The organism is Citrobacter amalonaticus, from assembly GCF_037053465.1.
Classification (GTDB): Bacteria; Pseudomonadota; Gammaproteobacteria; order Enterobacterales; family Enterobacteriaceae; genus Citrobacter_A; species Citrobacter_A amalonaticus_H.
The window spans coordinates 1-57,671 of sequence record NZ_JBALIF010000019.1 but is presented as its reverse complement, the minus strand read 5'-3'; the positions used below and the strand labels follow the sequence as shown (position 1 = coordinate 57,671).

The following is a 57,671-nucleotide window of genomic DNA, read 5'->3' as shown; positions in this document are numbered from 1 at the left end:
GTCACCGACATGACCGACCCGGACTGGGAACCGATCATGAAAAAAGCCGCCGCGATTGTCACCAACCGTGGCGGGCGTACCTGTCATGCCGCCATTATCGCGCGTGAGCTGGGGATCCCTGCGGTTGTGGGCTGTGGCGACGCCACTGAGCGCATGAAAGATGACGAAAAAGTCACGGTCTCCTGTGCGGAAGGCGATACCGGCTATGTGTATGCCGATCTGCTCGACTTCAGCGTGAAAAGTTCCAGCGTCGATACCATGCCGGATCTGCCGCTGAAGGTGATGATGAACGTCGGTAACCCGGACCGCGCGTTTGACTTCGCCTGTCTGCCAAATGAAGGCGTAGGCCTGGCGCGTCTGGAATTTATCATCAACCGTATGATTGGCGTTCACCCGCGCGCTCTGCTGGAGTTTGACGCCCAGGACGCCAAACTGCAGAACGAAATTCGCGAGATGATGAAGGGTTTTGATTCTCCACGCGAATTCTACGTCGGTCGCCTGACCGAAGGCATTGCGACCCTCGGTGCGGCGTTCTGGCCGAAGCGTGTCATCGTTCGTCTGTCAGACTTTAAGTCTAACGAGTACGCGAATCTGGTCGGTGGTGAACGCTACGAGCCGGAAGAAGAGAACCCGATGCTGGGCTTCCGTGGCGCAGGTCGCTATGTGTCAGACAGCTTCCGCGATTGCTTTGCCCTGGAGTGCGACGCCGTTAAACGCGTGCGCAACGACATGGGACTGACGAACGTCGAAATCATGATCCCGTTTGTGCGTACCGTTGAGCAGGCTAAAGCCGTGGTTGATGAGCTGGCGCGCCAGGGGCTTAAGCGCGGCGAAAATGGACTGAAGATCATCATGATGTGTGAGATCCCGTCCAACGCCCTGCTGGCGGAACAGTTCCTCGAATACTTTGACGGTTTCTCCATTGGCTCCAACGACATGACGCAACTGGCGCTGGGGCTGGACCGGGATTCCGGCGTGGTTTCTGAACTGTTCGATGAGCGCAATGATGCGGTAAAAGCCCTGCTGTCGATGGCCATTCGCGCCGCGAAGAAGCAGGGGAAATATGTCGGGATCTGTGGTCAGGGGCCGTCTGACCATGAAGACTTTGCCGCCTGGCTGATGGAAGAGGGGATCGACAGCCTGTCGCTGAACCCGGACACCGTTGTCCAGACCTGGCTGAGCCTCGCTGAACTGAAAAAATAATGGGATGCCGGATGGCGCTCCGCTTATCCGGCGAATATCACTGTCCCTGTAGGCCGGATTAGGCGGTACGCCGCCATCCGGCAATTTATCCCGCAGCCTGCGCCGCGTCTAATCGCCGAATAATATCCTGACGCAGCAGGAACTTCTGAATTTTACCGGATGCGGTTCTCGGCAGTTTCTCGACCACCACAAGATGCTCCGGATATTTGTACTTTGCCACCCGTTTGCGGCTAAAGAAGGTGATAAGCTCCTCCAGCGACAAAGAAGAGTGCGGGGCTTTCAGTACGACATAAGCGCACGATCGCTCGCCTAAGCGCTCATCCGGCATGGCAACAACACATGCATCGTGGATGCGGGGATGTTGCAACAGAATATCTTCCACCTCCCGACTGCTGATGTTCTCGCCGCCGCGCACAATAATATCTTTTTTGCGCCCGGTTACCTGAATGTAACCCTGTTCATCCATGCGACAGAGATCGCCACTGTAGTACCAGCCCTCGCTGTCCAGCGCCCGGGCGGTCAGCTCCGGTTCATCGAGATAGCCCATAAACACGTTAGGACCGCGCGATGCTTCTTCACCTTCAACGCCAGGCGGGACAGGTTGCCGTGCTTCATCAACAATCTTTATCTCGACGCCAGCCGCCGCATAGCCGTCAGTATTCATCATCCGCGACAGCGGGTCGTCAAGATTGACCATGGCATGCGGTGAGCTTTCCGTCGAACCATAGATACTCAGCAGTTTAATACCTCGCCGCTGGCAATCGCGGGCAATTCGCTGCGGAATGGTCGTGCCGCCGCACAAAAAAAAGCGCAACGAAGAGAGATCGGCAGGGCGTTGCTCCATGGCACACAGCAGATCGTAGACAAACGGCGTGGCGCCAGACACACAGGTACAGCGCTGTTGTTCCAGCAGTTCAAGACAGGCCTCAGGAGTAAAAATGTCCAGCAGTACGCTACGCGCACCGATCAGAAACGGCGCTGTCACGCCGTGTAAAAAACCGGTCGCGTGCCCCAGCGGGGCAGGCATCAGAAACACGTCCAGCCAGGTCAGATTGAGACGTGCGCAGTAGGCCCGTTCGCTGGCGAGAATGTTGTTATGACTGAGCATCACCCCTTTGGGCAGACCTTCGGTGCCCGAGGTAAACAACACGGCGGCCAGTTCATCACCGTGAACCGGGATGGAGTCGGCAAGCGGAGCGCTTTCGGCAATGATTTGACTCAACGCAAGCGACGAGGTGGCCGGTGCCAGTTTGTCGACACCGATAATGTGTCGCAGATGGGGAAGCTGGTTTTGCAGAGGCAGGATGACATCCACCGGACGGGTCTGCTTAAAGACGGTGGGCGCGAAAAACAGTTTCGCCTGGCACTTATTCAATACCCACACCAGTTCGGCCTCACGCCAGGCGGGTAACAGAGGTACAGATACCGCGCCGGTTTTCAGGCAGGCAACGTAGATCACGGTAAATTCGTACCAGCCAGGCAACTGAAAGGCAATGCGATCGCCTGCCTGAATCCCGTTTTCAACCATCCAGCCTGCCAGACAGCTTGCCGAATGGTCGAGCTGCGCATAGGTTAATGATGCCCCGTGACTGTCGGCAACGGCGATTTTCTCCGGCACGCTCCGGACGGTCTGGCGCCAGTAGTCACCGAGCGAGGCATCGCCCCAAAAGCCAAGCCTGCGGTATGCGTCCCGCCGCCCGGCGTCAAATGTGAATGTGACACTCATTAGCGGTTCTCGATCATTCATGAAAAACGGTCGGGCCGGAGGGCGTGACGATGCCTGCACCGGCCTGGTGGTTATCCGGTACGGCGCTTATCAGCCGTAGCGGAAATCGACGCCAAACGTGCCTGTCGGCCAGGACCATTTTTCGAGGATCGTCTCACCGCACAGTACGCGGCAGGTACCACACTCCAGACACCCCGCAGAATCGAAGTGAACGTTGCCTGCTTCATCCTGCTTATAAAGTCCGGCGGGGCAGGCATTCATCAGTTTGCGAAATTCGTTGATATCCGGGTTTGCCGCCAGAATGATGTGCGGGTGGCCTTCATCAACATGGAATTTATTAACGCCGAGTTTGACGTCGACGTTCACGCGGTTTACCTCGCTCATAGTGCGGTCACTCCCTTAATGCCATCTTTCAGCAGATTCAGCAGGCCAATCGGTTTTGCATGGGACAGGATCATTTTGCGAACCGGCATGTTTGGGCGGCCGTCAATGGTGAACAGGTCGTTCATGATGTCGGCCACCATGCGCGGGTACTGTGTAAACAGACGTGGATTCTCCATCAGCGCCGGGATCTTGCGAAAATGCTGCATATCGCGCATCACGCAACTTTGCTCCAGCGCGCGTTTGTACTCTGACAGCGTTTGGGCAGAGAAGTCCTGGCGCGCTTTGGCTGTAATAGCGGCGTGGGCCGCAGCCTCGGCAGAGGCGATGGCTAAATCCATTCCGCGCACCGTGTAACCGAGATTCAGGCAGAAACCGGCGGCATCGCCAACAATCATAACCCCGTCATCGACCAGTTGCGGCACCATGTCCAGTCCACCTTCTGGCACCATGTGCGCAGAGTATTCCAGCAGTTTGCCACCCTGAATCAGCGGACGAATGGTGGGATGTTGTTTAAAATCTTCCAGCATCTGCGGTACGCTTTTTTGCGCATGGGCCATGTCACCCAGACCGCATACCAGCCCGAGGGAGACAGAGTCGCGATTGGTATAGAGGAAACCGCCGCCCATCAGACCGTTTGACGGTGAACCTGCGAACAACCATGCGGCTCCCTCATCTTCTGACAGGTTAAACCGATCCTGAATTTGCGCCGGGGAGAGGCTAATCAGCTCTTTGACCCCAACCGCATAATGATGGGCAGACGATGCAGGGACCATACCCAGCGATCGGCCCAGCATGGAATTCACGCCATCGGCGAGGATCACCACGTTAGCGTCAAGAATATCGTCCCCCGCCTGAACACCAGTAACCTGATTGCCTTCGCGGATGAGCGCGTCCACGCGCACACCCGGAATGAACTGTGTGCCAGCCTGTTCCGCTTGTTCCATCAGCCAGGGATCAAGCCGGTTGCGCAACACGGTGTAGGACGCCTGCGCGGGAACATCCGGTTGCTCGCGATGGTAATCCAGGGTGACCGCGCTTTCTTCGGTCATAAACGAGATTTTCTCGCGAGTCACTTTGCGCTCAATGGGTGCCTGCCGGGCGAACCCCGGCATAATGCGTTCAATCGTGTGGGCGTAGAGGCGACCGCCGGTCATGTTTTTACTGCCTGCGCTGTTGCCGCGTTCAATGACCAGCACATCCAGCCCGGCTTTCGCCATAACGTACGCCGCCACTGTTCCCGCCACGCCAGCACCCACTACGATGGCATCAAATTTATCATCCGACATGCTGTAAGCTCCTTCCCGCCGTTTTGCACAGCGGGAGATAGGGATAAACGTGAGAATTAGCGCAGTTGCGCAATCAGGGCAGGGACCACTTTGTAGATATCGCCTACCAGCCCATAGTCGGCATAGTTGAAAATGGGCGCATTTTTATCTTTGTTAACGGCAACAATCACTTTGGCGCCATTGCCGCCAACCATGTGCTGGATTTGGCCTGAGATACCCAGCGTCAGGTACAGATCAGACTTCAGCAGAACGCCGGAAACGCCGATATAACGTTCGCGCTCCATCCAGTTTTCACCTTCAGCAATCGGGCGCGAGCAGCCCACTTCGGCGCCGAGCACGTTGGCGAGTTCATATACCATGGCGAGATCGTCCTGTGCTACCAGGCCACGACCAATACCGACAACGCGTTTAGCTTTGCTGAGATCGACGCTGCTGAGTGTTCTGGCGCGGCGTTCCTGACACACAATGTCATGCTGCGGCGCAACCCAGACGGCACTCTGGACCGGGCAGTCATGGGCCGGATTTACAGGTGCGCCTTCCAGAATGCCGGGCGCAAGGGTGATAATCGCCAGCGGGCTGTTGAGTTTCTCTTTGCCAGATGCCAGCCCGCCATACATACGGTGTTCGGCAAACAGAGTGTTATCCTCGACACTCACCGCCGTGGCATCGTTCACCATTGCGGCATCCAGTTGAATGCTGAGACGCGCGCCCAGCGCTTTGCAGCGTTTGGTCGCCGCCATCAGGAGCAGTCCGCTAGCTGTTGGCTGGATCAGTGCGGCAAGCGTTTCGGCATAGTTTTCGATGCGCTGGAGAGAAGAATGCTCATCCAGCACAACGATGCTGTCGGGACCATACGGCTTAACACGTGCCGCCTGTTCGTTTCCCTGGACAATGGCACAGACCTGCTGGCCCCACTGACGCGCGCCAGCCATCAGCTCCGCATAGCGTTCGACGTTATCGCTAAATACCCAGACGTGGGTTAATTGACTCATGATGATGTTCTCCGTTGGGCTCAGTTCAGGACTTTTTTCAGGTGTTCAGCCAGTTCGGCGATCGCTTCCGGCGAATCGTTATCCAGAATGATGTGCTTACGTTCTGTTTGCGGCGGCACGGTAATGGCGACCAGTTCGGCCTGTGGCAAGCCCTGGCTCCACGCAATGTCGCTGGCCTGCCAGCAATGAACCGGTTTTTTACCTGCGCCAAGAATGGCCTTCATGGAAGGGATGCGCGGGAGGTTAATATCCGAAGTGACGCAGACAACGGCAGGTAATGACAGTTCGATCACTTCGATCTCATCTTCCAGTGTGCGCTCAACCAGCAGTTTTTCCCCGTGACGCTGAATGCTGCTGACGGCACTGACGGTGGGCAGTTGCAGGATTTCGCCAACCAACAGGCCAACCTGTTGCGCATACAGGTCGCCGGAGCCTTCTCCAAAGAGGATCAGATCAAAGCCCATTTTCTTCGTGGCGGCGGCGATCGCCCGGGCGGTATCTTTTGGCAGCGCGTGTTCCAGTTGCGCATCCTGCATCAGGTATAAGGCGTGCGGGCCACGGGAAAGCACATCTTTACGCACTTTCGAGCTCTGTAGTAACGATCCGCCGACCGTTAGCGCGGCGATCTCATCGTCAGCTTCGCTGGCTATCTGTACTGCCGCTTCGATAGCATTAAGATCGAACTGGCTGATTTTCGCGTCTGCGTTGTCAAAATTGAGAGTATGTTCGGGGGTAACAACAATGTCCTGTTCTTCAGGCACCAGCTTAAAGCAGGTTATTATTTTCATGGTATCTCCTGTGAGTCGCATACCGTTCGTGACGTTCCGGCCACCCCGGCGGAAAGATAAAACAGACTGGAAATAGTGTGCGACAGCAGGAGGCGTTTTTTCGACGGCGCAATCTGTTTTCATTACAAAGAATCTTGCAAAAAAAATGAGATCGACAATACAAAAGAAATGCACAGAAAATCATTTTATAAAAACAAACATATTATCTTGCAGCCGAAGAAAATAATCTTGTTTTGCCGTGGTTGAATAGTGTTGTATAACCGCCACAGCCGCTTTATTTTATCCTTATTATATTGTTCAGGATGATTAACCGCTTGTGGAGGGCATCATGTATCAACGCTGTTTTGATAATGCCATAGAAAGCCTTTTTGACCAGGGAAAGACGCCGCGATTTTCCCGCTTTGTCATTAGTGATGACCCACGCTGGGAGTCGGGTCATCATGTGCATGATAATGAGACGGAGCTGATTTACGTTAAAAAGGGGATTGTCAGATTAATAATCGATTCTTCACTGTATGTCGCGCACGAGGATGATATTGTCGTCGTGGAACGGGGGCGGTTACATGCGGTGACGTCAGATGTGAACGCGCCGGCAACGACCTACACCTGCGCGCTGTATGGCTTTCGCTTTCAGGGGTGGGAGGAGAATCAATTGCTGCAACTGCACTCCTGCCCGGTGGTTTCCGTCGGTCAGGGTAAAGAGGTGATTAAAAGTATTTTCAATGAACTCAGCGTGATGCTGCCGCAAAGTAAAAACGGATTAACGTCGTCGGTCTGCGACGCGTTTGCTTATGCCTTAACGGTATTGTTCTACGAAAACTTTAAAAATGCTTATCGATCTGAACAAGGCTATATCAAAAAAGATGTTCTGATTAAAGATATTCTGGTGTACCTGAATAATAACTATCGGGAGAAAATCACGCTCGAACAATTATCCAAAAAATTTCGCGCCAGTGTGAGCTATATTTGCCACGAATTTACCCGCGAATATCATATTTCTCCCATTAACTATGTTATTCAACGACGAATGACCGAAGCGAAATTTGCGCTTACTAATACCGACGCGTCGCTGGCGGAAATATCCTGGCGGGTAGGGTACGAGAATGTTGACCACTTTGCGAAGTTGTTTCTGCGGCATGTGGGATGTTCTCCAGGCGATTACCGCAAACAGTTCAAAAACAGCCTGGCTGAACAGACTTGTTTATTGTCTGATGCCTGATGGATTTTGTCGGCCGGTGCGTTCAACCCACCGGCCTGCAACTTACTTGTCCTGATAATCTTTGAGGATCTGACGACCCGCGACATAAATCATGATCTCATCCGTTCCGCCGCCGATACGCTCACAGCGAACGTCGCGCCAGAATCGTGAGACGCGCGCTTCGTCGGTATAACCCAGCCCGCCCATAATCTGAATCGCATCGTCAATCACTTCCATCGCCGTGCGGGCGCAGTACAGTTTCGCCAGTGCGGCGCTGGTGCGCAGCGACTGCTTCTGATCCGCCTGCCAGGCAACCTTCAACACCATATTGCGCATATTCTCGATTTTAATGGCCATCAGCGCCAGCTTTTCCTGGATCATCTGGTTATGGCCAATCGGCTTGCCAAAGGCGATGCGCTGGTTGGCGTAACGTGCGGCATCTTCAAACGCACACTCGGCAAAACCGGTACTGCGCGCGGCATTGATCAGACGTTCCATCTCAAAGTTGTACATCACGTTGAGAAAGCCCATGCCTTCTTCGCCAACCATGTCGCTCTCTTCAACCTCAACGTTATCGAGATACACTTCACAGGTGCTCAGCATGTGCCAGCCGATTTTGTGCAGCGGGTTGATTTTGATCCCCGGTTTGTTCGATTCCACCCACCAGAGGGTAAAGGCTTTTTTCGGATCTTTCGGCTCCGGGTCGCGCGCCAGCACCAGCATATACGGATACTCTTTGGCGCCGGTAATAAAGGTCTTCTGACCATTCAGGTAAACCTTGCCGTTTTTGCGCGTATAGCTGGTGGTGGCACTGTTATTATCTGAACCCGCGCCTGGCTCCGTTAAGGCCAGCGCATAGGCGGGATCGCCGGTTTCCAGGGTGCTCTGCGCCGTTTTGCGCAACTGCTCAGGGGAACCGAAACGGAGCATGCTGTGAATGCACTGACCGTTGGTGATCAAAAAGGCGGGAGCTCCGCATTTTGACACTTCCATCAGCGCCAGCATTTGGGTGACATAGTCTGCCGGAATGCCGCCGAACTCTTCCGGCACGCCTAACATCGAGATGCCGTTATCCGCCAGCGCGCGCATAAACTCTCTCGGATAGGTGGCGGTCTGATCGCAGGTACGGAAATACTCCTCCGGAAACTGGGTGGTGATCAGTTCGCGAATACTGGCAAGCAGCAGCTCTTGCTCTTCGGTTAAAGAAAAGTCCATCGTCGTACTCCTTTTAATTGGCCGCTTCAGGCAGTTCAAAGCCCATGGTGGCGTCGATAAATAATCTTTCGTCCATCAGTTTCAGCGTCGGCGAAATCACCGGGGTAAAGTCCATTTTGGCGAGAATGTCGCGTTCGAGATCCACACCTGGCGCAATCTCAATGAGATGCAGACCATCCTCCTTCAGCGTGAATACCGCGCGTTCGGTGATATAACGCACGTCCAGTCCCCGTTCGAGGGCGATTTTTCCGCTGAAAGTAATTTCCGGCAGCTCGCGGATGAATTTATTGACCCGGCCTTCCTGGACGATAGTTAACTTTCCGTCGGCAACTTCTGTTTTCAGGCTGCCGGCAGTCAATGTGCCGCAGAAAACAATTTTCTTTGAGGTGGCGCTGATATCGATAAAGCCGCCGGTTCCCATGATTTTGCCGTTGAACTTATGCACTCCAACGTTGCCGTGACGGTCGACTTCCGCGAAGCTCAGATAACAGACGTCCAGACCTCCACCGTGGTAGAAGTCAAACTGAGAAGTCATATCGAGAATGGCGCGAGTATTCACGTTTGCGCCGAACGCGACGCCCTGGGAGGTGATACCGCCCACCGGACCGGTTTCGACGGTCAGGACAAAATCATCGGCGCAGCCTTCTTCGCGCGCCACCAGGCCAATGCCATCGGCGATACCGACCCCCACGTTACCAACCGCGCCTTTTCGCATCTCATACAATGCGCGTCGGGCGACCAGCTTGCGCTGATTGAGGGGCTGGGTGAGCTGGGTGCTGTCGTCGAGGGTAAAATCACCTGAGATAAAGCGGTTTACCGGTGCGCCGCCATAGAGTTGCGTCTGTTCCGGATCGACCACTACGATATCCACCAGATAGCCGGGAATACGCACCGATTTGGGATGCAGTGTGGCCTTTTTAACCATTTTCTGCACCTGCATCATCACAATACCGCCGTTGTTGTGTACCGCCTGAGCCAGTACCAGCGCGTCGAGATACATCACTTCGTCTTCAAATGAGGCGTAGCCTTCACTGTCGCAGGTGGTGGCGCGAATAAATGCCACGGTGGGGGCAATGGCTTTGTAGTAGAGGTACTCTTTGTTATCAATTTCAACCAGCTTGATGAGATCTTCCTGCGTCACCTCGTTCAGTTTGCCGCCCTGTTGGCGCGGGTCGACAAAGGTGCCAATGCCGATATCACTCAATATTCCGGGCTGATGCGCAGCTGCAGCCCGCAGTGTCTGAGTGAGCACGCCTTGCGGGTAGTTATAAGCGACAATTTTATTTTGCTCGGCTAATTCGGAAATACGTGGCGACTGGCCCCAGTGTCCACATAATGCCCATTTCACCAGACCTTCCTGGGCCAGCGGGCTGATTCCCCGGTCGGCACGATCGCCCAGACCTGTCGGGCTAATAATCGATAAATTACGCGGTGTTTGCGTTTGTTTATATTTTTCGGCAAGGGCGGTAATTAATGTGGTGGCTTCCAGAATGCCGCCACCGGCACCCAATATACAGAGTACATCTTCATCTTTAATATAATTGACTGCGTCCTGGGCCGGAAGCACAGGCACGCGCCCCTTCACGCGAGGTGGTCTTGAAGATTTCATATTAACTCCTCGAATATTCAGCGCAATTAGCCGGGTAATGCGCAGGCGCAGGGCGCCACAGACTATTCGCGATGAATATTCCATTAGAAATAGGTTTAATATTGCTGGCGGGAATCTGTTATTCCCGCCTTAATTAATGCGTCAGGCCTGATGTAAAATCGTTAATACCGTACGCAGTTCGGTTACCGATATTTGTCCAGGCGCGGAGGCTTTTTTCACTGCGCCAAACGTGGCTGCCGAACCAAAGACTTCGCCTGCCAGACGAGAAATTACGCCTGTCTTCGACATCGACATGGTGATCACCGGACGGTCGGCATACTGCTCCTGCATTTTCAGCGTGGCAGAAAGCAGCGTCAGGACATCAACGCGGCTTTGCGGCATCAGGGCGATTTTCGGGATATCCGCGCCCAGTTCCTGCATTTTACGCAGACGTTGAACGATCTCATCTTCCGCTGGCGTCTTATGGAAATCATGGTTGGACATGATGACCTTAACGTTTTTGCTGTGCGCGTAGTCAACCGTTGTCTTAACGATCTCATCGCCGGTGAACAGTTCGAGATCAATCATATCGACCTGTCCGCTGTCGACCGCGACCCGATTCAGCGCAATGTAAGCGTCGGTGGAAATGGCTTGTTCACCGCCTTCATTAGCGCTACGAAAGGTAAACAGCAGCGGTGTGGTCGGCATCGCGGCGCGAATAGCGCCAATGGCCTCCAGCACGGCCTCTGCTGACGCAACATTGGCGAAATGGTCAACGCGCCACTCCAGAATATCGAAATCCGCGTCACGATAGGCTTGCGCTTCTGCCCTGACGCTGGCGATATCTTTACCCATCAGCGAGACGATTATTTTTGGAGCCCCTTCGCCAATCACGAGGTTTTTTACGGTTACGGTTTTCATTTAATACCTTTTTAAGTCTCAGTTTCCTGGCCGTCAGGCCGCAAACCCCATCACCTGTTTTACATATTCCAGCGGAAAATCTTTGCCGGTCCACAGTTTGAACTGTTCAGCGCCTTGCCACAACAACATGCCGTAACCATCTATCGTTTTGCAACCGGCTTGTTGCGCCTGCTGCAGCAGTTTCGTCATATGTGGGTTATAGACGCACTCGGTCACCAGCAGATCCGGGCGCAACAGACTCACGTCGCTCACAACGGATTCATTATCCAGCGGTTTCATGCCCACTTTAGTGCCGTTGGTCAGGATATCTGCCGTGGCGAGGGCGTCCGCAAAGGCCTTCTGATCGGCAAGGTCTGTTACCGTCACTACGCAGTCGGTGTTTTCATTCACCCGTTTTGCGAAATCCAGCGCTTTCTGGAAGAACTCATCATTGCGGTTAAAGAGCTTAATCGCTTTGATTCCCTCGATCGCTGCCTGTGCGCCAATGGCGGTGGACGCGCCACCTGCGCCTACTAACACCATGGTTTTGCCCTTGATATCGAAGCCGCTCTCTTTAATAGCCCGAATATGGCCCGTCCCGTCGGTGTTGTAACCGCGTAAATAACCGTCATCATTAACAATCGTATTAATCGCGCCGACCAGTTTGGCCGCCGGGGTTAACTCATCAACGAACTCACAGGCCAGTTGTTTATTTGGCATGGAGACGCCGGTGCCGCGCATTTTGAGCGCCTTAAGCCCTTCAATAGCCCCCGCGAAGGTGCTGTTATCAACTTCAAACGCCATATAGGTAAACGGCAATCCGGCTTTTTCCAGCGCCTTATTTTGCATTTCCGGTGACAGGCTGTGTCTGATGGGGTAAGCCATCAGGCCGATCAGTTCATATTTCGCGGTTACATCCATAATATAACTCCTTAAATTTTCACTTCATGTGCGATTGAAAATAGCGTTCGCCCAGACGGATATCGTTCGAAGGAATATTGAAAACCCGGTAATAGCGGACGAAAACAATAATGGCGGTGATGAAGGCCAGCAGGGCAAAAACAAAATCCAGTAAAATGATGTATTGCAGGCCGATAGTTGAGAGATACCCGGTGATGAGCGGTATAACAAAGTTGGCGAGGCCGCCCATCATCATATAGACGCTGGTGACTTTGGCTTTGCTTTTCGGGAAGAACTCCGACATGACCGAAACGCCCAACTGTAGGATGCCACCCGCGGCGGAAAAACCGATGACAAAGGCGCCAACGTTACAGACCAGCGGGGAGGGATACAGATAAATCACAGCAGCAGTGATGGTTGCCAGGCCTGCGTTAAAGACGTTCGCCCAGATAGGCCTGACCATTTTTTTAAGTAAGGCGGCGAAGATAAAGACGCAGACCAGCGAGCCCATGCTGTACCAGGTGATGGTTTTCAGCGCATCGGCTTCGGCCATTCCGGCAAACGCCATGGCGTATTTGGGCATCCACACCACAATGACATAAAAGGTCGAAAACGCCGCTACACCAAACAGAACGGACGCAACGCCTTCCAGCCAGACCAGCGGTTTGCTGTTCATTTGTGGCAGCTCTTTCGCCACGCTGGCATCCACCAGTTGGCCGGGGAATTTGCTGCGCAGCAGCATCAGGGTGATGAGCACAAACAGCACGCCAGGCATGATGACGCCGTAGCCGTACCAGATGTTGTTGAGCAGCATGTAGCTGACGAGCATCGGATAGAGCATCTGCCCGAAGGAGACCATGGCCTTAACCAGGATCACCGCCGAGCCTGAGGCTTTCGGGAAACACTCCATCAGCGCCGGATAACCACCGGTGTCGAGGGCGGAGTTTGCCACACCCACGCAAACGGCAAGGACAAAGGCCACCATCAGATTTGGGCTGGCAGGGATGCCGAAGAAAAAGAGAATATATAATAAGACGCCCAGCAGAATAATGGCCCGACGGCCAAATTTATCCGACAGGAAACCAAAGAACAGAATACTGACCAGTCGGCCCAGACCGATACCTGAAATTAAATAGGCGATTCCGGCGCTGTCGGTGGAGAATTTTTCCGCAAGCGAAGTCATATTTTGTGCCAGCGTAATTACGCTAATGCCATGGAGAAAATAGCTGAGATAAATACAGATCACAGCCAGGATAAATGGCGTGCTGAAAGCCTTATTCTGAGACATTTTCACAGCTCCTTGCTGGTTAATTTTGTTCTGTGTGTGCCTGCTTTCTGGTGTGAGGCGATTTTCCATTACTATACGGTTATAAAATAACGGAGCCTACATAACATGCCGTTTTCATTACCAGGTATATTGCAGTCAAAAGTGTGAGAACCCACTTCTCTTAATCGGGATTGCTGATGTTTTAATGATTATTTCCCGTGGTATGTTGCAGTGAGTGAAAACAATATTGCATATGTGGGTTCATGATTATTCCGCTAAGGGGGAGAACAGCATTCGGCGTCGGGTTTCGAGGCGGCTGCGGTAGCCGATAAACAGCGCTAACAGGAATCCCACGGCTGCAATTGCGGTATCAAACCACATAATATCGGCGATGCTGCGCTCAGCCAGATGTGCCGTCACCAGTGGAATAGTGAAGGTAGCGATACTGCCTGCGCTGTAATAAATCCCGGTGGCTTTCCCTTTGGCATGCGGAAAGCGGGCGGCCATCAGCGTTAAACCAATCTGTACCACGCCGCCTGCAGAGGAAAAGCCAATGACAAATGCAAACGCCATTACGACATAGACCGTGGGATAGAGGCAAACCGTCAGTAACGCGACAAAAGAGATAAAGGTGTAAAGCATCAGTAAAGTCGTTGAGCGTACCGTTTTCCGTATCAGTGGCGCGGTGATCAACACGCACAGCAACGAACCGCAGGTATAAATGCTTAACAGTTTGATAGACAAGGTGTAAGACATCCCGGCAACGAACTGGCCGTATTGCGCCAGCCACTGGCTGATGAGATAAAACGTCGCCATGGCGATATAGCCATATAACGTGTAACTGACCAGGTCGAGCAGCGAGCAACGGTGTTTTTCTGCGGTGAGCGATTTCTCCGGTACGGGCAGCGGTTTTTCCCGTCTTCCGGGGTGAGGCGGAAAGGCGCAGCGAAGCAAAAACACGCCGTTTATCAGCATAATCATAGCGGCAATGATAAATGACCAGCCAAACCACAGTTGCGCCCACACCAGCAGACTGATGATGATGGGCAGTAAAAACTGTCCGCCGGAGACAAACGCTTTAATCAGGATGTTAGCCGTACCTGGCGAAGAGGGAAACGCCTCCATCAGGCTGGGGTAGGTTCCGGCGTCCAGGAAACTGTTCGCCATGCCCGCGAGAAAACCAAATGCATAAGCAATGATAATGTTATGGGTTGTCAGGATGCCGAAGAAGAACGTCAGGTAACAAATCATTCCCAGAATAATAAAAGGGCGGCGACCAAAACGGTCAGACAGCAGGCCTGCGCAAAACAGGACACTTAACCGCCCAATCCCCAACGAGGAGATAACCACAGAGACGCCTGCGGCGTTGGTCTGCCACTGCTGTTCAAGCGAGGCCATGTTGAGGCTCATCAGGATGACTCCCATGCCATGGACCAGATAATTGAGATACAACCCCATCGCCGTGGGAAAATAGTGATTCTTCATGATGTTTGCTCTGCGAATTCGCAAAAGTTATTCCCTGGTACGGGTAAATGCCCGTGCCTTAAAAATCTCTGGTTCTGTTTATTTGATGTTATTCAGCGTGGCTCATTCGCTGAGGGAAACTCGCGCGTTAGCACAGATGTTCAAGGTCGTGAGCATAGAGTTCAGCCGCAACGGATTGGTAAATTTTCCAGTCAAGAAAACGGCCGTCCCGATAAACTGACTGAAAGTCCGTTAATTCAGGAAAGAAACGCATGGTATTATTGCCAATGCGATTATTGATTTTTTCAATAATAGCATTAATGCGTAACTTTCTTTTTCTGCGCATGTCGAGCATTGTTTCTACAATAGCGGGAGGGATTTCTGATTCGCCATTTTCCCATTGCCGCCAGGTCGCGACGTTATACTCTGGGGCAATCCATGAGACGCACTCCTCAACGGTCATTGCAAACACATGACGTAATGCCTGTAGTTCATAAGCGTTCATCATTTAATGACCTCAAATAAAAAGACGATGACGCATAAATAACACTATCAGGAGGATTTCGGCGTGAAGAGAGTCGCAGTATCTTGTGCAATATTATTTGTTACCGGTCTGTGAATATCACTACAAGAGCCGTGGTTAACAGGATTTCAGGATAAAAAAAGCCCATCGTGGGAGATGGGCAAAGACTACACACAGCAATTCGTTGTTTCACTCAGGGGATTTCCATGCTTATAAATCAATGTGTTGATCTATAGCCTTGGGCTAATAGTAGGGCATCGGGCGTTTTAGCGTCGATCAGATTCGTCTCAATAGTTTAAAATCTGTAAATAATTTGCGACAGAAATCAGAATAGACGAAGCGGGAATAAGGCGTTGAGAAGCGTTGTGACAGGCTATTGATTAGGAATGCTAAACAATCAGGCGACCGGAGCCGCCTGATGTCGTATTACTTATTGAGGTCTTCGGGTTCACTCAACTCATCAAGGATTTCTTCCGGGTTGCTGGTCGGCACAGGGGCTTCGTTAACCCAGGCTGAGAACAGACGCCATGAGACGGCTAACAGAACCGGGCCGATAAACAGACCAATCATGCCAAACGCAATCAGCCCCCCGATGACACCAGAGAGGATCAGGATAAGTGGGAGATCGGCACCCATACGAATAAGCATCGGGCGAATTACGTTATCCAGCGTACCGACAACGGCGCTCCAGACCAGCAGCACGGTGCCCCAGGTGTGATCGCCGGTCCAGTACAGCCAGATAATGGCGGGGACCAGCACGGGTAAGGGGCCAAGTTGCACCAGGCAGGAGAGGATCATCACCACAGATAGCAGCGTAGCGTAAGGAACGCCGGTGACGGCCAGACCAATGCCGCCCAGCACCGCCTGTACCAGCGCCGTCACGACAACGCCGAGTGCAACGGCGCGGATGGCTTGTGCTGCCAACAGCATCGCCGCATCGCCACGTTTGGCGGCCAGACGGTAGGCAAAATGGCGAATCCCCATCGCCACCGTTTCACCGCGCCAGTAAAGCAAGGCGCTGAACAACAGCATCAGACCACAGTGCATCATAAAGCGGCCAATATGCGCCGCCTGGCCGACAAACCAGGTCGTCGTTGTGCCGATATACGGGCGCACTTTCGCCATGATCGCCGTGCCGCCCATATCCAGCAGATGGTGCCACCCGGCATACAGTTTCGCGCCGACAAGGGGAATGCTGTTCAGCCAGGCGAGATCGGGCAATGTCATGTCGCCGCTCGTCACGGCATGAATCAGCGGTCCACTGCCATCGACAATACTGTTGACCAGCAACGCAATCGGAATGATGAACAGCAGGACCAGTAAGAGCGTCATCACCAGCACGGCCAGCGACCGACGGCCCCAGAGTAATTTTTGCAAACGGAGTAAAATCGGCCAGGTCGCGATGACGATAGTACCTGCCCAGGCAAAGCCCAAAATAAAGGGTTGAATAATCCAGAAACACGCCACAATCATGATGGCTAAAAACAGCACCGACAGCATCACTTGTGCGATATCCCTGGGCTGACGAACATTGACCATAACTTATTTTCACCTGTGTAGTGCGTCAGAACGTTGACGCGACGTGACCACCTGAAACGCGTCTCATAATGATGAACAATTTCAGCGGTTTTTAACAGGCGGATTCTGCCAGTATTTCTGCTGGGTGTATTAGAAAAAAATGTGATACAACAATAAGCAAACGATTAACATCCACAACACCACAGACCGCAGGAAAGGGTCACGATAATGATTCCACAAATTTCTCAGGCACCCGGCGTCGTTCAGCTGGTGCTCAATTTTTTGCAAGAACTGGAGCAACAGGGGTTTACCGGCGATACGGCGACCAGTTATGCCGATCGTCTGACAATGTCGACAGATAACAGTATCTATCAGCTTCTCCCCGATGCGGTTGTTTTCCCCCGCTCAACGGCCGATGTGGCACTGATTGCCCGTCTGGCTGCGGAACCGCGTTTTACCTCGCTGATTTTCACTCCGCGCGGCGGCGGTACAGGAACCAACGGACAGGCCCTGAACCAGGGCATTATTGTTGATCTGTCCCGCTACATGAACCGCATTATTGAAATCAACCCGGAAGAAGGGTGGGTGCGGGTGGAAGCCGGCGTTATCAAGGACCAACTGAATCAGTTTCTCAAACCGTATGGCTATTTTTTTGCGCCTGAACTGTCGACCAGTAACCGGGCGACGCTGGGCGGGATGATCAACACCGATGCATCCGGTCAGGGGTCGCTGGTTTACGGAAAAACGTCCGATCACGTCCTGGGGGTCCGGGCTGTGCTGCTGGGCGGTGATATTCTTGATACCCAATCGCTGCCGGTTGAACTGGCGGAAACGCTTGGCAAGAGCAACACGACTATCGGTCGTATCTATCGCACGGTATTAGAGCGCTGTCGCGACAACCGTCAGCTCATTATTGATAAATTCCCCAAACTGAACCGTTTCCTGACAGGCTACGATTTGCGGCATGTCTTTAACGACGACATGAGTGAGTTCGATCTGACCCGCATCCTCACCGGTTCGGAAGGGACGCTGGCGCTGATCACTGAAGCGCGGCTGGACATTACGCCGCTGCCGAAAGTCCGTCGCCTGGTCAACGTGAAGTACGACTCGTTTGACTCCGCGCTGCGTAATGCGCCGTTTATGGTCGAGGCGCGCGCGCTTTCGGTTGAGACGGTGGACTCAAAAGTGCTGAACCTGGCGCGGGAAGATATTGTCTGGCATTCGGTGAGCGAACTGATTACCGACGTTCCTGATAAAGAGATGCTCGGTCTGAACATTGTGGAGTTTGCCGGTGACGATGAAGCGCTGATTGAAAAACAGGTCGCGTCCCTGTGCGAACGCCTGGACGGGTTAATGGCCCGGCAAGAGGCCGGGGTCATTGGCTGGCAATTATGCACGGAACTGGCGGGTGTTGAGCGTATCTACGCGATGCGTAAAAAAGCCGTCGGTCTGCTGGGCAATGCCAAAGGTGCGGCCAAACCCATCCCGTTTGCCGAAGACACCTGTGTGCCGCCGGAGCATCTGGCTGATTACATCGCGGAATTCCGCGCGTTACTTGATGGTCACGGTCTGAGTTACGGCATGTTTGGTCATGTCGATGCCGGGGTTTTACATGTGCGCCCCGCACTGGATATGTGCGATCCGCAGCAGGAAGTGCTGATGAAGCAAATCTCTGATGAGGTGGTGGCGCTGACGGCAAAATATGGTGGTTTACTCTGGGGTGAGCACGGTAAAGGTTTCCGGGCGGAATACAGTCCGGCATTTTTTGGCGATGAACTCTTCGCGGAGCTGCGCAAGGTGAAAGCGGCGTTTGACCCACAAAACCGCCTGAATCCGGGCAAAATCTGCCCACCGGAAGGCGTTGATGCGCCGATGATGAAAGTCGACGCAGCCAAACGCGGCACCTGGGATCGGCAAATCCCGCTGGCGGTTCGCCAGACCTGGCGCGGCGCGCTGGAGTGTAACGGTAACGGTCTGTGCTTTAACTTCGACGTGAAAAGCCCGATGTGTCCGTCGATGAAAATCAGCATGAACCGTATCCACTCGCCAAAAGGGCGTGCAACCCTGGTACGCGAATGGCTGCGTCTGCTGGCGGATCGCGGCGTTGATCCTGTCCGGCTCGAAAACGCGCTGGCAAACCAGCGCCCCAGCCTGCGATCGCTGATTGCGCGAACCCGCAACACCTGGCATGCCAGCAAAGGCGAATATGATTTCTCCCATGAAGTAAAAGAGGCCATGTCCGGCTGCCTGGCCTGTAAGGCGTGCTCGACCCAGTGCCCGATTAAAATTGACGTGCCGGAGTTCCGGTCGCGCTTCCTGCAGCTTTACCATACGCGCTACCTGCGCCCGCTGCGGGATCATCTGGTGGCGGCCGTTGAAACGTATGCGCCGCTGATGGCCCGCGCGCCAAAAACGTTTAACTTCTTTATTAACCAGCCGCTGGTGCGCAACCTGTCGGCAAAACATATCGGAATGGTCGATCTGCCGCTGCTGTCGGTGCCGTCTCTGCAACAGCAGATGGTTGGGCATCGTTCGGCAAACATGACGCTCGAACAACTGGAAGCGCTGCCGGATGCACAGAAAGCCACGACGGTGCTGGTGGTTCAGGACCCATTTACCAGTTATTACGACGCGCAGGTGGTGGCCGATTTCGTCCGGCTGGTGGAGAAACTGGGAATGCAGCCGGTTCTGCTGCCTTTCTCGCCCAACGGCAAAGCACAGCACATTAAAGGCTTCCTCAACCGGTTCGCGAAAACCGCCAAAAAAACGGCGGAGTTTTTAAACCGCGTGGCCAAACTGGGGATGCCGATGGTGGGTGTCGATCCGGCGCTGGTTCTCTGCTATCGCGATGAGTACAAGCTGGCGCTGGGTGAGCAACGCGGCGATTTCCATGTGCAGCTTGCCAATGAGTGGCTCGCAACTGTGCTGGCCTCGCAGGAAGCACGTGACGTCAGCGGCGAACCCTGGTATTTCTTTGGTCACTGTACGGAAGTAACGGCGCTGCCTGGGGCGCCTGCGCAATGGGCGTCTATTTTTGCCCACTTTGGCGCGAAGCTCGAAAACGTGAGTGTGGGTTGCTGCGGTATGGCAGGCACCTACGGCCATGAAGCGAAGAATCATGCCAGTTCACTGGGGATCTACGAGCTGTCATGGCATCAGGCGATGGAGCGGCTGCCGCGTAACCGTTGCCTGGCGACGGGCTACTCGTGCCGAAGCCAGGTGAAACGGGTGGAAGGTACGGGCGTGCGTCATCCTGTACAGGCATTACTGGAGATTATCGGATGATCTGGAAACGTGCAGTCACCCTGGATGTGCTCAATGCAATGGGCGAGGGTAACATGGTTGGCCTGCTGGATATTCGCTTTGAACATATTGGCGACGATACACTGGAAGCGTCAATGCCGGTCGACAACCGAACCAAACAGCCGTTCGGCCTGTTGCATGGTGGCGCGTCCGTGGTTCTCGCCGAAAGCATCGGTTCGGTGGCGGGCTATCTGTGTACGCAGGGCGAGCAAAAAGTCGTGGGTATTGAGGTCAACGCCAATCACGTGCGTTCCGCACGGGAAGGGCGCGTGAAAGGCGTCTGCAAAGCAATTCATACCGGTTCACGCCATCAGGTCTGGCAGATCGATATTTATGATGAGCAACAGCGGCTCTGTTGTACCTCCCGGTTGACCACAGCTATTTTGTGACGTTGTCACGTATAAAAATGTGATCTCTATTGCTTTTGGTCGTAATCTGCGCAGTAAAAGGTGATATACTGTGCAGGTTTTGACCACAAGCGAGGATGATATGACTAGCCAACCAGACCCGACCCAACTGGCAATTGAATTTTTACGTCGTGATAAAACCGAGCTGTCTCCAGCCCAGTATCTTAAAAAACTGAAACAACTTGAGCTGGAATTTGCCGATTTACTGACGCTCTCTTCAGCCGAGTTAAAAGAAGAGATCTACTTTGCCTGGCGTCTTGGCGTTCATTGATTCAGCAATCATTAAAGCAATAAAACCCCAACAATAGTGCTGTAATGCGTGTCAGTTAAGCACCGCAGGCAATTCCGTTTGCCTGGGGTGCAGGCATCTCTTCTCATTGCGCGATGCGATAAATTCAATGAATTGATCGAACATAAAAAATATGGGATAGCAATTTGTGTTAAAAATGACCTGAACGGATATGAGATTATTCTTATCGCCCCTTCAAGAGCTAAGCCACTATGAGTGCCGGAGATAAGCGCCGGATGGGGCCGGAACCCTTAAGGCTGTCACTGACAACCTTAAGGGTTTTGTTTTTCTGTGTCCCCATGACGCCTCCTTGCTCATCATTCCTATCCCTGAAATAGTCATTTTCTATACATCTTTACTTTATTGACCACTCCTGTCGATGATGCGTTCTAAAGTCATTATCAATCAATGCATTGAATAAATTTTTCCAATCCCTGTAAGCCACGCGTCAGAGTCTATGCTTAATAAAAGTGGTCAATAAAGGCGATACAGCCGAATGCCCCTGCTGATGAGGGGTTGAAGTGAGAATTATTATCACTAACATGCTGTTATAGCCTGATGGCTCATTACGCGAGGTAACTCTATGGAACTGCATTCAGGAACATTTAATCCGGAAGACTTCGCCTGGCGCGGATTGACGCTCACCCCCGCAGCGGCGGCGCATATTCGCGAACTGGTGGCCAGGCAGCCAGGCATGTTGGGCGTACGTTTAGGCGTCAAGCAGACGGGGTGCGCTGGTTTTGGCTATGTGCTGGATACCGTCAGCGAACCGGAAAAAGACGACCTGCTCTTTGAAACCGAAGGCGCGAAGCTTTATGTCCCGCTACAGGCGATGCCTTTTATCGACGGAACGGAAGTCGATTACGTTCGCGAAGGATTAAACCAGCTATTCAAATTTCATAACCCGAAAGCCCAGAATGAATGCGGCTGTGGCGAAAGCTTTGGGGTATAGGCGGTACTATGTCTCGTAATACTGAAGCAACTGATGATGTCAAAACCTGGACCGGTGGGCCGCTGAACTATAAAGAAGGTTTCTTCACTCAGCTCCAGACTGACGAACTAGCGAAAGGGATCAGCGAAGAGGTGGTGCGCGCGATTTCAGCCCGGCGCAACGAACCCGAATGGATGCTGGAATTTCGCCTCAATGCATATCAGGCCTGGCTTGAAATGGAAGAACCGCACTGGTTAAAAGCGCATTACGATAAGCTTAATTATCAGGATTACAGCTACTATTCCGCCCCCTCATGTGGGAACTGCGATGAAACCTGCGCATCCGAACCGGGCGCGGTGCAGCAAACCGGCGCAAACGCCTTCCTCAGTAAAGAGGTCGAGGCTGCTTTTGAACAGCTCGGCGTGCCGGTGCGTGAAGGGCGTGAGGTGGCGGTCGACGCCATTTTTGACTCCGTTTCTGTCGCGACCACTTACCGGGAAAAACTGGCGGAGCAGGGGATCATATTTTGCTCCTTCGGGGAAGCCATTCACGACCATCCCGACCTCGTTAGGCAATATCTCGGCACCGTGGTGCCCGGTAATGACAACTTTTTCGCCGCACTGAATGCCGCCGTTGCCTCAGATGGCACATTCATCTATGTACCAAAAGGCGTGCGTTGTCCTATGGAACTGTCGACCTATTTTCGTATTAACGCTGAGAAGACCGGACAGTTCGAACGTACCATTCTGGTGGCGGATGAGGGCAGTTATGTGAGCTACATCGAAGGCTGTTCCGCCCCTGTGCGTGACAGCTATCAGCTTCATGCGGCGGTCGTGGAAGTGATTATCCACAAAGACGCCGAAGTGAAATATTCCACCGTGCAGAACTGGTTCCCGGGTGACAATAACACCGGCGGTATCCTGAACTTCGTCACCAAACGCGCGTTGTGCGAAGGTGAAAACAGCAAAATGTCCTGGACGCAGTCGGAAACCGGCTCGGCGATTACCTGGAAATACCCAAGCTGCATCCTGCGTGGTGACAACTCAATTGGCGAATTCTATTCGGTGGCGCTCACCAGCGGTCATCAACAGGCGGATACCGGTACCAAGATGATCCACATCGGTAAGAACACCAAATCGACCATTATCTCGAAGGGGATTTCGGCCGGACACAGCCAGAACAGCTATCGGGGACTGGTCAAAATTATGCCGACGGCGACCAATGCGCGAAACTTTACGCAGTGTGACTCAATGCTGATTGGCGCTGACTGCGGGGCGCACACCTTCCCGTATGTCGAGTGTCGTAATAACAGCGCGCAACTGGAACACGAAGCGACGACCTCGCGGATTGGTGAAGATCAGTTGTTCTATTGCCTCCAGCGCGGCATTAGCGAAGAAGATGCGATCTCAATGATCGTCAACGGTTTCTGTAAGGACGTGTTCTCTGAGCTACCGCTGGAGTTTGCCGTCGAAGCGCAAAAATTATTAGCTATCAGCCTTGAACACAGCGTCGGTTAAGGAAGTCACATGTTAACGATTAAAGATTTACACGTCAGTGTGGAAGATAAAGCGATCCTGCGCGGGTTAAACCTGGACATTCGCCCCGGTGAAGTCCACGCCATTATGGGACCCAATGGTTCCGGGAAAAGCACGCTCTCTGCGACGCTGGCAGGACGGGAAGATTACGAAGTGACTGACGGAAGCGTTGAGTTTAAAGGCAAAGACCTGCTTGAACTGTCGCCGGAAGCGCGGGCCGGGGAAGGCATCTTTATGGCCTTCCAGTACCCGGTGGAGATTCCCGGCGTCAGCAATCAGTTTTTCCTGCAAACGGCGCTCAATGCTGTGCGGGCCTATCGCGGACAAGAGTCGCTCGATCGCTTCGATTTTCAGGATCTGATGGAAGAGAAAATCGCGCTGCTGAAAATGCCGGAAGATTTACTGACCCGCTCGGTGAACGTCGGTTTTTCCGGTGGTGAGAAAAAGCGCAATGACATACTGCAAATGGCGGTGCTGGAGCCCGAACTCTGTATTCTCGATGAGTCGGACTCGGGGCTGGATATTGATGCACTGAAGATTGTTGCCGATGGGGTGAATTCCCTGCGCGACGGTCAACGTTCGTTCATCATCGTCACGCACTATCAGCGGATCCTTGACTATATCAAACCGGATTTTGTCCACGTCCTGTATCAGGGGCGGATTGTGAAATCTGGCGATTTCACCCTGGTCAAACAACTGGAGGAGCAGGGATATGGCTGGCTTACCGAACAGCAGTAATGCGTTGCAGCAGTGGCACCATCTGTTTGAGGCCCAGGGTGAGACGCGTTCCGCTCAGGCGCAACAGCATCTCCAGCAGCTTCTGCGGCTGGGACTGCCAACGCGCAAGCAAGAAAACTGGAAATACACGCCGCTGGATGGGTTGAACAACAGCCAGTTTATCAGCCGTCTGGCGGAGCTCACCGCAGCGCAGCGTGACGCGTTAGCGCTGAAGGTGGCGGCGCTGCGGCTGGTCTTTGTCGATGGTCAATACCGTCCGGCATTAAGCGACAGCGTGGAAAACAGCGGCTACCAGGTGAAGGTTAACGATGAACGCCAGACCCTGCCCGCCGCAGTCCAGCCAGAAGTCTTTCTGCACCTGACCGAAAGCCTGTCGCGCAGCGTGACGCATATCCGCGTTGGCCGCAATCAGCGACCCAACAAGCCGCTGCTGCTGATGCATATCACCCAGGGGGGGAGCGGTGATGAGGTAAATACCGCGCACTACCGCCACCATCTGGAACTTGAAGAAGGAGCAGAGGCGACGATTATTGAGCATTACGTTAGCCTGAATGAGTCCCGACATTTCACCGGTTCGCGTCTGACCATGAACGTGGCGGCAAACGCGCACTTGCATCACATCAAGCTGGCGTTTGAAAACTCGCTGAGCCACCACTTCGCGCATAACGATATTTTACTGGCGGCGGATGCCTGCGCATACAGCCACAGCTTCCTGCTGGGGGATGCGGTGCTGCGTCATAACACCAGTACGCAACTGAATGGTGAAAACACCACGCTTCGGATCAACAGTCTGGCAATGCCGGTGAAAAATGAAGTCTGTGACACGCGCACCTGGCTTGAACACAACAAGGGCTACTGTAACAGCCGTCAGTTACATAAAACGATTGTCAGCGACAAAGGCCGCGCTGTGTTTAACGGACTGATTAACGTCGCGCAGCATGCGATCAAAACTGACGGGCAGATGACGAACAACAATCTGCTGCTCGGGAAGCTGGCTGAAGTCGATACCAAACCGCAACTGGAAATCTATGCTGATGACGTGAAGTGCAGTCATGGCGCGACGGTTGGGCGCATTGATGACGAGCAGATGTTCTATCTGCGTTCGCGTGGGATCGGCAGGCAGGACGCGCAGCAGATGATTCTTTATGCCTTTGCCGCTGAATTGACGGAAGCATTGGGCGACGAGGCGTTGAAACAGCAGGTGCTGGCACGTATCGGCCAGCGTCTGCTGGGAGGCGTAGCATGACATTTCCCATCGATAAGGTGCGTGCGGATTTCCCTGTTCTCACGCGCGAAGTGAACGGATTACCGCTGGCCTATCTCGACAGCGCCGCCAGCGCGCAAAAACCAGCGCAGGTGATTGACGCTGAGGCGCAGTTCTATCGCCACGGCTATGCGGCGGTGCATCGGGGGATCCACACCCTTAGCGCCCAGGCGACCGAAAAAATGGAGAATGTGCGCAAACTGGCGTCGTTGTTTATCCATGCGCGCTCAGCAGAAGAACTGGTCTTTGTGCGCGGGACCACTGAGGGAATCAATCTGGTTGCCAACAGTTGGGGGCCAGAAAACGTCCGCGCCGGTGATAACATCATCATCAGCGAAATGGAGCACCATGCAAATATCGTCCCGTGGCAGATGTTATGCGCCCGCACAGGCGCGGAGCTGCGGGTCATTCCGCTCAATCCCGACGGCACGCTGCAACAGGCAATTCTGCCCATGCTGCTGGATGAGAAAACCCGGCTGCTGGCGATTACCCAGGTCTCTAATGTGCTCGGGACGGAAAACCCGGTCGCCGAAATGACCGCGCTGGCGCATCAGTATGGCGCAAAAGTGCTGGTTGACGGCGCACAGGCGGTGATGCATCACCCGGTGGATGTGCAGGCGCTGGACTGTGATTTTTACGTTTTCTCGGGCCATAAGCTGTATGGTCCCACTGGCATCGGCGTGCTCTATGTCAGAGAGGCGCTATTGCAAGAGATGCCGCCGTGGGAAGGGGGCGGGTCGATGATCGCCACCGTCAGCCTGACAGCCGGGACGACGTGGGCGAAAGCGCCGTGGCGCTTCGAAGCGGGTACACCGAATACCGGCGGGATTATCGGTTTCGGCGCCGCGCTGGAGTATGTCTCTGCGCTGGGACTGGAAAATATCAGCGAGTATGAACAGAACCTGATGCACTATGCGCTGGAACAACTGGCAGCGGTGCCGGATCTTACACTGTACGGGCCAGCGAACCGGCTGGGCGTGATCGCCTTTAACCTTGGCAAACATCATGCGTATGACGTTGGCAGCTTTCTCGATAACTATGGGATCGCCGTGCGCACCGGGCATCACTGCGCGATGCCGCTGATGGCGTTTTATCAGGTGCCGGCAATGTGTCGGGCGTCGCTGGCCATGTATAACACCCATGAAGAAGTGGATCGGCTGGTGACGGGGTTGCAACGTATTCATCGCTTACTGGGATAAGGGAGGCGCTATGGCCGCGCTGCCGGACAGAGAAAAATTGTTGCGTAATTTTCAACGTTGCGCTAATTGGGAAGAGAAGTATCTGTACATCATTGAACTGGGACAGCGATTACCGGAATTACCCGCCGACGAACGCCGTCCTGAAAATACCATTCAGGGATGTCAGAGTCAGGTCTGGATCGTCATGCGCCAGAATGCGGAAGGTGTTATTGAACTGCAAGGCGACAGTGATGCGGCGATAGTGAAAGGACTGATTGCGGTCGTCATCATTTTGTATCACCAGATGACGGCGCAGGATATCGTGAATTTTGATGTGCGACCGTGGTTTGAAAAAATGGCGCTGGCACAGCATCTCACCCCGTCCCGTTCACAAGGTCTGGAAGCGATGATACGCGCTATCCGTACCAAAGCCGCAACTCTTAGCTAAACTCAATAGACAGCTTTCATCCTGTGAAGTAAGGCAGCCTGACTGCCTTACCGGATCATCAGCATTCTGGCTCATGTCAGTGAATACAGGAGGTTAGGTATGAAACGCGCGTCTCTCATTACAATTATGCTTATCGGCGCTTACAGCGCATTACAGGCCGCCTGGGCGGTCGATTATCCCTTACCCCCTGCGGGCAGCCGTCTTATTGGGCAAAATCAAACGTACACCGTGCAGGAGGGGGATAAAAATCTTCAGGCGATAGCCCGGCGTTTTGATACCGCCGCTATGCTCATTCTGGAGGCCAATAACACGATTGCACCGGTGCCAAAGCCCGGCACGCTGATTACGATCCCGTCTCAACTTCTGCTGCCTGACGCCCCACGTGAGGGGATCATTGTCAATCTGGCTGAATTACGGCTGTATTACTATCCGCCAGGCGAAAACATCGTTCAGGTTTATCCCATCGGCATCGGTTTACAGGGGCTGGAAACGCCAGTCATGGAAACCCGGGTTGGGCAGAAAATCGCGAATCCGACCTGGACGCCGACTGCCGGGATCCGTAAGCGCTCCCTTGAGCGTGGCGTTACGTTACCTCCGGTCGTACCTGCCGGGCCAAATAACCCGCTGGGGCTTTTTGCGATGCGCCTGGCGCATGGTAATGGCGAGTATCTCATTCACGGCACCAGTCAACCTGACAGCGTCGGTCTGCGTGTGAGTTCTGGTTGTATCCGCATGAACGCGCCGGATATCAAAGCGCTGTTCGCCCAGGCCAGAACGGGAACGCCGGTGAGGGTGATCAACGAACCGGTGAAATATGCAATGGAGCCCAATGGCATGCGATACGTAGAGGTCCATCGCCCGCTGTCGCCGGAAGAGGAGCAAAACGTGCAGACAATGCCGTATGTGTTGCCTGCTGGATTCAGCCAGTTTAAAGCGATGAAAGAGGTGGATGAAGGTCTGGTGGATAAAGCGTTATACCGCCGGGCGGGCTATCCCGTTCTCGTGTCTGCGGGGAAAACGCCTGCAGCCGTGACGACACCTGCGGTTCAGTCTGCGCAAAACGGTTCAGTGCAGGAAGAGACGCAAACGCAGTAGCAGGGAAGGCAAATGAGAGGCAAAAAAAATGGCGCACAATGTGCGCCATTTTTATTACACAGGTACTATTACTTACGGTATTTAGTAGCCTGGTTGTCCAGACGCTGGTTAGCGCGAGCTGCGTCGTCTTTAGCAGCCTGAACGTCGGAACGCATTGCGTTCACGTCGTTGCTCAGCTGGTCAACTTTAGCGTTCAGAGTCTGAACGTCAGAAGACAGCTGATCGATTTTAGCGTTGCTGGAGCAACCAGCCAGCAGAGTAGAACCCAGGATTACCGCGCCCAGTACCAGTTTAGTACGATTCATTATTAATACCCTCTAGATTGAGTTAATCTCCATGTAGCGTTACAAGTATTACACAAAGTTTTTTATGTTGAGAATATTTTTTTGATGGGAAGACACTTATTTTTGATCGTTCGCTCAAAGAAGCATCGAAATGCACAAAAAAGGTTAAAAAACTGAGTGAAAACAGACGGCTTCCATCGGATTTGTCTTAGATAATCTGTAATTAGATAGCGAAATCCGATTTGCTTTTTTATTCACAGTGGCTATTAGTGAAATAAAAAAAGCGCCGCGAAGGCGCTTTTGGATCGAATTAATTCATTCGGTAATGATTACAGCACGTGAACAGATGCCGTGTTAGTGGTGCCGCTCGGTACCAGCGCACCGGAAACCATCACCACAACGTCACCTTTCTGCGCCAGACCGCTCTGCTGAGCAACTTCTTTACCCAGACGATAGAAATCATCGGTAGAGTTGATCTCTTTTACCAGTTGCGCCACAACGCCTTTGCTGAGCACTAACTGACGGGCGGTAACTTCGTTGGTGGTTAGTGCGAGGATGGTTGCATCCGGGAAGTATTTACGCACGGCGCGAGCAGATTTACCGCCCTGAGTGGCCACCACGATCAGCGGAGCTTCCAGTTTCTCTGCGGTTTCAACAGCGCCTCGGCAAACCGCTTCGGTGATGCGCAGTTTACGGCTGTCGTTGTTGAAGTCCAGACGGCTGGTCATCACGCGGTCGGTACGCTCACAGATGGTCGCCATGATGGTAACGGCTTCCAGCGGGTATTTTCCTTTTGCGGATTCACCAGACAGCATGACGGCGTCGGTGCCATCGAGAATGGCGTTTGCCACGTCGCCAGCTTCAGCGCGGGTCGGACGCGGGTTTTTGATCATGGAGTCCAGCATTTGCGTTGCGGTGATAACAACTTTACGCGCACGGATACATTTTTCGATCATCATCTTCTGCGCGAAGATAACCTCTTCTACCGGGATTTCAACGCCCAGGTCGCCACGCGCAACCATGATGCCATCGGACGCTTCGAGGATTTCGTCGAAGTTGTTCAGGCCTTCCTGGTTTTCAATTTTGGAGATGATCTGGATGTTCTCGCCGCCGTGCGCTTTCAGGTGCTCACGGATTTCAACGACGTCTGAACGCTTACGGATAAAGGATGCAGCAACGAAGTCAACGCCTTGTTCGCAACCAAAAATCAGGTCCTGTTTGTCTTTTTCAGCCAGTGCTGGCAGCGCGATAGAAACGCCTGGCAGGTTAACGCCTTTGTTTTCGCCGAGATCGCCGTTGTTCAGCACTTTACAGATCACTTTGTTGCCTTCGATCGCAGTGACTTCCATACCGATCAGACCATCATCAACCAGGACGGTGTTACCGACGGAGAGATCGGAGGTGAAACCTTCGTAGGTCACAGCCACGATCTCACTGTTACCGACTACGGATTTGTCGGTGGTGAAGGTGAAGGTCTGGCCCGCTTTCAGAGAAACGTCATTGCCACCTTCAAGCTTAATGGTACGGATTTCCGGACCTTTGGTATCCAGCAGAATTGCGGCTTTCTTGCCGGTTTTGCTCATCACGTTGCGCAGATTCTTGATGCGCTGACCGTGTTCTTCATAGTCACCGTGAGAGAAGTTCAGACGCATGACGTTCATGCCCGCGTCCAGCATTTTGGTTAACATCTCTTCAGATTCGGTTTTCGGACCGATGGTGCAAACAATTTTCGTCTTTTTCATGACAGTCTTAGTCTTTAAGTTGAGAAGGATAGGGGAAACTGGCTTCCGGGGCGCACAGCCTGAAAGCGAAACCTGTATTACGAAAGTGGTGTTGCCTCGCTCTAAGGATAGGTGACATCGAAAGAGCGTGCAGAGGAATGTGTGCTCGTGTTTCAGCCCAACGGAAAGGGACGTTTTGTAGTCGCTGAGTATGACGGGTCAATGTGCTGAAACCATTCAAGAGACAGTTGGCGCGCATTATACGCTGAAAAATACCCAAAAGGAAAATGAAAACAGCGTTTCAAAACGGAAACGGACAGTTTCACAACAAATTGTTATTAAACAAGTCATGTCTGCCAATTGCGTAAACGCAAAAAATGCGCTTAGTTGCGCAACGCCGTCGCCTTACCCGGCCTACGACGTCCTGTAGGCCGGATAAAGCGCGAGAGCGTTGCCCTCCGGCATTCGCATTACGCTCGTTCAATTCGCGCCGGAAGTCCCTGACGTACGGCGGCGCCGGACACCCAGTCCAGCCACGTATTGCTCACTTCCCGCGTCGGATCGGCAAATCCCAGGTCGTTGAGGTTAATCCCCGATTTAACCTTCGGGTCAAACGGCAACGGTTCACCGTCCAGAGTATGCTGCGCCGCCCCCATTTCACGATGTCCGTAGCCGTGTTCAATGGCAATGACTCCAGGCATAACGCCGTTAAGCAAACTGATTTGCGCCTCAACCTGTCCGCCGGGAGTGGTGATCCGCACCGTATCGCCATGTGCCAGCCCATAATGTTTTCCGTCCAGCGGATTTAACGCCACCAGATTTGTAGGTTTCAGGTGATGTAAACGTGGGATCACCGTCGAGGCGCTGGCCATGGTGTTGGATTTAAACGAGATAAGTTTAAGCGGCCACTGGCTTTCCGGAAACAGCTCATCCACGGCGCGCCCGTTGGACAGCCGCGACGGATACCACGTCGGACAACCGCTGTAGCGTTCGCCCGTGATCGCATGGCGATGGGCCGCCACGTTTGCATTCCAGATTTGTAGTGGCTTTTCCCATGCGTTACCGACCCGGTTTTCAGCACGCCCGCTTTTATCCGGGGCGAAACGACCGCCGCGAGAGTAGATGAATGCCACGCGCTTCACTTCATCGGCCTTCAGTGTGCGCTCAATCGCAGGCAGAATGCGACTCACCCCGGTAAGGGTGAGATCGTCAGTCACCGCTTCTGCGACCGGGTTTTTACCCATAAACGCGATGTTGGCAGCGATACGCAGATAATAATCTTCGGCACGGTTAAGTGGATAGAGGTTGCCGTCGCTGTCGGAAATAGCATTGTCGCCAAATCCTGGCAGATTCAATTTTTTAGCCACGGCAATGCAAAACGACTCCATCGAAACCGGCTGACCGTCGGCGGTTCTGGCGGTTGCCGCATCGACAACAGGCCAGCGCGCGGTGGTCGCCTTATTGGCGACACCCGCCCACGGCGCACTGAATCCCCAGCTCTCAAAATTATGCGTGTCCGGCACGATGTAATCCGCAAGGGCGGTGGTCTCGTTCATGTAGGCGTCAATTGCTACAAAAAGCGGTAAACGCGCCGGATCTTTAAGTTTCTCTTCTGCCACTGCGCGCAGGCCGGGCACGCCATAGAATGGATTGGTCATGTTGGAAATCCACGCTTTTAACGGATAGGGATACCCCTCCAGCGCAGAGCTTAACAGTTCGGTCAGTTGACCGGCGACAAACGGATACCACGGCGCTTTCGCCGGGAAGGGCGAACGCCCGGTCGCCACCTTGTGGCGGTATTCTTCAGAGGATTCATAGGCCGTTTTGCTCCGCGCAATGCTCAGTCCTTTAGGCTTCACTTTTCCAGGAAAACTGTCCATGTTATAGCGCGGACCGTCCATTGCGCCGTTGAACTTGCCGCCGCCGACAAAGACGCCGCCCTCCAGACTGAGATTGCCGATCAGCGCATTCAGCATCATCACCGCCCAGGCATTATAAAATCCGTTTCCCGCCATCATGCCGCCGTGGGTAATGACCGCCGCTTTACGGCCATGACGGGTAAATGCGTCTGCCAGCGCGATGATTTTGTCCTCAGCCACGCCGCACTGCTGGCTGTACTGGGCGAGCGTCATTTTTTCTGCCGCGGTTTTCAGGCACTGGAAGCTGCTTTGCACAGTCACATTCCGTCCGTCGGCGAGGGGCACCTGACGGGTGACAAATAATGTGGCTCGCATGCACTCACTGGCAGGAACCAGTTCACCGTACTCATTCACTACTAACGGTTCGCTGGTTGCCGTAGGGTCGAGATGAGCCTGTGTCAGGTGCTGCCCGGCCAGTCCCGGAAGCTCGTCGGTAATGACCAGATGCGTGGCGTTTGACCAGCTTTTTTCACCGGCCTGCTGCATGGCATTGATGCCGGGAAGCGCCAGATACGCAGCGTTATAGCGCTGGTTTTCGATGATCCAGCGGATCATCCCCATCGCCAGTGCAGAGTCACTGCCGGGGATAACCGGCAACCAGTGCCCATGGTCGTCCGCCAGTACGGTGGTTAAGGGCAACGCGGGGGCAACGACAACATATGAAAAATTGTCCCGCAGACGGGCGCTGGAAAGCTGTCTGGCCTGGCGCTTAAAGGGATTGCCCGATTGCGCGGGGGAGGTTCCCATAAACAGCGCGAATTCGACGTTATCCCAGTCGGGCTTCACGTGGGTGTTTTTATCGAGATCGCCCATTAACGCGCCGGAACCTGCGCGATAGGACAGTCCACAATAAGAACCATGCGCGCCAAAGTTTTTACTGCCGAAGCTGTTCAGGGCAAACCGGCGAAGAAAAGAGTCTCGCCCGTCGTCGCTGGTATTGGTGACCAGCAGTTGATTGGGTCTGGGACCAAAACCCGGATGCGCCGGATCAATGGGCGTGGACGGCGCGTAAAGGGCACGCAGACCGTCGACATGGCCCTCGGCGAACAGATCGCCGCCTTCCACGATCTCGTTGATCAATTGTTCAAAGCTGATGCGCTGCCATTTTCCTTCGCCACGCTTGCCTGCGCGTTTCATCGGCTCAAGGATACGCAACGGACTGTACAATGCTTCAAGCTGGGTGGCGCCGCGCGCGCAGGCGGTTGAACGGGCGTCAAGGCCGCTTTCACCCGCCAGTTGCGCCATTGCCGTACTAAACGGGACTGATGCGTCAATATGGTGCTCGTGAGAAAGCGGGTGATAAGGGTTTCCGGCAATACGGATAACGCGTTGGGTTTTCTGGTCGACCCGAACCCGGATACCGCACTGCGTCCAGCAGCCAAAACACTGGGTCATACTGATGGTCTGCTGCGGATCCTGCTGCCAGCCAGAATGGGCGGATGCTTCCGGAATCAGCGCATTGCCGATGATCCGATCGCGGGTAATTTTACCGGAGGTACCGTTTCGCAAGCCATCAATGGCGCGCTTTGCAACGTCACGGTAGCTGAGGGCGAATGTCGCCATACCGCCCACGGCAAGGCCGATTTTAAGCCACTGTCGACGGGTTACATTAGCCATGTTGTACTCTCCTTTCGAACATATTCACCGTTTCACGAACCATAATCAGCAGCGCTACCCACAAACCGAAGGTGCCGAGGAGGGCAAGCCAGCCGTCAGTGCCCGCAGGCAATGTGTATGGATTAAATTGCGCGTTGAATTTAGGCAGCGTTTGCCCCTGAATCAGGAGCGTCCAGCGCATGAGCCAGCACAGGGCCATTGCGCTCAGCGCAAGCAGAGCGCGCGAAGGCAAAGAGAGCGGACGACGCACGGCAACGGCACAGAAAAGCACTGAGATTAACCAGAATGCCAGCCAACCAACGGCATAATTGCGCGCAGAGGCAGAGAGTGTGAGCCACTGGCGAATTGCCGCACCGGAAAGTGTGTTGCCGCTGGCCCAGAACACGACGACTGCGGCGAGCGCTAACAGCGTAACGAGTTGTCCACCAGCCAGTTTGTGTTGCAGGGCAACATCATGTCGGATACCGACAATCAACAGGGCAAAAAAGGTCTGTAGTGCGCTCAGGAACATTGCCAGCGGAAAAGCGTAACTGAACCAGAGTGGGCGAGCCTCAACGATGGACACTTCCCGGCCGGTATAAACCAGCAGGCCAATGGCACAAAGCGCACTGGCAAGTGCCAGCCACTTTGTGACAGTGTAACTTTTATGAGTGAGTTTATTAAGTACCATCGCCAGAAACCAGAACCCCAGAAAGGCCGTGAACAGCGGTAAAAACAGCGCTCCCCACGGCATCCATGACCAGGGCGTGGGATAGGCATAGAAATGCCAGACGCGAGCCGTCTGGTGTAAATCCGCCGTCAGGGCCAGCGGGGCGGTGATGGCACAGGTCAGGGCAATCAACAGCGTCAGGTTTTCCAGCGCAGCGTTGTCTTGTTTACGCCAGTGCAGCACGCAACCAAACAGCGCTGCACAGGCCGCAATACCGATGAAAAAGAAATACTGTACCGCCCAGGGGAGCCAGCTTATGGCCTGCGGACGGGTCAGTACCTCTTCGATGATGAGTGGTTGCATTCTCAGATCTCCTGCCAGAGTGCGGGTTGGGCGCGTCCTGTCAACGGCATGACAAACGCCTCGTCCAGTCCCAGATAGAAAACATGGGGCGCGGTATTATTTTCCGGTTTCAAAACTCTGATGGCGTCGCGATGGGCGTGGAGCAGTTGCGAAATACGGCTTTGTGGATCCTTAATATCGCCGATGATGCGTGCGCCGCCGACGCAGGATTCCACGCAGGCGGGCAATAGTCCGGCCTCCAGGCGGTGCACGCAGAAAGTACACTTGTCGGCGGTTTGCGTTTCATGGTTGATGAAACGTGCGTCATAAGGACAGGCCTGCACACAGTAGGCGCAGCCGACGCAGCGGCTGTTATCCACCACGACGATGCCATCTTCCCGCTGAAACGTCGCCTGCACCGGGCAGACAGGCACGCAGGGCGGGTTGTCGCAGTGGTTACACAGGCGCGGCAACAGAACGTTGGTCACCTCATCTGCAAGCCGGACCTGATACTGATTGACGTGAGTGCGAAATTCCCCCTGCGGCGTCTGGTTTTCAATCGCACAACTGACGGTGCAGGCCTGGCACCCGATACAGCGGCGTAAATCGATAAGCATCGCGTAACGATGCTGTGCGAGCCCTTCCCGGCGCTCAGGTGAAAAGGGAAATTTCGCCTGGGCCAGTGGAACCAGCGAAGCGCCTGCGGTCAGAACGCCCAGTTGCTGGAGAAACTGCCGTTTATTGCTGTCCATTTTTTCTCCCGTCTCACTGCAACAACGAAACATTTGTCACGCCGTTGGTTTGCGTGTGATGAATAAAGAATGTCGATGATTTACAGTGTAAAAATCGTGGCGGGGGCGGCTCTATTGTGGTTAACCACATACCCGGCGGGTTGTTGATCTAAAACAACATAATCAACAGGGATATAGAGAGTGAGAGGTAACGTGTTCAGGAGACTGGCGCTATTGGTGTCCGCTTTGATGTTCAATGCCGCAGCGCAGGCGGGATCCTGGAATATAGGTATTCTGGCGATGCGCGGAGAAGTGTCTACCCGAAGCCACTGGCAGCCGCTGGAAACAGAGCTTAATCAGCAACTTCCCGGCGAACAGTTTCATATTCTGCCGCTCGATCTGCATCAGATGCAGACTGCCGTCAACAATGGGACGGTGCAATTTGTGGTGACTAACCCGGCGCAGTTTGTGCAGTTAAACAGCCATGCCCCGCTGCGCTGGCTGGCTTCTCTGCGTTCTGAGCGCGGAACAAGTAACATCATTGGCAGTGCGATTCTCGCCCGGCGCGACAGCGGCATCGCTCGCGCCCAGGATTTAATCGGCAAAACCGTTGGGGCCATCGATCCACAGGCGTTTGGTGGCTATATGCTGGGGTACAAAGCGCTGAGCGATGCCGGATTGCGTCCTGAGCGCGATATCAACCTGCGTTTTACCGGTTTTCCCGCCGATGCGTTGATCTATCTTCTGCGGGAAAACGCGGTTCAGGCCGTGATCGTGCCGGTCTGTCTGCTGGAAAAAATGGATGAAGAGGGGCTGATTGATAAAACCGATTTTGTCGCGGTCATTCGTCATTCTACGGACATTGCCTGTTTAACCAGTACGCCGCTCTATCCGGACTGGTCATTTGCCGCCTTGCCTGCGGTGAGCGACGCGCTGGCAGACAGGATCACCCGCGTACTGCTTTCTGCGCCGGAGAATGCCGCGTTTCACTGGGGGGCGCCGGCTTCAACCAGCCAGGTCGAAGCGTTATTGCGTGACGTGCAGCAGCATCCGCAGCAGCGACGCCTGTGGCTGGAGGTCAAAAGCTGGCTTATCCAGCATCAGTGGCTGGTGGGCGGCATGGGGGTTGTCGTATTACTGCTGACGCTGAACTACATCTGGGTAATGTTGCTGGTACGTCGGCGTGGTAAGCAGATTGAGCGTAACGGTATCCGGCTGCGCCAGCAGGAACAGGCGCTGGAAACCGCGAGGCAGATGAGTGTGCTGGGGGAAATGACCTCGGGGTTTGCGCATGAGCTGAATCAACCGCTTTCTGCCATCCGACATTACGCGCAGGGCTGCCTGATTCGCTTACAGGCTCAGGAAAAGGATCACGCGCTATTGCCCGCGCTGGAACACATTGACAGTCAGGCGCAGCGCGGCGCGGATACCTTGCGAAATTTGCGTAGCTGGGTGAGCCAGGCGCAGGGGAGCCCCATTCCCACCGAGGACTGGGAGCACATCTGCATTCATGGGGCGGTTCAGCATGTCTGGCAGTTGCTGCGAATGGCGCAACATTATCCAGATGTAGCATTACATAGCGATATTGATCGCGCCCTGACGATACGTTTACCCCCGGTTTTGCTGGAGCAGGTGCTGGCTAATCTGATCCTTAATGCCGCCCAGGCCGGGGCGACAGCCGTGTGGCTGGAGGCGCAAGGTAGCGCCAGCGGCGTGCGCATCACCTTACAGGACAACGGCGGCGGGATTGACGATGCCTTGCTGCATCAGGCTTTTCAGCCCTTTATGACCAGCAGGAAAGAGGGGATGGGGCTGGGCCTGGTGATCTGCCAGCGGCTGGTGCGTTATGGTCAGGGTGAAATCCACCTTCTGAACCAGACGGCGCCAGACGGGCTGGCGGGGGCGTTGGTGGTACTCGATTTTACACAACAAGAGAGAAAAGGCGCAGATGGCGATAATTCACTTACTGGATGATGATGTGGCGGTCACCGAAGCCTGCGCATTTCTGCTGGAGAGCCTGGGATATTCGGTGATGTGCTGGGAAGAAGGGGAAACGTTCCTTGCACAAGCCGATTTACATCAAACCGGCGTGTTACTTCTGGATATGCGCATGCCGGTAATGGATGGTAAGAACGTTCACGAGGCGCTACGCCAGCGGGGAAGTACGCTGGGCGTGGTGTTTCTCACCGGACATGGCGACGTGCCGATGGCCGTTGAGCAGATGAAGCGTGGTGCCGTGGATTTCCTGCAAAAACCGGTCTCGGCTAAACCGTTGCAGGCTGCGCTGGAGCGTGCGCTGGCCGTTTCTGAGGCGGCGATCGCCAGACTGAAAATTGCCGGATGTTATCGGGCGCTGACGCCGAAAGAGCGAGACCTTGCGGAGCTTGTCGTGAAGGGGATGATGAATCGTGAGATCGCGCAAATGATGAATATCGCAGTGCGTACGGTCGAGGTTCACCGTTCACGGGTGATGGAAAAAATGCAGGCCGCAAATCTGGCGGAACTGGTGAACAAATGGCAGCAACTGAAAGAAACCTCTCGTATAGAATAATGCCATGCGTTATTTGTATGATTTTACTTGCTTTTTGTCATCTGGAGTAGAGTGATATATGCTGTTTGTCTGGATCTGTGAAGAGAGACAATAATGGGAAACCTGACAAAAGACGATGAACTATACCGCGAGATGTGCAGAGTCGTCGGCAAAGTGGTGCTGGAAATGCGCGATCTGGGACAAGAGCCGAAACATATTGTGATTGCCGGGGTGTTGCGAACTGCTCTGGCGAATCAGCGTATCGTGCGTAGCGACATGGAAAAGCAGGCAATGGAGACGGTGATCAAAGCCCTTGCCGGATAGGCGTCAACAGGGATGTCCTCATCCCTTCGTTGGTAATGTGAATCCACATTAAATGATTCTTCAGGATGTGAATAATCTCATAAAAAAATAGTCGTTATATTTTTAAATATATCTCGCGTAAGATTTAATGATATTTTGGGAACGGCTTCACATTTAATTTGCAAACATATGAAATAATATTTCATTACATCAAATGATAATAAATATCACTTCGTTTTTAATGTTTTTCTTCCCGAATTTAATTGATGGTGATCAAAGTTATATCCAGAAAATAAACCCATTATTTATTCCGCCTAACCCAAAAGGATTAGTTTATTTGAGTTTAATCGTGTCATTTATGCGATCCGGTTATGGCAAAACTTCAGCTGTGGGAGGCAACATCAGAGGCGCTTTTTCAGCATATTTAGCATCGGCCTGGGGCGTGTTGTCAGCACTGCATTTGCGAAGAGGATGCAAAATAAATGAACCAGGTTGATCGTCCATTATTAGATTTAGGTTTAACGCGGCTGGAATTCCTGCGGATATCAGGAAAAGGCCTTGCAGGACTAACCATTGCCCCCGCGTTACTCTCTCTTTTTGGCTGCAAACAAGACGATATTGATAGTGGCACAGTAGGACTAATTAATACCCCGAAAGGCGTGCTGGTGACGCAGCGCGCGCGTTGTACCGGCTGTCATCGCTGTGAAATTTCCTGTACCAATTACAATGACGGCGCAGTCGGAACCTTTTTCTCACGCATTAAAATTCACCGCAATTATTTTTTTGGTGACAGTGGCGTTGGCTCTGGCGGCGGTTTATACGGCGATCTGAACTATACGCCTGATACCTGTCGTCAGTGTAAAGATCCGCAATGCATGAAGGTCTGCCCTATTGGGGCGATTACGTGGAAAGAGAAGGATGGCTGTATTGCCGTCGATCACAAACGGTGTATTGGTTGCAGCGCCTGCACCACCGCATGTCCCTGGATGATGGCGACCGTAAATACCGAAACGAAAAAATCGTCAAAATGCGTTTTATGCGGCGAATGTGCCAATGCCTGTCCGACCGGGGCATTAAAAATCATTGAATGGAAAGATATTACTGTTTGAATCTTGCAAAGGAAAACATTATGGCTAACGGTTGGACAGGTAATATTTTACGGGTCAATCTTACAACAGGCGATATTACCCTTGAAGATTCCAGTAAATTTAAAAAATTCGTTGGCGGCATGGGATTCGGCTACAAAATTATGTATGACGAAGTGCCTGCCGGTACCAAACCTTTTGATGAAGGCAATAAATTAGTCTTTGCGACAGGCCCGCTTACCGGGTCCGGCGCGCCGTGCAGTTCCCGCGTTAATATCACCTCATTATCGACATTTACCAAAGGCAATTTAGTGGTCGATGCCCATATGGGCGGCTTTTTCGCCGCGCAAATGAAATTCGCTGGGTATGACGCCATTATTATTGAAGGTAAAGCCGCATCACCCGTCTGGCTCAATATTAAGGACGATAAGGTCACTATTGAAAAAGCGGATTTCTTGTGGGGAAAAGGCACCCGCGCGACCACAGAAGAAATTTGTCGGATGACCTCTCCGGAAACCTGCGTGGCGGCCATTGGTCAGGCCGGTGAAAACCTGGTGCCACTCTCTTGTATGCTCAACAGCCGTAACCACAGCGGTGGCGCAGGAACCGGTGCGGTAATGGGCTCTAAAAAGCTGAAAGCGATTGCCGTGGAAGGGACCAAAGGCGTCAATATCGCCGACCGCAAAGAGATGAAGCGGTTGAATGACTACATGATGACGGAACTGATTGGTGCGAACAATAACCATGTTGTGCCCAGTACACCGCAAGCCTGGGCGGAGTATTCGTCTCCTGCTTCTCGTTGGACAGCCCGCAAAGGCTTGTTCTGGGGAGCCGCAGAAGGAGGCCCAATTGAGACAGGCGAGATCCCGCCGGGTAATCAGAATACCGTCGGTTTTCGTACCTATAAATCGGTCTTCGACTTAGGCCCGGCGGCGGAAAAGTACACCGTTAAAATGAGTGGCTGCCACTCCTGTCCGATCCGCTGTATGACGCAGATGAATATCCCACGCGTAAAAGATTTTGGCGTACCGAGCACCGGGGGAAACACCTGCGTGGCGAACTTTGTGCATACCACGATTTTTCCCCACGGCCCGAAAGACTTTGAAGATAAAGATGATGGCCGCGTGATTGGCAACCTGATTGGCCTGAATCTGTTTGATGATTACGGCATCTGGTGCAACTACGGTCAGTTACACCGCGACTTTACCTATTGCTACAGCAAAGGCGTGTTTAAACGCGTCCTGCCGGCAGATGAATATGCCCAGATCCGTTGGGATCAACTGGAAGCGGGCGATCCCAATTTCATCAAGGATTTTTACTATCGCCTTGCGCACCGCGTGGGGGAACTCAGCCACCTGGCTGACGGATCTTATGCTATCGCCGAGCGCTGGAATCTGGGTGAAGAATACTGGGCCTACGACAAAAACAAACTGTGGTCGCCGTTTGGTTTTCCTGTACACCATGCCAATGAGGCGTCGGCGCAGGTGGGGGCAATCACTAACTGCATGTTCAACCGTGACTGTATGACCCACACCCATATTAATTTTATCGGCTCAGGTTTGCCGTTGAAGCTGCAGCGCGAGGTGGCGGCGGAGTTGTTTGGTTCAGAAGATGCCTACGATGAAACCAAAAATTACACGCCAATTAATGCCGCCAAGATCAAATACGCCAAATGGACGTTGCTGAAAGTGTGCCTGCATAACGCCGTCACGCTGTGTAACTGGGTCTGGCCGATGACCGTGTCGCCGCTGAAAAGTCGCAACTACCGCGGCGATCTGGATCTTGAAGCGAAGTTCTTCCAGGCCGTTACCGGTGATGAAACCACCCAGGCCAGCCTCGATTTAGCCGCAGAACGCATCTTTACTCTGCATCGTGCCTACACGGTAAAGCTGATGCAAACCAATGATATGCGTAATGAGCACGATCTGATTTGTTCGTGGGTGTTTGATAAGGATCCGAAGATTCCCGCCTTCACTGAGGGGACCGATAAGATGGATCGTGACGATATGCGTGAATCTCTGACGCTCTTTTATAAAGAGATGGGCTGGCACCCTGAACTGGGCTGCCCAACGCGGGAGACGTTGAATCGACTTGGTCTGGAAGACGTTGCCGACGATCTTGCCGCACGAAACCTGTTGCCGGCCTAAGGAATCGACATGAGCCATCCAGAGGATGTGAGTCAAGCTGTTGCGCCAGATATCGATCTGGAAAAGCGGCAATGGCTACAGGGAAAACGTCTGCAAGCAGAGGGCTCAGATGAGCATCTGATACCAGACAGTCCGGCTGAAATTATGGCGGATTTTATCCGCCAGCATTCGGCGAAAGGCCAGCTTGTCGCACGGGATCTGTTTCTTCAACCGCCGTACTCGGTAGACGAAGTGGAACTGTCTGCGTTACTGGACACGCTCATTGAGGGGGTTGCCGGGGAGGATATTGTCCGGGCACAAGGCGCTCAGGATGACTATTACTACTCAACCCAGACGATGACCGCCAACTATGCCGACATGTGTGTGCAGGTGGTGGAAAAAGATATCTGTCGGGCCATCGCACAAGCCGTGCGCTTTGATTGCCAGACGTATCCGCGTCCTTACAAGGTGGCGATGCTGGAACAATCACCTTATGGTTTTGAGCCGCAGCAAATCGACGCCGCGCTGACCGCGATGGAAACGCATCCCGACTATGCCGATATCCGCCCGGTGGCAGCCTCTAACGACGTGCCGTACCTGTTTAGCGAACGCTACATGAGTTACGGCAAAGCGTACGGTTTATGCGAATGGCTGGAAGTTGAGCAATTTCAGAATCCCTGAATTCATGGAAAGCGTGGGCGAGCGTGACCACCGCATTAGAGGATAACAAGATGTCCTTCACTCGACGAAAATTTGTGCTTGGCATGGGAACGGTCATTTTCTTCAGCGGCCCCGGTCAGACACTGCAGGCGAATACAAAGCAATCCGGAGCCGGTCGATACGTCATGATCCACGACGAATCCCGCTGTAATGGCTGTAATATCTGTAGCCGCGCCTGTCGCAAAACGAACCATGTCCCGGTTCAGGGGAGCCGTTTATCGATTGCACACATTCCCGTCTCTGATAATGAAAACGAAACCCTGTATCACTACTTTCGGCAATCCTGCCAGCATTGTGATGATGCCCCCTGCATCGAGGTCTGTCCAACGGGCGCATCATGGCGTGATGAAAACGGCATCGTTCGCGTCGACGGTTCGCGCTGCATTGGCTGCAGCTACTGTATTGGCGCATGTCCTTATCAGGTGCGCTACCTTAATCCGCAAACCAATGTGGCAGACAAATGCGATTTTTGCGCCCAGTCCCGTCTGGCGAAGGGATTCCCGCCGATTTGTGTCACCTCTTGTCCGGAACATGCTCTGCTGTTTGGACGGGAAGACAGTCCGGAAATCCAGCGCTGGTTGCATGAGAATAACTATTACCAGTATCAACTTCCAGGCGCGGGTAAACCCCATCTGTATCGTCGGTCCGGTCAACATTTGATTAAAAAGGATACTGTATGAACGCGTCGCAGAATGCTGAACAGTTCCAGACTCAACTGGCAAACTATGTGCCGGTGTTTTCACCAGAGTATTGGCCTGTGTGGCTGGTGATTGCCGGATTGCTGCTGGTGGCGATGTGGCTGGTGTTAGGGCTGCATGCCTGGCTACGCTTTCGCGCGGCCAATAAAGCGGCTGCCGGACATGGCGAGAAGGTCTATCTGTACTCGAAAGCTATTCGGTTGTGGCACTGGTCGAATGCGCTGATGTTCGTGCTCCTGCTTGGCAGCGGGCTGATCAATCACTTCTCGTTAGTCAGCGCGCCGGTTATCAAAAGTTTGCTGACGGTACATGAAATCTGCGGGTTCCTGTTGCTGGCGTGCTGGATCTGTTTTGTGTTGATCAACGCGCTGGGCGGAAATGGTCATCATTACATTATTCGTCCTCAGGGCTGGATGGCGCGGGCACAGAAGCAGACCCGTTTTTATCTGTTTGGCATTATGCAGGGGGAGGCGCATCCGTTTCCGGCAACGCCGCGCTCGAAATTTAACCCGCTGCAACAGGCGGCCTACATTGGTGTGATGTATGGGTTACTCCCGCTGTTGTTGCTGACTGGATTACTGTCTCTCTATCCACAAGCCGTGGGCGAGTGGTTTCCTGGCGTGCGCTACTGGCTGTTGCAGGCGCATTTTGCTCTTGCAATCGTCAGCCTGTTTTTTATTTTCGGTCACCTGTATTTGTGCACCACGGGACGAACGCCGGGCGAGACGTTCCGCTGCATGATTGATGGCTATCACCGGCATTAACCGATGCTGATCGTGCGAGAGGACTTACGGAGCTGGCGCGTTGGTGCGGTGATGTATCGCTGGTTTCTGCGTCGTTTTCCTCATGGAGGGAACTACGTTGATGTGCATCGCGCGCTGAGCCACGAAGGGTATCTGGACTGGGCAAATAGTCTGGTGGAATATGCCTGGTCGCGCTGGCTGGATGAAGAAAATTTGGCCCGCCAGGATATCTCGGCGATGTCGCGACTGGCAAAAACTGATGAAACGGTGAACGGTCAGCAGGTGGTGAGTGCGGAGGACAACGCGAACCTGGGATGCGCTGGCAATAACATGAAGATTGCCAGTACGGGCTATGCGTCGCAAATTGCCAGCGCGGGTTACTGTGTGCGTATTGGCAGCGTCGGCTATAACAGCCATATCAGCAGTTCTGGCGATCGCGCGAGGCTTGCTGTCTCTGGAAACTCAACGCGCATCAGCAGCGCCGGTGACGGAACGCGGATTGCCAGTAGCGGTATGCGTGTGCGGGTGAGCACGCTGGGGGAACGAAGTCATGTCGCCAGTAACGGTGATTTATGCCAGATAGTCAGTTTTGGCGCTGATGCCAGAATCGCCAACAGTGGTGACAATGTGCACATCGTTTGCAATGGCGAAAACGCCATGGTAGCCAGCACAGGTGCGGTGGATTCTTTGGTGCTGGGACCTGGCGGCTGCGCGGCGCTGGCATATCACGACGGCGAGCGGATGCGTTTTGCCATTGCAGTCGAAGGAGAGAACGGCATTCGCGCCGGTGCGAAATATCGACTCAACGACGCTCACCAGTTTGTAGAATGCTGACCAATTAACGACGCGGGAACCTCCATTGCATGACGTCTTGCGGGCTGCGGCATAACGGATGTTTGGCGATCCTCGTCATGTCGTCTTCTTTGAACGGTGAATGTGCGTTGAAGGGGATTGATGGATAAGCCAGCAGCGTGTCTGCTGCTGGCCAGGATATCATCAGATTTTGCAGGCGTCGCCGCAGTCATCGTCGGCAATAACCGATTCTGCTTTTTTGTCCGCGTCTTCCAGACGTTCAGCGTTACGCTCTTGCGCTTCTTCCAGCCCGTTAAACACCAGGTTATCGAGATCAATTTCCATCATTCACCCTTATCAACTCATTTTTGACATCCAGCAAGTATAGAGCAAACACGATGTGAGATGCATTCTCTACCTGTGCTTTGCTATTGATCCAACGGGCGTAAACGCCTGCGCACCCGGGTGGCGGGTTCTGAAACCGCTTTGGCCATCGCGGCCCCCATTTCCTGACAGGCGACCAGCCCTTGTATAAATGGGCGATCGTGCATCAAATAAGGCAATGCGCCAAAGGCAATTCGTCCGCGAATGATATCGGGTGCCTGAAGGGTATAGTCTTCGCCCACATCCGGAATATCATCACCGCATGACAGCAATTGTCTGCGTAATCGTGCGAATGGCAGGTCTTTGGTTTTCAGCGGTTTTTGGCCGCGGGCGTCAATGAAAATATCATATCTGTGGCACTCATTCTGGATGAGAATCTCAGTACAATCCGCTTTTCTGACTTTCTCATAGTCCTCCCCCAATGTGAGGATGCGCAGAATACCGGCTGCGTGCAACGCCAGCATGCGGCGAATCGACTCAGACGGGATCGCAGCATAGTTATCGATAAACACGCGCGCGAGGCCTGCGCTGAATCTTTTACCATCTTGTTCACTCAGGTGCGGAACGATATCCTGAACCACTTCATGTAAACGCAGCAGGGTATAGCGCCAGGCGACCGTTCGTTTGTCGCGTTTGTTTGCCTCGACCTCCTCCAGATTTGCCGCTGCCCATGCAAATGGATCAACGCGCTTTCTGTGGGCAAACAACGCCGAAGGAAAACTGTCTGCATCCAGCGAGGTGAGCGCGATTTGTTTCGCCCATTCAGGGTCTGCGAGCGTGAGTTCTTGTTGTATCAACGTAAAAACGCGATCGAGCAGTCCGTCAGAACCGGTATCAATTTCGCGTTGAAGGATTTTTTCGGTGACAACCTCCAGCGGCTCGTAGGGAATAGGACAGTAAAAGTCAGCTTCTGGCAAAATACCGGTACGGGACATTAGCGTAATTTCCAGCGCTTCACTGCCGTTGTCCGGCACGTAGGTTACCGAATGACTTTCTGCTTCGTGAAACGTTCCATGCTGTACTGCGACAGCCATTGCGGCATCCAGACCGCTCAGAGAGGTTCCTAAAATACCCACCTTAGCGGCAGGCACCTGTGCATCCATCAAGCCGGACCAGGGACTGGGATAAAATGCACGCGTGGATTCGTCATCTTCCGGCCATACATGTCCCGTGGCGATGACGGCTAAATCGACATGCAGCGGATCTGCGTGTTTTTCGGTCCAGATCTGAATATCGCTGGCAGTGGCCTCAATATCCGTGACTGAACAGGATTCATAAAGCCTGACGTTAAAACCGCGTTTTTCTGCCTGCGCGATCGCATGCAGAAACTGAGCGCGGAAATACTCACCCAGTAAAATGCGCGGCAGAAACTGACGATGGTGGAGGCTCTCTTTCTGGACCCCATAGCGCCCAAGGTCGTCCTTGTCCTGCGCCTGCAACCACTCAAGCCAGGTATCAAAAAGCGGTGGGATCTCAATACTGGCGATATTCGCCAGCATCATTCTGTCATTTTCAGCGTGGCGATAAGGCATACCGACTCCGGCTTCCTTTTCTTTCTCAAAGACGGTGATTTCCAGGGGCTGCCCGGTGTTGAGGAGAGAAAAAAAGGTATAAATTCCTGTAGGTCCTGCGCCAATAATTGCGATTTTTTTCATTGCTCCGTCCACTCCATTGTCGTTTCGCTTATCTGCGTGTTTTGACTGGTGCATTAAGTGTAGACGGGCGGGGAGGGAGACGAAGACTCAGCACTGTCTTATCTAAAGCGAATTACAGGAATGCCAGTTGCGGGAGCTTAATGTTGTCAAAGGTAAAACGCCTGACGGAATCTGCCAGGCGTTGAGTTCAGGTTAAAAATAGTCGTCTGTTGCGGATGATATTATCTTAACCATCAGTACTGGTAAGTTACCAGTCCCTGCAAAGCAACCGGAATACTGGCATTATCGTTTTGCCTGAGCGGGTTACCCCACGCAACCATAGTGCCATCCGCTTTCAGCGCCAGGTAACCCTCGGTAGTTGGATAAATTGCCTGCACATTGGTTAATAATTCATTCACTGGCGTGGTATCACCAGAGATATCAGTTCCCCATGCCACTACTGATCCGTCCGATTTCAGGGCTGCAAAGCTGTTATAACCGTTTGATGTCAGAGCAACAACGTTATTCAATCCCTCAGGAACGGAATCTTCGATACCAGGACCATACCAGCTATAAGCCAGCCCGTTAATGTCATATGCAGTGCATCCTTCGTATACGTAAGTTACTTCATGAGACATACCATAAACAACATGGACGATCCCGGTCAGGGATTTCAGACTGTCGGGCAACGCAAAGTCCTGCCCCCAGCAAACCAGGGAACCATCCGCGCGTAATGCAGTAAAACACTCATAACCAGGTATAACCCGGACGATATCGGTTAAGGCTGCGATGTCGTCAGGTAAGGTACCCCCTGTCAGCGGATTACCCCATGCAGCAAGCTGGCCGGTTTTACGTAACGCCACAGCCGCAGAGTTACTGATATAAATATCCTGGACATCAGTCAGGTCTGTAATACGAGGAGGAAGTATGAAAACATCATTTTCACCCCATTCGAGAATTTGTCCTGTCTCTGTTAACGCGACCTGAGCATATCCGTTGGTTAACACTTTCTTAATATCAGTTCGGTTGGCAACATCATCCGGAACCGAGTTGTACCCTGCGCTTCCCTTTCCCCATTGCGAGACTACAGGAGGCTGCGAACCCAACAATAATCCCATCTGGGCAACCATCTGTACATCCTTTACATCCGTTCTGGTGTCATCCCCGATTTTGAGTTCCCCGCCATCTTCAGGTTCCCCCCATGCAAAAATAGAATGATCAAAACGCAGCGCTGTTGCTGCGTATTTACCCGGCTGGACATAGATAATATTATGATTTTCCTCAGCAGGGATGGATGAAATGGAAAAATTTGGCCCCCAGCCATCAATAGTTTGATCATTCTTAACAACCAATACTGCGTCATGAAAATCACCAGCCTCTGTATACTCCCGGATCCGTGAAACATTCACCGGTCGCAATCTGATGGAGGCATATCCATTGGCTGAAACATTCAGTACCTTTTGTGAAGTGATATCAATAAAACCAGAACCAGTCACGATGTCTGTTTCACCGTCATACATCCACTCGGCCTCAACTGGCTCCAGAGTCATGCTGTCTAATGCGACAAGCCTGTTCAGGTCGTTGCAGTTATTGTGATAGTCTTTTGACGTTCTGTGTCCCATGATTTTTAATGAAGTTAGCTCTGTTTGTTTCATTTTTACCGCCCTCTGTGTGATTGATATCGTGAAACAGCATTACACGGCAGAGCAGGGCGGTTTGCGCAAAAATTGAATAACAGGTGAGCATTAAAAAGCAAACCTCATAAACAGAGCGTATTCCCGGAGATTTTTCTTCAGATTAAATTGTTGCGGTGTCGCAGATCTCAATTCGCCTGCACGAACATCCCTCAGGAGCAATATCAATATGGACTGGTGCGTCCGAGTGGATGTGCCAGTCAGTATTACGATGTTGAATATGCTGATTATCAGGCACAAGTCTCGTCAATAGACAAATTATTTTTAAAACAACAGGCGCGTCAGTACGCCTGTTGGTGGTCGATACAGGGTATTAATTAGTTACTTTGCAGAGGGGTTAACTCGATATAAAAATATCCTGTAATATTTTCACCGGTGGAAAGGTGGTTACTGACGTATAATCAATAAACGGTATCAATGTTGTTCATTTTCGTGGCCTTATATAGGTGTAATTATTTAGTTTGTTACTCATAGTTAAATGTTACTGAGAGTGATGCATTACCATCTCCGGCAGAGACCTGCGATGCTGTTTGAATATAATGCGCTTTCCAGCCAGGTGAGTAAATTCCAGCATTAGTCGATGTGGTAACAGTAAATTGTGTGTTTAACGGAACCGGGTTATTGTATGCATCGACAATCTGAACACCCAATCCTTTAGCTGGCGTTGTTCCTGACGCTAATTTAATGGTGCCTGGTTGCGATGTGTCGGCATCAGCTGAGATGATAGCAAGAACTTTTACACCTGCATTGTCACAAGAAAAATTTAAATTAATAGGTGTACTGGTAGTTTGCGTACCAATACCGGTAAAATATTGTACGTTCCATGCTCCCAGAGAAGTGTCTGCGGTGGAAGTTGTAAGCGTACAGGCATCCTGAATAACAGTGACTGACCCCAAACCCATGTAGATAGGTGTTTCCTGTTGCCATGCGCCGTTTTCAGAGATTATATATGCTGCGACTATACCACTGTAAAAACTGCCACCTGCGATGGGACCAGTCTTAACGAATTCAAATGCACTTCTCCAGTAATAATTGGCCGGCGTGGAGTCAAAATAGTCAGTAATGGAATACTGTCCAGGAGGAATCCATTCTGTGGTTTGCACAAGCAAAGAGGCCAGAGAAAAACCAATACCTGATACCCCTGAGTCAAAATACGCGCGTCCACCGCCTGTATAACTGAGTGCTGCAGCATAGCTTTTAACGCCTCCATTATATGTTGCTGTATCAGGACAGGCATACCCTGCATAGTCCATTGGATAATAAAGGTAGCTTGTACCGACTGGGTCGGATGAGTGAACCGTGATATTTCCCGGATTTACCGTCCAGGACGTATCGTACGGAGTGCAGGTGGCATAGGCATTCATTGTGCATAGGCTACAGGCGGAGAGAATAAAATAAAGTATAAAGTGAAGTAGGTTTTTCATTTTGTCACCTTTTGATTTGATGTAATTAAAAGATACTCATTACTGATAATTTATTGTGAGCTGACCTGTGGTATGGGTTTTTCCGCTGGTCTGGTGGCCCTTGTTAAGGGATTCCTGATAAATCTCAGCGAGATTTATTTTGTTTTTACCAGGTGACAATGTTGCAACATTGATTGCTTTTCGGGGGTGATGGTTCTCCTGTACTGGTATATCTGTTGAAACATAATCATTACGCCCAAGAGGAATGCTGCTAATATTGATGGATTGAGTGGAATCCTCTGACATTATGGAAGCGACATTTTTACCCGTGTCGGTACAGACCATTTCAAAATAAGTTGGTGCGGGTTCTTTTGTAAGCGTTAATTGCATGTTTTGTGGTGTGTTGCTGAATGTGCATGCTGGCGCCTGAATAATACCATTAAATGTTACAGTGGCGGTATCTGCCCGAACCTGTCCAATTGTTAATAACATCATTGGCAAGAGCAAAAAAGAGATGGAATGCGACTTTAAAATATACATTTTAGATCTCCGATATTAATTGTGTTCAAGATGGTAATGCTATTGTTATTCCAGTATTGATGTCATGACCTCGGTATGGCCACCATAGTCATTGATTAACTGCCAGTTGATATTTTTTGCTGACCTATTTTCAGGTAAAGAGTATGTTGCCTTTCCAGTCGGTGGAATCATGACGTTCTCTGTCTTGATATTGCTACCGCCAATGTCTAATGAATAGAATGTCAGCCAGTAAGGCGTAGGGTTCATCACGTTAAGTTTTTTGCCGTCTTTCTTGAAAGTTACTTTTCGGTAGTCAAGTACTGTTGGTGAGCTTATCCCTTTCGGTCGAAAAATTAACTTGATACGTTGGTCGACTGCTATTGTTAAGCGATTTTCTTTGCTCTGTACATACTCAGGGATTGATTTAATATTCAACCAATACACAGACTCTTTATTTTCCGGGAGAGCGCCTCCGGTACGAGAAATATGGATTATGCTAAGACCATTAGCCGTCAATCGAGATAACGCAGGCGTTATTGCAAAAGGCGGTTTGGACACTTCCTTTTCCGTCCCGGTTGGACCATTACCATCGACCCAGGCCTGAATAACCCATGGTGATTTATCCTGGTTCTGCACGGTGAGCGTACTTTCTTCCCGAGACCCATCATACACCACACGTGTTCCTCCAACGATAACCCCCGCCTGGGTTGTTGCACATGACATAAAGACAATTATACCGGTGACTACCATTGCTATTTTTTTCATGTTGAATACTCCATTGGTGATTGAGTTAGTTATCCAGGTTGTGATACTTCGTCTGATAAGAGATAAACGTCATGTTTTCCGTTGACGGCAGATAATAAGGGCTGTCCGGCGACAAGGTTGCGGTCACGGTTTCAGGGAAAGCGTCGTAAATATCAATGGCGACGGCTCCGTCTCTGGCGTTGAGGCTGAAGGTTCCCGTTTTTGCACCGTTGGCGAAATGTGCATTACCACTGAGCGACAGGCTGACGCTGGTGACATCAAGCGTCTGGTAATCCCACCAGTACAGTGTGCCCGGTGTGCGGTTATCCGCAGGGGTCATGGAATTGACATAAATCGCCCCTTTATCTGAAGCACCGGAAAAAGCCATGACTGCGCTGGTCTGTGCGCCTGAACTCGTGGCATTTACCGTGACGCTCTCAGCCAGACTGTCATAAACCTCCGCCAGAGCATAACCGTCGGCATCGAGCGTCAGGTTGGTTGACGAGGTGCTATTGGAAGTGAAGCGAGCGTTGCCGGTAACCGTCAGGGTTACATCCGCGCCGGGGGTACCGTACAGCGCCACTTTATTGGTTGGCTGAACGGCCGCCAGCATACCGCTGTTGAGCGGGGCGCCTGTGGAGCAATACATATTGACGGAAGCAGGCTCTGTTACCGTCACGGGGACGGATCGGTTATCGCTGCTTGCCAGCGTTGCGGTCACGGTAGCAATCCCTGGTGCGCCATAATCCGTGAGCGTGGTATTTGCGGTTCCGTTCGCGGCAGTGACGGAAGACTGCGGGGAAACGGTGCCGAGCGTGGTGGTCCAGTTTACGGTAACGCCAGCTGCAGGCTGATTGTTGTTATCCACGACGGTGGCCGTGATGACCGACGCGCTGATACCGTCGTCAACAATCACGTCCGGGTTTGCTGCGAGGGATGAAATTGTCCAGGAATCCGGGATCCCGCCGTCAAGCGTGACAATCCAACTGCCATCTCCCTGCATCTTCGGATCGCTGAAGGTCCAGCCTGACGGAAAGCCGGTCGTGCTGACGAGCGTGATGGTTCCGCCGAAATATTCCAGAACGACGGTACCGCTGCCGCTCCAGCTCACGGTGCCGTCTGAGCCGTTGTAGCTGCCGTACTGGCAATTCGCCACCACCGCGCTTCCTTCGGTTAGCGCTACAAAACCCAGCGCGCCAGGGCGGCCCGGCAGACTCAGGGTACTGATGTTGGTCGAGCTGCCGCCGACTAATGAGGTGGCGGCAACGGCGTTAGGGGCTGCCTGCAAAGCGTCAATATCCAGCCAGACCAGTCCCGCAACAGATGGGTCCAGACCCAGGTAGTTCAGTGGAAACTGGGTGGAGGAGGGATACATCTGTGTCAGATCGGCGATACTGACGCTGATGACATCTTCGACATGCCCCAGATAGTTGGTCGTGGGGTTACCCGGATATACGCTGCTGAACATAAATGAGTGCATGCCGGAAGTGGCGACAGACTGATAAGTCCAGCTCGCGGAACCGGTTGCGATGACGTCTGTATCACCATGAAGAACCGATGATTGCGAACCAGCATAGTTTTTACCGGTGTAATAAATCAGGCTGCCGCCCGAGGCATTCTGAATAGACATGATTAACTCCTTATTTAATTGTGGGTATAAGCATGTTGACCACAGCTCTTGCCAGCAAAGTTGATTTCTGAGTGCAAAATCTTCCTTTCAGATAAATATAAAATGATAAGGAGGAGGGGATTGTGCGTAATTAAATTCTGATTGAGCCAAATTCAGGTAATGTCTGTTGGGTAAGATGGAATATGCATTAAAGCCCTTGCTCCGAAGAGCAAAGGCTTATTTAACAGGACCCTGCAACGCAATTTATATTGCCAGTTTGTCGACTGAAGTATCTTGTTTCGAACCCATGAACTTTCAGGTTGCTCTGAAGAGATAAAAGGGGTTGACCACGAACTGCTTACATACGTGCCGGAAAAGATGCTGCCGGGAATTCGGGAGAGGGAGCGTTGTGCAGCGCGCTACGTCAATAAGTACTGCGGCAATACCGGAGGCGTCCGCAACGGCAGGAACAGTGACGGAATGCCAGGCCTCAACGGAACCGGTACGCCATGCAGGGGTCATGAGGTCCGGTGAGCGGTCGCCTGTCTGTACCTTTTGATTTCAACGAATACTGCGGGGGCCAACTATCCTCGCAGGCTGTGTTATCTCTGTAGGCGACTTTCAGCATTTTCTCCTCGCTATTTCCCCCGTTTACTCTTTATTTAACTTTCGGTGTCCTCTCAATATAACTCACTGTTTTGATTCTCCATTAATGACCTTAATGGTCTTATTTTGCCGGTTTTTTTTACGGATTTTTTTCACGGTGATGAACGTTTTTTGATTTAAGAATAACCTTATAGAAAACAAGAAAATTGTTTCTTATTCATCTAGTTAAAACGGTAAAACTTTGCAAAATTGTCAATATTTATCAGCAAGTTGCGTAGGTGCTTATGGATTTTTTCTGGTGGTCGTGGAGAATAACCATAGAAAGTAAAAGCTGATAGCTCGATATTGAGCAGCGGTAGCAAGAAGCCTCTGCGGATGATCGCCAAATATAACAAGATAGAAAAGTAAGGCAGATGAAAGAATGAGAACAATAATCAATTAGCATATCCGTTCCTCTAAAAATTCAATGACCACTTTTCAGTTTTTTCGATGGTGTATCGGGAAGTGAAAAGGTTTAATAGACATACATTCAGGGCTGTTTACTGTCAGTGCTATTTATAACACTTACAGAATTAAGTCCGACAAAATGGTCTGTTATTTGCTATTGAAGTGAGATAAGGAGGAATATTTATTAGTTAAATGTCAAAGCCAATTAACTAAATGGTTTTGTTTATGATACTTTCACCAATTTTTTAACATTACATATCGCTCATTAGATTAATGTGCGAGAATGGTTAACGCAATTTGGTTCTGCTTATGCATCATTTGTTTAAATCCGGCGGGATATTTAAATACGCACTTATCTTAGCTTTATTCTCTTCGCTTTTAATGGTATGGGACATTGCCAATGCCGATAATATAGCGTCAATGGATAAAGAGAAAGGGACCAGCACGACTTCTAAGGATAATCATGAACTGTCAGCGCAGGAGTTGCAAAATATATTCCAGCAGGCAGTGAATGATGACCTGCAGGGGCGTTTTGTACAGGCACGAAAGTGCTACGACAGACTGGAAAACACCGGGCTGTCAACGGTCAGCGCTGTGCCTTCTGCCATCAATTATGTTGAGCTTAATCAACTCGATAAAGCAAAAAAAGCTTTTAACAAAATCTCGTTAAGTGCAAACCAACGAGATGCTGATTACGCTCGCCTCTGGCAGTTATGGTTTATTGCCCACGACGAACGAAATAATGGGAAAGTTCAATCCCGGAAATTAATTGAAAAAGTTTCCGGCTATCAATGGCAGTTGCCGTATGAGCAAAAAATTGCTGACGTCTATGCGGGAAAGGGACGTATCGAAGACATTTATCAGGTTATTAATGTCATGGACGCTGCAGCGTCTTCGTCAAAGCTTGATGCAATAACTGAGGCTACTTATTTTTCTGGCGCTTACTTACGTTATATCAAGCGTGACGGTTCTTCAATGCTGAAGTTATTTGATAAATATAAGGATGGAATGAATAAAACCTCATTTGAACGTTCATTGATCGAGCGCGAATACGCAGAGATGAAAAGAACTAACGGCAAATTGAAATAAGCCATTTCTTCTGAAATGGCAGGAGTTTTTATGAATAAAATATATCGATTAGTCTGGAACGAACGCCTTAAGGCGTTGGTTGCTGTCGGCGAAAATTCCACAGCACACGGGAAAAGGAACTCCCTTCACGGCCATATTATTCCGGTCGTTTCGGGTGTAGTGGCCGCAATGCTGTGTATCTCAGAACCCGTCAGGGCCTATGTTGTTTCTCCGGGAGCGCTGACAAATGGCGGCACGACGGCATCTGATGCTGGTGCCGCGACTAACACCGCCATCGGCAGTAATGCGAAAGCCACGGGAGGGAACAGCACCGCTATCGGCGACAACTCGCTATCCAGTGGCGCAAATGCAACCGCTCTGGGCGATACCGCAACCGCATCCGGTGCGAACTCAATTGCTGCAGGGACTGGCGCTACAGCTTCAGGCCTGGCGGCCTCTGCATATGGCAGCGGCAGCAACGCGTCCGGTGCGGCGTCGTTAGCGCTAGGACAAAATGCTTCAGCGTCCGGTGTGAACTCGATTGCGCAGGGCTTGGGTTCAGTCAGTACATCGGGAAGTGGTATCGCCATTGGTCAATCTTCACAGGCGTTGCTCGATCCTGCTGATTCAACCACGACGGGCGCGGTTGCAATTGGCTGGAACGCGCAGGCGAATGCACAGGACGCGATGGCACTGGGATCTTCCGCCCAGGCGACCAAAAAACAGGCATTTGCGATGGGCGTCAGTGCCAACGCTTCAGGAAATGCTGCTACTGCCATTGGTGCGTTAACCTCGGCCTCTGGTTCAGGTTCGGTGGCGATGGGGAATGGCGCGGTTGCCACCTCAAACACGGGCATCGCTATTGGTCAGCTCTCGCAGGCGCTCTCTGACCCCGCAAACCCATTATCAACAGGTTCTGTCGCTCTCGGCTGGAAGGCGCTGTCAAACGCCATGGATGCGACGGCAATTGGTTCTGCCTCATCAGCGACGAAACTTCAGGCACTGGCCATTGGTACCAGCGCGAAATCCAGCGGTACAGCGTCTACAGCCCTGGGTTCGCTGGCCAACGCGTCTGGCTCGGGTTCTATCGCGGCCGGTGTGAATACCGTGGCGTCAGCCAGCGATGCGATTGCGATGGGCGATGCGGCGAGCGCTACGGCGTATCGTGGTATCGCTATTGGCGGGGCGTCGGCGAATAACGCAGCGCGCTCCGTGGCAATGGGTTCTGGCGCGACGATTGATAGCGCAAGTACTGATTCAGTCATTCTTGGCACCGGAAGCAGTGCGACAAATGCCCTGAATGCAATAGGCATCGGCAACCAGACTCAGGTCGGTAATACGGGGGCTATTGCTGTCGGTCATACGGCAAACGCATCAGATATTTACACTATTGCATTAGGTGAAATGGCGAAATCAAACGCCATGCACGGTATTGGCCTTGGTTACAACGCCACTGTCAGTACGGGGGCATCATATGGCGTGGCTATCGGCTCCAATAGTGTCGCAGGACAAAGCAACACCCTCGCAATGGGCCAGGCCGCGAATGCTGTAGGCCTTAACTCTACTGCAATCGGAGCGCAAACTGTCGCGTCAGGTGAGGCGTCTCTGGCGCAAAGCTACAATGCAAAAGCCTCAGGTAAGAATGGTATTTCGCTTGGCGCGAACAGCCAATCTTTGGCAGATAACGCTATTGCTCTTGGTAGTTCATCCAGTGTTGCGTCGACGGGGATAGGGTCAGTAGCCTTAGGTACCGGCGCATCGGTTACCGGCAATTACAGCATTGCACAAGGCGCTAACGCTAACACCGCCGGTTACAGCGGCATCGCGCTGGGCAATAGCGCGAAAGCGACGCCGGATTACTCCATGGCTTTAGGCTATAAAGCGATCACCAGCGGAGCAGGCACCAGCAATATGGCGATTGGCCGTGAATCCTCCGCGTCAGGCTCTGCCGGCGTCGCGCTGGGCTACCTGGCCAACAGTTCTGGTTATTCCAGCCTGGCATTAGGGCAATCTTCTTTGGCGCAGGGTTCAAACAGCATTGCCATGGGCACCGGTTCGAAGGCAACAGGAACCAGCTCATTAAGCATTGGCACGGGGAACATCGTCAGCGGCAATAATTCCGGGGCGATCGGCGATCCGACTACCATTACCGGTTCAGGCAGTTATTCGCTGGGCAATAACAATACCATCAATGCTAATAATGCATTTGTGCTGGGTAATAATGTGACCATTGGCACCGGGCTTGACGGCGCGGTTGTCCTGGGCGACAGCTCAACGGTCGCGGCGTCTAACCCGACGGCCAGCACGACTTTTGGTAATACCACTTATAACTTCGCGGGCGGTACGCCAGCGGTCGGTGGGGTAGTAAGCGTCGGCGCAGTGGGGGCTGAGCGTCAAATCACTAACGTAGCGGCAGGGCGTCTGTCCAGTTCCAGCACCGATGCAGTGAATGGCTCTCAGTTGTTTGCGGTCGCTCAGGATCTCAACACCTCCAAAACGCATTATTACAGCGTTAATGATGGCGGTACTCAGAGGTTTAACTACAACAACGATGGCGCAATGGCAGCCGGTTCAATGGCTGCTGGTGTCAATGCCAGCGCTCAGGGATTTAACTCTGTAGTGATAGGCAATAGTGGTATCAGCAATTCTGGTTCAGATAATGCTGTCGCCATTGGCAACCGCGCTATTACGGGCGGCATGAACTCAGTGGCATTAGGTAACAATGCCTTGACGTTCGCAACAGCGACTAACTCCGTGGCATTAGGGAACGTCGCCAGAACTAAGGCCGCCAGCTCTGTTGCGCTGGGGGATGGCGCAGTAGCGAATGATGCCAATAGCGTTGCGTTAGGTTCAGCATCTACTACTTCTGCTGCGGTGGGAACAGCGGGTACAAACATTGCGGGCGTTAATTACACGTTTGCTGGTGTTAATCCTCAGAGTACCGTTTCTGTGGGCAGTGCTGGCAATGAACGTACCATTACTAACGTAGCGGCAGGACGCCTGTCCAGTTCCAGCACCGATGCGGTGAACGGTTCGCAGTTGTTTGCTACCAACAGCGCGGTTAATAACCTGAATGACAGCGTCACCAGCCTGGATGCCGGTTCGGTGAAATATGACACCAACATCGACGGAACGGTGAACTACAACAGCATCACGCTGGGTG

Annotated in this window: 49 protein-coding genes and 1 other RNA gene (1 of these 50 running past the window's edge); 23 read left to right on the top strand and 27 right to left on the bottom strand. The window is 52.5% G+C overall.

Annotation, left to right across the window (positions count from 1 at the left end):
* On the top strand, positions 1-1,203 hold the 3' portion of the coding sequence (gene ppsA, locus WB371_RS21320; RefSeq protein WP_336221992.1) for a phosphoenolpyruvate synthase. It extends 1,176 nt beyond the left edge of the window; 1,203 of the gene's 2,379 nt are visible here — the last part of the coding sequence; its start codon lies off the left edge, out of view; its stop codon occupies positions 1,201-1,203.
* A gap of 85 nt (positions 1,204-1,288) precedes the next feature.
* Here the strand turns inward: ppsA and fadK are convergent, their stop codons facing one another.
* The 5 genes from fadK to WB371_RS21295 all read right to left on the bottom strand — a co-directional run bounded on the left by fadK (position 1,289) and on the right by WB371_RS21295 (position 6,379).
* Positions 1,289-2,929 (bottom strand): medium-chain fatty-acid--CoA ligase, encoded by a 1,641-nt coding sequence (gene fadK, locus WB371_RS21315; RefSeq protein WP_336221991.1) that lies wholly within the window; start codon positions 2,927-2,929, stop codon positions 1,289-1,291.
* Between the two features lie 90 nt (positions 2,930-3,019).
* Positions 3,020-3,313 carry a ferredoxin family protein gene (locus tag WB371_RS21310; protein ID WP_336221990.1) on the bottom strand — a complete coding sequence of 98 codons (294 nt, stop codon included), beginning with the start codon at positions 3,311-3,313 and terminating at the stop codon, positions 3,020-3,022.
* Positions 3,310-4,599, bottom strand: a complete 1,290-nt coding sequence (locus tag WB371_RS21305) for an FAD-dependent oxidoreductase (RefSeq protein WP_336221989.1) — start codon at positions 4,597-4,599, stop codon at positions 3,310-3,312. Before WB371_RS21305 ends, WB371_RS21310 begins: the two co-directional genes overlap by 4 nt.
* Positions 4,600-4,655: 56 nt before the next feature.
* Positions 4,656-5,591, bottom strand: coding sequence for an electron transfer flavoprotein subunit alpha (locus WB371_RS21300; protein ID WP_336221988.1), 936 nt, complete (start codon positions 5,589-5,591; stop codon positions 4,656-4,658).
* A 20-nt stretch (positions 5,592-5,611) separates the two neighbouring features.
* Positions 5,612-6,379 carry an electron transfer flavoprotein gene (locus WB371_RS21295; protein ID WP_336221987.1) on the bottom strand — a complete coding sequence of 256 codons (768 nt, stop codon included), beginning with the start codon at positions 6,377-6,379 and terminating at the stop codon, positions 5,612-5,614.
* A 328-nt stretch (positions 6,380-6,707) separates the two neighbouring features.
* On the opposite strand from WB371_RS21295, the gene WB371_RS21290 reads away from it, so the two are divergent.
* Entirely contained in the window at positions 6,708-7,598 is an 891-nt protein-coding gene (locus WB371_RS21290) for an AraC family transcriptional regulator (protein WP_336221986.1), read from the top strand.
* A 42-nt stretch (positions 7,599-7,640) separates the two neighbouring features.
* Here WB371_RS21290 and WB371_RS21285 read toward each other — a convergent pair whose 3' ends face one another.
* From WB371_RS21285 to ydiK, 9 genes are all read right to left on the bottom strand, one after another.
* The gene (locus WB371_RS21285; RefSeq protein WP_336221985.1) at positions 7,641-8,792 is read right to left on the bottom strand and encodes an acyl-CoA dehydrogenase; all 1,152 of its coding nucleotides are present in this window, start codon (positions 8,790-8,792) and stop codon (positions 7,641-7,643) included.
* A 13-nt stretch (positions 8,793-8,805) separates the two neighbouring features.
* Entirely contained in the window at positions 8,806-10,401 is a 1,596-nt protein-coding gene (locus tag WB371_RS21280) for an acyl CoA:acetate/3-ketoacid CoA transferase (protein WP_336221984.1), read from the bottom strand.
* Between the two features lie 141 nt (positions 10,402-10,542).
* Positions 10,543-11,301 (bottom strand): type I 3-dehydroquinate dehydratase, encoded by a 759-nt coding sequence (aroD, locus tag WB371_RS21275; RefSeq protein WP_336221983.1) that lies wholly within the window; start codon positions 11,299-11,301, stop codon positions 10,543-10,545.
* A gap of 33 nt (positions 11,302-11,334) precedes the next feature.
* Positions 11,335-12,201, bottom strand: coding sequence for a quinate/shikimate dehydrogenase (ydiB, locus tag WB371_RS21270; RefSeq protein ID WP_336221982.1), 867 nt, complete (start codon positions 12,199-12,201; stop codon positions 11,335-11,337).
* 19 nt (positions 12,202-12,220) lie between these two features.
* The gene (locus WB371_RS21265) at positions 12,221-13,468 is read right to left on the bottom strand and encodes an MFS transporter (RefSeq protein ID WP_336221981.1); all 1,248 of its coding nucleotides are present in this window, start codon (positions 13,466-13,468) and stop codon (positions 12,221-12,223) included.
* A 246-nt stretch (positions 13,469-13,714) separates the two neighbouring features.
* Positions 13,715-14,932, bottom strand: a complete 1,218-nt coding sequence (locus WB371_RS21260; RefSeq protein ID WP_336221980.1) for an MFS transporter — start codon at positions 14,930-14,932, stop codon at positions 13,715-13,717.
* A 127-nt stretch (positions 14,933-15,059) separates the two neighbouring features.
* The gene (locus WB371_RS21255) at positions 15,060-15,416 is read right to left on the bottom strand and encodes a YdiL family protein (protein ID WP_336222004.1); all 357 of its coding nucleotides are present in this window, start codon (positions 15,414-15,416) and stop codon (positions 15,060-15,062) included.
* Positions 15,417-15,566: 150 nt separating this feature from the next.
* An RNA gene (rprA, locus tag WB371_RS21250) (antisense sRNA RprA) lies at positions 15,567-15,674 on the bottom strand.
* A 186-nt stretch (positions 15,675-15,860) separates the two neighbouring features.
* Positions 15,861-16,973 (bottom strand): AI-2E family transporter YdiK, encoded by a 1,113-nt coding sequence (gene ydiK / locus WB371_RS21245; protein WP_336221979.1) that lies wholly within the window; start codon positions 16,971-16,973, stop codon positions 15,861-15,863.
* A gap of 207 nt (positions 16,974-17,180) precedes the next feature.
* Between ydiK and WB371_RS21240 the strand changes: the two genes are divergently transcribed.
* The 10 genes from WB371_RS21240 to ldtE all read left to right on the top strand — a co-directional run bounded on the left by WB371_RS21240 (position 17,181) and on the right by ldtE (position 28,140).
* Complete coding sequence (locus WB371_RS21240; RefSeq protein ID WP_336221978.1) at positions 17,181-20,237, top strand: FAD-binding and (Fe-S)-binding domain-containing protein; 3,057 nt, start codon at positions 17,181-17,183, stop codon at positions 20,235-20,237.
* Positions 20,234-20,644: a 1,4-dihydroxy-2-naphthoyl-CoA hydrolase gene (gene menI, locus WB371_RS21235; RefSeq protein WP_336221977.1), complete on the top strand. Its 411-nt coding sequence runs from the start codon at positions 20,234-20,236 to the stop codon at positions 20,642-20,644. Before WB371_RS21240 ends, menI begins: the two co-directional genes overlap by 4 nt.
* A gap of 100 nt (positions 20,645-20,744) precedes the next feature.
* The gene (locus WB371_RS21230) at positions 20,745-20,933 is read left to right on the top strand and encodes a YdiH family protein (RefSeq protein ID WP_336221976.1); all 189 of its coding nucleotides are present in this window, start codon (positions 20,745-20,747) and stop codon (positions 20,931-20,933) included.
* 601 nt (positions 20,934-21,534) lie between these two features.
* Positions 21,535-21,903 (top strand): Fe-S cluster assembly scaffold SufA, encoded by a 369-nt coding sequence (gene sufA, locus WB371_RS21225; RefSeq protein ID WP_336221975.1) that lies wholly within the window; start codon positions 21,535-21,537, stop codon positions 21,901-21,903.
* 8 nt (positions 21,904-21,911) lie between these two features.
* Positions 21,912-23,399: a Fe-S cluster assembly protein SufB gene (gene sufB, locus WB371_RS21220; protein ID WP_336221974.1), complete on the top strand. Its 1,488-nt coding sequence runs from the start codon at positions 21,912-21,914 to the stop codon at positions 23,397-23,399.
* 9 nt (positions 23,400-23,408) lie between these two features.
* The gene (sufC, locus tag WB371_RS21215) at positions 23,409-24,155 is read left to right on the top strand and encodes a Fe-S cluster assembly ATPase SufC (protein ID WP_336221973.1); all 747 of its coding nucleotides are present in this window, start codon (positions 23,409-23,411) and stop codon (positions 24,153-24,155) included.
* A complete protein-coding gene (gene sufD / locus WB371_RS21210) occupies positions 24,130-25,401 on the top strand; it encodes a Fe-S cluster assembly protein SufD (protein ID WP_336221972.1) in 1,272 nt (423 codons plus the stop codon). The genes sufC and sufD overlap by 26 nt, the downstream gene beginning before the upstream one ends.
* A complete protein-coding gene (gene sufS / locus WB371_RS21205) occupies positions 25,398-26,618 on the top strand; it encodes a cysteine desulfurase SufS (RefSeq protein WP_336221971.1) in 1,221 nt (406 codons plus the stop codon). Before sufD ends, sufS begins: the two co-directional genes overlap by 4 nt.
* Positions 26,619-26,628: 10 nt before the next feature.
* Complete coding sequence (gene sufE, locus WB371_RS21200; RefSeq protein ID WP_336221970.1) at positions 26,629-27,045, top strand: cysteine desulfuration protein SufE; 417 nt, start codon at positions 26,629-26,631, stop codon at positions 27,043-27,045.
* Between the two features lie 99 nt (positions 27,046-27,144).
* Positions 27,145-28,140: a L,D-transpeptidase LdtE gene (ldtE, locus tag WB371_RS21195; RefSeq protein ID WP_336221969.1), complete on the top strand. Its 996-nt coding sequence runs from the start codon at positions 27,145-27,147 to the stop codon at positions 28,138-28,140.
* A gap of 68 nt (positions 28,141-28,208) precedes the next feature.
* On the opposite strand, the gene lpp is transcribed toward ldtE, so the two are convergent.
* The 6 genes from lpp to ttrB all read right to left on the bottom strand — a co-directional run bounded on the left by lpp (position 28,209) and on the right by ttrB (position 35,424).
* The gene (gene lpp, locus WB371_RS21190) at positions 28,209-28,445 is read right to left on the bottom strand and encodes a murein lipoprotein Lpp (protein WP_001082307.1); all 237 of its coding nucleotides are present in this window, start codon (positions 28,443-28,445) and stop codon (positions 28,209-28,211) included.
* A 308-nt stretch (positions 28,446-28,753) separates the two neighbouring features.
* The gene (pykF, locus tag WB371_RS21185) at positions 28,754-30,166 is read right to left on the bottom strand and encodes a pyruvate kinase PykF (protein WP_336221968.1); all 1,413 of its coding nucleotides are present in this window, start codon (positions 30,164-30,166) and stop codon (positions 28,754-28,756) included.
* A gap of 7 nt (positions 30,167-30,173) precedes the next feature.
* Entirely contained in the window at positions 30,174-30,368 is a 195-nt protein-coding gene (locus WB371_RS21180) for a hypothetical protein (RefSeq protein WP_336221967.1), read from the bottom strand.
* Positions 30,369-30,615: 247 nt separating this feature from the next.
* Positions 30,616-33,681: a tetrathionate reductase subunit TtrA gene (ttrA, locus tag WB371_RS21175; protein WP_336221966.1), complete on the bottom strand. Its 3,066-nt coding sequence runs from the start codon at positions 33,679-33,681 to the stop codon at positions 30,616-30,618.
* Positions 33,674-34,693, bottom strand: coding sequence for a tetrathionate reductase subunit TtrC (ttrC, locus tag WB371_RS21170; protein WP_336221965.1), 1,020 nt, complete (start codon positions 34,691-34,693; stop codon positions 33,674-33,676). The genes ttrA and ttrC overlap by 8 nt, the downstream gene beginning before the upstream one ends.
* A gap of 2 nt (positions 34,694-34,695) precedes the next feature.
* A complete protein-coding gene (gene ttrB / locus WB371_RS21165; protein WP_336221964.1) occupies positions 34,696-35,424 on the bottom strand; it encodes a tetrathionate reductase subunit TtrB in 729 nt (242 codons plus the stop codon).
* Positions 35,425-35,604: 180 nt separating this feature from the next.
* On the opposite strand from ttrB, the gene ttrS reads away from it, so the two are divergent.
* The 9 genes from ttrS to ydhT all read left to right on the top strand — a co-directional run bounded on the left by ttrS (position 35,605) and on the right by ydhT (position 44,442).
* Positions 35,605-37,377, top strand: a complete 1,773-nt coding sequence (gene ttrS / locus WB371_RS21160) for a tetrathionate respiration histidine kinase TtrS (RefSeq protein WP_336221963.1) — start codon at positions 35,605-35,607, stop codon at positions 37,375-37,377.
* Entirely contained in the window at positions 37,352-37,954 is a 603-nt protein-coding gene (gene ttrR / locus WB371_RS21155; RefSeq protein WP_336221962.1) for a tetrathionate respiration response regulator TtrR, read from the top strand. Before ttrS ends, ttrR begins: the two co-directional genes overlap by 26 nt.
* Positions 37,955-38,047: 93 nt before the next feature.
* Complete coding sequence (fumD, locus tag WB371_RS21150) at positions 38,048-38,257, top strand: fumarate hydratase FumD (RefSeq protein WP_336221961.1); 210 nt, start codon at positions 38,048-38,050, stop codon at positions 38,255-38,257.
* Between the two features lie 461 nt (positions 38,258-38,718).
* Entirely contained in the window at positions 38,719-39,345 is a 627-nt protein-coding gene (locus WB371_RS21145; protein ID WP_420704071.1) for a ferredoxin-like protein, read from the top strand.
* Between the two features lie 20 nt (positions 39,346-39,365).
* Positions 39,366-41,468, top strand: coding sequence for an aldehyde ferredoxin oxidoreductase (locus tag WB371_RS21135; RefSeq protein WP_336221960.1), 2,103 nt, complete (start codon positions 39,366-39,368; stop codon positions 41,466-41,468).
* Positions 41,469-41,477: 9 nt separating this feature from the next.
* A complete protein-coding gene (locus WB371_RS21130) occupies positions 41,478-42,128 on the top strand; it encodes a YdhW family putative oxidoreductase system protein (protein ID WP_336221959.1) in 651 nt (216 codons plus the stop codon).
* Positions 42,129-42,178: 50 nt separating this feature from the next.
* A complete protein-coding gene (locus WB371_RS21125; protein ID WP_336221958.1) occupies positions 42,179-42,847 on the top strand; it encodes a 4Fe-4S dicluster domain-containing protein in 669 nt (222 codons plus the stop codon).
* Complete coding sequence (gene phsC, locus WB371_RS21120) at positions 42,844-43,629, top strand: thiosulfate reductase cytochrome B subunit (protein ID WP_336221957.1); 786 nt, start codon at positions 42,844-42,846, stop codon at positions 43,627-43,629. Before WB371_RS21125 ends, phsC begins: the two co-directional genes overlap by 4 nt.
* 3 nt (positions 43,630-43,632) lie before the next feature.
* Positions 43,633-44,442: a protein YdhT gene (ydhT, locus tag WB371_RS21115; protein WP_336221956.1), complete on the top strand. Its 810-nt coding sequence runs from the start codon at positions 43,633-43,635 to the stop codon at positions 44,440-44,442.
* A 162-nt stretch (positions 44,443-44,604) separates the two neighbouring features.
* Here the strand turns inward: ydhT and WB371_RS21110 are convergent, their stop codons facing one another.
* The 7 genes from WB371_RS21110 to WB371_RS21080 all read right to left on the bottom strand — a co-directional run bounded on the left by WB371_RS21110 (position 44,605) and on the right by WB371_RS21080 (position 52,408).
* Positions 44,605-44,745, bottom strand: a complete 141-nt coding sequence (locus WB371_RS21110; protein ID WP_152404854.1) for a hypothetical protein — start codon at positions 44,743-44,745, stop codon at positions 44,605-44,607.
* An 83-nt stretch (positions 44,746-44,828) separates the two neighbouring features.
* Complete coding sequence (locus WB371_RS21105) at positions 44,829-46,439, bottom strand: FAD-NAD(P)-binding protein (RefSeq protein WP_336221955.1); 1,611 nt, start codon at positions 46,437-46,439, stop codon at positions 44,829-44,831.
* A gap of 233 nt (positions 46,440-46,672) precedes the next feature.
* Positions 46,673-48,073 carry a hypothetical protein gene (locus tag WB371_RS21100; RefSeq protein WP_336221954.1) on the bottom strand — a complete coding sequence of 467 codons (1,401 nt, stop codon included), beginning with the start codon at positions 48,071-48,073 and terminating at the stop codon, positions 46,673-46,675.
* 503 nt (positions 48,074-48,576) lie between these two features.
* Positions 48,577-49,536, bottom strand: coding sequence for a fimbrial protein (locus WB371_RS21095; RefSeq protein ID WP_336221953.1), 960 nt, complete (start codon positions 49,534-49,536; stop codon positions 48,577-48,579).
* A 39-nt stretch (positions 49,537-49,575) separates the two neighbouring features.
* On the bottom strand, positions 49,576-50,055 hold the full coding sequence (locus tag WB371_RS21090; protein WP_336221952.1) for a hypothetical protein: 480 nt from the start codon (positions 50,053-50,055) through the stop codon (positions 49,576-49,578).
* Between the two features lie 45 nt (positions 50,056-50,100).
* On the bottom strand, positions 50,101-50,799 hold the full coding sequence (locus WB371_RS21085; RefSeq protein ID WP_336221951.1) for a molecular chaperone: 699 nt from the start codon (positions 50,797-50,799) through the stop codon (positions 50,101-50,103).
* Between the two features lie 25 nt (positions 50,800-50,824).
* Entirely contained in the window at positions 50,825-52,408 is a 1,584-nt protein-coding gene (locus tag WB371_RS21080; protein WP_336221950.1) for an Ig-like domain-containing protein, read from the bottom strand.
* 1,341 nt (positions 52,409-53,749) lie between these two features.
* On the opposite strand from WB371_RS21080, the gene WB371_RS21075 reads away from it, so the two are divergent.
* The gene (locus WB371_RS21075; protein ID WP_336221949.1) at positions 53,750-54,529 is read left to right on the top strand and encodes a hypothetical protein; all 780 of its coding nucleotides are present in this window, start codon (positions 53,750-53,752) and stop codon (positions 54,527-54,529) included.
* Positions 54,530-54,559: 30 nt separating this feature from the next.
* On the top strand, positions 54,560-57,671 hold a 3,112-nt coding region (locus tag WB371_RS21070; protein WP_336221948.1), incomplete at its 3' end, for an ESPR-type extended signal peptide-containing protein.

What these genes read in the sequence shown, in the direction of transcription:
- fadK (WP_336221991.1), bottom strand. Translation starts at nt 2,929, where the DNA reads ATGAGTGTCACATTCACATTTGACGCCGGGCGGCGGGACGCATACCGC.
- WB371_RS21310 (WP_336221990.1), bottom strand. Translation starts at nt 3,313, where the DNA reads ATGAGCGAGGTAAACCGCGTGAACGTCGACGTCAAACTCGGCGTTAAT.
- WB371_RS21305 (WP_336221989.1), bottom strand. Translation starts at nt 4,599, where the DNA reads ATGTCGGATGATAAATTTGATGCCATCGTAGTGGGTGCTGGCGTGGCG.
- WB371_RS21300 (WP_336221988.1), bottom strand. Translation starts at nt 5,591, where the DNA reads ATGAGTCAATTAACCCACGTCTGGGTATTTAGCGATAACGTCGAACGC.
- WB371_RS21295 (WP_336221987.1), bottom strand. Translation starts at nt 6,379, where the DNA reads ATGAAAATAATAACCTGCTTTAAGCTGGTGCCTGAAGAACAGGACATT.
- WB371_RS21290 (WP_336221986.1), top strand. Translation starts at nt 6,708, where the DNA reads ATGTATCAACGCTGTTTTGATAATGCCATAGAAAGCCTTTTTGACCAG.
- WB371_RS21285 (WP_336221985.1), bottom strand. Translation starts at nt 8,792, where the DNA reads ATGGACTTTTCTTTAACCGAAGAGCAAGAGCTGCTGCTTGCCAGTATT.
- WB371_RS21280 (WP_336221984.1), bottom strand. Translation starts at nt 10,401, where the DNA reads ATGAAATCTTCAAGACCACCTCGCGTGAAGGGGCGCGTGCCTGTGCTT.
- aroD (WP_336221983.1), bottom strand. Translation starts at nt 11,301, where the DNA reads ATGAAAACCGTAACCGTAAAAAACCTCGTGATTGGCGAAGGGGCTCCA.
- ydiB (WP_336221982.1), bottom strand. Translation starts at nt 12,201, where the DNA reads ATGGATGTAACCGCGAAATATGAACTGATCGGCCTGATGGCTTACCCC.
- WB371_RS21265 (WP_336221981.1), bottom strand. Translation starts at nt 13,468, where the DNA reads ATGTCTCAGAATAAGGCTTTCAGCACGCCATTTATCCTGGCTGTGATC.
- WB371_RS21260 (WP_336221980.1), bottom strand. Translation starts at nt 14,932, where the DNA reads ATGAAGAATCACTATTTTCCCACGGCGATGGGGTTGTATCTCAATTAT.
- WB371_RS21255 (WP_336222004.1), bottom strand. Translation starts at nt 15,416, where the DNA reads ATGAACGCTTATGAACTACAGGCATTACGTCATGTGTTTGCAATGACC.
- ydiK (WP_336221979.1), bottom strand. Translation starts at nt 16,973, where the DNA reads ATGGTCAATGTTCGTCAGCCCAGGGATATCGCACAAGTGATGCTGTCG.
- WB371_RS21240 (WP_336221978.1), top strand. Translation starts at nt 17,181, where the DNA reads ATGATTCCACAAATTTCTCAGGCACCCGGCGTCGTTCAGCTGGTGCTC.
- menI (WP_336221977.1), top strand. Translation starts at nt 20,234, where the DNA reads ATGATCTGGAAACGTGCAGTCACCCTGGATGTGCTCAATGCAATGGGC.
- WB371_RS21230 (WP_336221976.1), top strand. Translation starts at nt 20,745, where the DNA reads ATGACTAGCCAACCAGACCCGACCCAACTGGCAATTGAATTTTTACGT.
- sufA (WP_336221975.1), top strand. Translation starts at nt 21,535, where the DNA reads ATGGAACTGCATTCAGGAACATTTAATCCGGAAGACTTCGCCTGGCGC.
- sufB (WP_336221974.1), top strand. Translation starts at nt 21,912, where the DNA reads ATGTCTCGTAATACTGAAGCAACTGATGATGTCAAAACCTGGACCGGT.
- sufC (WP_336221973.1), top strand. Translation starts at nt 23,409, where the DNA reads ATGTTAACGATTAAAGATTTACACGTCAGTGTGGAAGATAAAGCGATC.
- sufD (WP_336221972.1), top strand. Translation starts at nt 24,130, where the DNA reads ATGGCTGGCTTACCGAACAGCAGTAATGCGTTGCAGCAGTGGCACCAT.
- sufS (WP_336221971.1), top strand. Translation starts at nt 25,398, where the DNA reads ATGACATTTCCCATCGATAAGGTGCGTGCGGATTTCCCTGTTCTCACG.
- sufE (WP_336221970.1), top strand. Translation starts at nt 26,629, where the DNA reads ATGGCCGCGCTGCCGGACAGAGAAAAATTGTTGCGTAATTTTCAACGT.
- ldtE (WP_336221969.1), top strand. Translation starts at nt 27,145, where the DNA reads ATGAAACGCGCGTCTCTCATTACAATTATGCTTATCGGCGCTTACAGC.
- lpp (WP_001082307.1), bottom strand. Translation starts at nt 28,445, where the DNA reads ATGAATCGTACTAAACTGGTACTGGGCGCGGTAATCCTGGGTTCTACT.
- pykF (WP_336221968.1), bottom strand. Translation starts at nt 30,166, where the DNA reads ATGAAAAAGACGAAAATTGTTTGCACCATCGGTCCGAAAACCGAATCT.
- ttrA (WP_336221966.1), bottom strand. Translation starts at nt 33,681, where the DNA reads ATGGCTAATGTAACCCGTCGACAGTGGCTTAAAATCGGCCTTGCCGTG.
- ttrC (WP_336221965.1), bottom strand. Translation starts at nt 34,693, where the DNA reads ATGCAACCACTCATCATCGAAGAGGTACTGACCCGTCCGCAGGCCATA.
- ttrB (WP_336221964.1), bottom strand. Translation starts at nt 35,424, where the DNA reads ATGGACAGCAATAAACGGCAGTTTCTCCAGCAACTGGGCGTTCTGACC.
- ttrR (WP_336221962.1), top strand. Translation starts at nt 37,352, where the DNA reads ATGGCGATAATTCACTTACTGGATGATGATGTGGCGGTCACCGAAGCC.
- fumD (WP_336221961.1), top strand. Translation starts at nt 38,048, where the DNA reads ATGGGAAACCTGACAAAAGACGATGAACTATACCGCGAGATGTGCAGA.
- WB371_RS21145 (WP_420704071.1), top strand. Translation starts at nt 38,719, where the DNA reads ATGAACCAGGTTGATCGTCCATTATTAGATTTAGGTTTAACGCGGCTG.
- WB371_RS21135 (WP_336221960.1), top strand. Translation starts at nt 39,366, where the DNA reads ATGGCTAACGGTTGGACAGGTAATATTTTACGGGTCAATCTTACAACA.
- WB371_RS21130 (WP_336221959.1), top strand. Translation starts at nt 41,478, where the DNA reads ATGAGCCATCCAGAGGATGTGAGTCAAGCTGTTGCGCCAGATATCGAT.
- WB371_RS21125 (WP_336221958.1), top strand. Translation starts at nt 42,179, where the DNA reads ATGTCCTTCACTCGACGAAAATTTGTGCTTGGCATGGGAACGGTCATT.
- phsC (WP_336221957.1), top strand. Translation starts at nt 42,844, where the DNA reads ATGAACGCGTCGCAGAATGCTGAACAGTTCCAGACTCAACTGGCAAAC.
- ydhT (WP_336221956.1), top strand. Translation starts at nt 43,633, where the DNA reads ATGCTGATCGTGCGAGAGGACTTACGGAGCTGGCGCGTTGGTGCGGTG.
- WB371_RS21110 (WP_152404854.1), bottom strand. Translation starts at nt 44,745, where the DNA reads ATGGAAATTGATCTCGATAACCTGGTGTTTAACGGGCTGGAAGAAGCG.
- WB371_RS21105 (WP_336221955.1), bottom strand. Translation starts at nt 46,439, where the DNA reads ATGAAAAAAATCGCAATTATTGGCGCAGGACCTACAGGAATTTATACC.
- WB371_RS21100 (WP_336221954.1), bottom strand. Translation starts at nt 48,073, where the DNA reads ATGAAACAAACAGAGCTAACTTCATTAAAAATCATGGGACACAGAACG.
- WB371_RS21095 (WP_336221953.1), bottom strand. Translation starts at nt 49,536, where the DNA reads ATGAAAAACCTACTTCACTTTATACTTTATTTTATTCTCTCCGCCTGT.
- WB371_RS21090 (WP_336221952.1), bottom strand. Translation starts at nt 50,055, where the DNA reads ATGTATATTTTAAAGTCGCATTCCATCTCTTTTTTGCTCTTGCCAATG.
- WB371_RS21085 (WP_336221951.1), bottom strand. Translation starts at nt 50,799, where the DNA reads ATGAAAAAAATAGCAATGGTAGTCACCGGTATAATTGTCTTTATGTCA.
- WB371_RS21080 (WP_336221950.1), bottom strand. Translation starts at nt 52,408, where the DNA reads ATGTCTATTCAGAATGCCTCGGGCGGCAGCCTGATTTATTACACCGGT.
- WB371_RS21075 (WP_336221949.1), top strand. Translation starts at nt 53,750, where the DNA reads ATGCATCATTTGTTTAAATCCGGCGGGATATTTAAATACGCACTTATC.